The 57,354-nt window shown below is 72.4% G+C and carries 48 protein-coding genes, 1 pseudogene and 1 riboswitch (1 of these 50 only partly in view); of the genes and pseudogenes, 14 read left to right on the plus strand and 35 right to left on the minus strand.

Going from position 1 to position 57,354, the window contains the following annotated elements:
• The 4 genes and pseudogenes from ACFY60_RS16795 to ACFY60_RS16810 all read right to left on the minus strand — a co-directional run.
• Positions 1–546: pseudogene (locus ACFY60_RS16795) on the minus strand (sugar ABC transporter permease YjfF); the annotation flags it as partial.
• Positions 543–1,550, minus strand: a complete 1,008-nt coding sequence (locus ACFY60_RS16800) for an ABC transporter permease (RefSeq protein ID WP_388613010.1) — start codon at positions 1,548–1,550, stop codon at positions 543–545. The gene ACFY60_RS16800 and the pseudogene ACFY60_RS16795, both read right to left, overlap by 4 nt.
• The gene (locus ACFY60_RS16805) at positions 1,547–3,094 is read right to left on the minus strand and encodes a sugar ABC transporter ATP-binding protein (protein WP_388613009.1); all 1,548 of its coding nucleotides are present in this window, start codon (positions 3,092–3,094) and stop codon (positions 1,547–1,549) included. Before ACFY60_RS16805 ends, ACFY60_RS16800 begins: the two co-directional genes overlap by 4 nt.
• A 78-nt stretch (positions 3,095–3,172) precedes the next feature.
• Positions 3,173–4,126 (minus strand): ABC transporter substrate-binding protein, encoded by a 954-nt coding sequence (locus tag ACFY60_RS16810; RefSeq protein ID WP_388613026.1) that lies wholly within the window; start codon positions 4,124–4,126, stop codon positions 3,173–3,175.
• A 391-nt stretch (positions 4,127–4,517) separates the two neighbouring features.
• Here ACFY60_RS16810 and ACFY60_RS16815 point away from each other — a divergent pair, with 391 nt between their 5' ends.
• Positions 4,518–5,570 (plus strand): LacI family DNA-binding transcriptional regulator, encoded by a 1,053-nt coding sequence (locus ACFY60_RS16815; RefSeq protein ID WP_388613007.1) that lies wholly within the window; start codon positions 4,518–4,520, stop codon positions 5,568–5,570.
• A 199-nt stretch (positions 5,571–5,769) separates the two neighbouring features.
• Here ACFY60_RS16815 and araD read toward each other — a convergent pair whose 3' ends face one another.
• The 3 genes from araD to araB all read right to left on the minus strand — a co-directional run bounded on the left by araD (position 5,770) and on the right by araB (position 9,805).
• Positions 5,770–6,483, minus strand: coding sequence for an L-ribulose-5-phosphate 4-epimerase AraD (gene araD, locus ACFY60_RS16820; RefSeq protein WP_388613006.1), 714 nt, complete (start codon positions 6,481–6,483; stop codon positions 5,770–5,772).
• Positions 6,484–6,521: 38 nt separating this feature from the next.
• Entirely contained in the window at positions 6,522–8,030 is a 1,509-nt protein-coding gene (gene araA / locus ACFY60_RS16825) for an L-arabinose isomerase (protein WP_388613004.1), read from the minus strand.
• Between the two features lie 68 nt (positions 8,031–8,098).
• A complete protein-coding gene (gene araB / locus ACFY60_RS16830; protein ID WP_388613002.1) occupies positions 8,099–9,805 on the minus strand; it encodes a ribulokinase in 1,707 nt (568 codons plus the stop codon).
• An 846-nt stretch (positions 9,806–10,651) separates the two neighbouring features.
• Here araB and chvE point away from each other — a divergent pair.
• From chvE to mmsB, 3 genes are read left to right on the plus strand one after another with little or no spacing between them, the layout of a single operon-like run.
• Complete coding sequence (gene chvE, locus ACFY60_RS16835) at positions 10,652–11,761, plus strand: multiple monosaccharide ABC transporter substrate-binding protein (protein WP_388613000.1); 1,110 nt, start codon at positions 10,652–10,654, stop codon at positions 11,759–11,761.
• Complete coding sequence (gene mmsA, locus ACFY60_RS16840) at positions 11,758–13,395, plus strand: multiple monosaccharide ABC transporter ATP-binding protein (protein WP_388612999.1); 1,638 nt, start codon at positions 11,758–11,760, stop codon at positions 13,393–13,395. The genes chvE and mmsA overlap by 4 nt, the downstream gene beginning before the upstream one ends.
• Positions 13,392–14,636 carry a multiple monosaccharide ABC transporter permease gene (mmsB, locus tag ACFY60_RS16845; RefSeq protein WP_309050886.1) on the plus strand — a complete coding sequence of 415 codons (1,245 nt, stop codon included), beginning with the start codon at positions 13,392–13,394 and terminating at the stop codon, positions 14,634–14,636. The genes mmsA and mmsB overlap by 4 nt, the downstream gene beginning before the upstream one ends.
• 75 nt (positions 14,637–14,711) lie before the next feature.
• On the opposite strand, the gene ACFY60_RS16850 is transcribed toward mmsB, so the two are convergent.
• Both ACFY60_RS16850 and ACFY60_RS16855 read right to left on the minus strand, forming a co-directional pair.
• Positions 14,712–15,803, minus strand: a complete 1,092-nt coding sequence (locus ACFY60_RS16850; RefSeq protein ID WP_388612997.1) for an aldose epimerase family protein — start codon at positions 15,801–15,803, stop codon at positions 14,712–14,714.
• 188 nt (positions 15,804–15,991) lie between these two features.
• A complete protein-coding gene (locus tag ACFY60_RS16855) occupies positions 15,992–17,362 on the minus strand; it encodes a peptidase C39 family protein (protein ID WP_388612995.1) in 1,371 nt (456 codons plus the stop codon).
• A gap of 202 nt (positions 17,363–17,564) precedes the next feature.
• On the opposite strand from ACFY60_RS16855, the gene ACFY60_RS16860 reads away from it, so the two are divergent.
• The 4 genes from ACFY60_RS16860 (at position 17,565) to ACFY60_RS16875 (ending at position 21,792) form a co-directional block, all read left to right on the plus strand.
• Positions 17,565–18,194, plus strand: coding sequence for a uridine kinase (locus tag ACFY60_RS16860; protein ID WP_388612994.1), 630 nt, complete (start codon positions 17,565–17,567; stop codon positions 18,192–18,194).
• A 309-nt stretch (positions 18,195–18,503) separates the two neighbouring features.
• A complete protein-coding gene (locus ACFY60_RS16865) occupies positions 18,504–20,411 on the plus strand; it encodes an AAA family ATPase (protein WP_388612992.1) in 1,908 nt (635 codons plus the stop codon).
• Positions 20,412–20,456: 45 nt separating this feature from the next.
• A complete protein-coding gene (locus ACFY60_RS16870; RefSeq protein ID WP_388612991.1) occupies positions 20,457–21,014 on the plus strand; it encodes a S1 RNA-binding domain-containing protein in 558 nt (185 codons plus the stop codon).
• A gap of 172 nt (positions 21,015–21,186) precedes the next feature.
• Positions 21,187–21,792, plus strand: a complete 606-nt coding sequence (locus ACFY60_RS16875) for a GPP34 family phosphoprotein (RefSeq protein WP_388612990.1) — start codon at positions 21,187–21,189, stop codon at positions 21,790–21,792.
• Between the two features lie 136 nt (positions 21,793–21,928).
• Here the strand turns inward: ACFY60_RS16875 and ACFY60_RS16880 are convergent, their stop codons facing one another.
• The 10 genes from ACFY60_RS16880 to ribD all read right to left on the minus strand — a co-directional run bounded on the left by ACFY60_RS16880 (position 21,929) and on the right by ribD (position 30,555).
• Complete coding sequence (locus ACFY60_RS16880; RefSeq protein WP_388612989.1) at positions 21,929–23,038, minus strand: hemolysin family protein; 1,110 nt, start codon at positions 23,036–23,038, stop codon at positions 21,929–21,931.
• Positions 23,035–24,447: a hemolysin family protein gene (locus ACFY60_RS16885; protein WP_388612988.1), complete on the minus strand. Its 1,413-nt coding sequence runs from the start codon at positions 24,445–24,447 to the stop codon at positions 23,035–23,037. Before ACFY60_RS16885 ends, ACFY60_RS16880 begins: the two co-directional genes overlap by 4 nt.
• A 253-nt stretch (positions 24,448–24,700) precedes the next feature.
• The gene (locus ACFY60_RS16890; RefSeq protein ID WP_388612986.1) at positions 24,701–25,153 is read right to left on the minus strand and encodes a PH domain-containing protein; all 453 of its coding nucleotides are present in this window, start codon (positions 25,151–25,153) and stop codon (positions 24,701–24,703) included.
• Positions 25,154–25,196: 43 nt separating this feature from the next.
• Positions 25,197–26,045 (minus strand): ATP phosphoribosyltransferase, encoded by an 849-nt coding sequence (gene hisG / locus ACFY60_RS16895; RefSeq protein ID WP_309049466.1) that lies wholly within the window; start codon positions 26,043–26,045, stop codon positions 25,197–25,199.
• A gap of 79 nt (positions 26,046–26,124) precedes the next feature.
• On the minus strand, positions 26,125–26,406 hold the full coding sequence (locus ACFY60_RS16900; RefSeq protein ID WP_309049467.1) for a phosphoribosyl-ATP diphosphatase: 282 nt from the start codon (positions 26,404–26,406) through the stop codon (positions 26,125–26,127).
• A 34-nt stretch (positions 26,407–26,440) separates the two neighbouring features.
• Positions 26,441–26,926 carry a 6,7-dimethyl-8-ribityllumazine synthase gene (gene ribH, locus ACFY60_RS16905; RefSeq protein ID WP_388612984.1) on the minus strand — a complete coding sequence of 162 codons (486 nt, stop codon included), beginning with the start codon at positions 26,924–26,926 and terminating at the stop codon, positions 26,441–26,443.
• 29 nt (positions 26,927–26,955) lie between these two features.
• Positions 26,956–28,233 carry a bifunctional 3,4-dihydroxy-2-butanone-4-phosphate synthase/GTP cyclohydrolase II gene (locus ACFY60_RS16910; RefSeq protein WP_388612982.1) on the minus strand — a complete coding sequence of 426 codons (1,278 nt, stop codon included), beginning with the start codon at positions 28,231–28,233 and terminating at the stop codon, positions 26,956–26,958.
• Positions 28,230–28,868, minus strand: coding sequence for a nicotinamide riboside transporter PnuC (gene pnuC, locus ACFY60_RS16915; RefSeq protein ID WP_388612981.1), 639 nt, complete (start codon positions 28,866–28,868; stop codon positions 28,230–28,232). The genes ACFY60_RS16910 and pnuC overlap by 4 nt, the downstream gene beginning before the upstream one ends.
• On the minus strand, positions 28,865–29,473 hold the full coding sequence (locus tag ACFY60_RS16920; RefSeq protein WP_309049471.1) for a riboflavin synthase: 609 nt from the start codon (positions 29,471–29,473) through the stop codon (positions 28,865–28,867). Before ACFY60_RS16920 ends, pnuC begins: the two co-directional genes overlap by 4 nt.
• A 2-nt stretch (positions 29,474–29,475) precedes the next feature.
• Positions 29,476–30,555, minus strand: coding sequence for a bifunctional diaminohydroxyphosphoribosylaminopyrimidine deaminase/5-amino-6-(5-phosphoribosylamino)uracil reductase RibD (gene ribD / locus ACFY60_RS16925; protein WP_388612979.1), 1,080 nt, complete (start codon positions 30,553–30,555; stop codon positions 29,476–29,478).
• A 164-nt stretch (positions 30,556–30,719) separates the two neighbouring features.
• Positions 30,720–30,849: riboswitch (FMN riboswitch) on the minus strand.
• A gap of 272 nt (positions 30,850–31,121) precedes the next feature.
• Between ribD and ACFY60_RS16930 the strand changes: the two genes are divergently transcribed.
• On the plus strand, positions 31,122–33,491 hold the full coding sequence (locus tag ACFY60_RS16930; RefSeq protein ID WP_388612978.1) for a chitinase C-terminal domain-containing protein: 2,370 nt from the start codon (positions 31,122–31,124) through the stop codon (positions 33,489–33,491).
• A 136-nt stretch (positions 33,492–33,627) separates the two neighbouring features.
• On the opposite strand, the gene ACFY60_RS16935 is transcribed toward ACFY60_RS16930, so the two are convergent.
• Positions 33,628–34,752 (minus strand): ROK family transcriptional regulator, encoded by a 1,125-nt coding sequence (locus ACFY60_RS16935; RefSeq protein ID WP_388612976.1) that lies wholly within the window; start codon positions 34,750–34,752, stop codon positions 33,628–33,630.
• A 134-nt stretch (positions 34,753–34,886) separates the two neighbouring features.
• On the opposite strand from ACFY60_RS16935, the gene ACFY60_RS16940 reads away from it, so the two are divergent.
• The 3 genes from ACFY60_RS16940 to ACFY60_RS16950 all read left to right on the plus strand — a co-directional run bounded on the left by ACFY60_RS16940 (position 34,887) and on the right by ACFY60_RS16950 (position 38,374).
• The gene (locus tag ACFY60_RS16940; protein WP_388612974.1) at positions 34,887–36,101 is read left to right on the plus strand and encodes an MFS transporter; all 1,215 of its coding nucleotides are present in this window, start codon (positions 34,887–34,889) and stop codon (positions 36,099–36,101) included.
• A gap of 97 nt (positions 36,102–36,198) precedes the next feature.
• On the plus strand, positions 36,199–37,593 hold the full coding sequence (locus tag ACFY60_RS16945) for a uracil-xanthine permease family protein (RefSeq protein WP_388612973.1): 1,395 nt from the start codon (positions 36,199–36,201) through the stop codon (positions 37,591–37,593).
• Between the two features lie 73 nt (positions 37,594–37,666).
• Positions 37,667–38,374, plus strand: coding sequence for a DUF5995 family protein (locus tag ACFY60_RS16950; RefSeq protein WP_388612971.1), 708 nt, complete (start codon positions 37,667–37,669; stop codon positions 38,372–38,374).
• A gap of 12 nt (positions 38,375–38,386) precedes the next feature.
• Here ACFY60_RS16950 and ACFY60_RS16955 read toward each other — a convergent pair whose 3' ends face one another.
• The 4 genes from ACFY60_RS16955 to ACFY60_RS16970 all read right to left on the minus strand — a co-directional run bounded on the left by ACFY60_RS16955 (position 38,387) and on the right by ACFY60_RS16970 (position 43,235).
• On the minus strand, positions 38,387–40,081 hold the full coding sequence (locus ACFY60_RS16955) for a flavin monoamine oxidase family protein (protein WP_388612970.1): 1,695 nt from the start codon (positions 40,079–40,081) through the stop codon (positions 38,387–38,389).
• A gap of 53 nt (positions 40,082–40,134) precedes the next feature.
• The gene (locus ACFY60_RS16960; protein ID WP_388612968.1) at positions 40,135–40,941 is read right to left on the minus strand and encodes a carbon-nitrogen hydrolase family protein; all 807 of its coding nucleotides are present in this window, start codon (positions 40,939–40,941) and stop codon (positions 40,135–40,137) included.
• A gap of 340 nt (positions 40,942–41,281) precedes the next feature.
• Positions 41,282–41,737 carry an Lrp/AsnC family transcriptional regulator gene (locus ACFY60_RS16965; RefSeq protein ID WP_062758367.1) on the minus strand — a complete coding sequence of 152 codons (456 nt, stop codon included), beginning with the start codon at positions 41,735–41,737 and terminating at the stop codon, positions 41,282–41,284.
• Positions 41,738–41,747: 10 nt separating this feature from the next.
• The gene (locus tag ACFY60_RS16970) at positions 41,748–43,235 is read right to left on the minus strand and encodes an amino acid permease (RefSeq protein ID WP_388612967.1); all 1,488 of its coding nucleotides are present in this window, start codon (positions 43,233–43,235) and stop codon (positions 41,748–41,750) included.
• Between the two features lie 340 nt (positions 43,236–43,575).
• Between ACFY60_RS16970 and ACFY60_RS16975 the strand changes: the two genes are divergently transcribed.
• Positions 43,576–44,568: a GDSL-type esterase/lipase family protein gene (locus ACFY60_RS16975; RefSeq protein WP_388612965.1), complete on the plus strand. Its 993-nt coding sequence runs from the start codon at positions 43,576–43,578 to the stop codon at positions 44,566–44,568.
• A 122-nt stretch (positions 44,569–44,690) separates the two neighbouring features.
• On the opposite strand, the gene ACFY60_RS16980 is transcribed toward ACFY60_RS16975, so the two are convergent.
• The 8 genes from ACFY60_RS16980 to fmt form a co-directional block, all read right to left on the minus strand.
• Positions 44,691–46,133 (minus strand): GuaB1 family IMP dehydrogenase-related protein, encoded by a 1,443-nt coding sequence (locus ACFY60_RS16980; protein ID WP_388612963.1) that lies wholly within the window; start codon positions 46,131–46,133, stop codon positions 44,691–44,693.
• 65 nt (positions 46,134–46,198) lie between these two features.
• Positions 46,199–46,600 (minus strand): barstar family protein, encoded by a 402-nt coding sequence (locus tag ACFY60_RS16985; RefSeq protein WP_388612961.1) that lies wholly within the window; start codon positions 46,598–46,600, stop codon positions 46,199–46,201.
• Complete coding sequence (locus ACFY60_RS16990; protein WP_388612959.1) at positions 46,597–47,025, minus strand: ribonuclease domain-containing protein; 429 nt, start codon at positions 47,023–47,025, stop codon at positions 46,597–46,599. Before ACFY60_RS16990 ends, ACFY60_RS16985 begins: the two co-directional genes overlap by 4 nt.
• 69 nt (positions 47,026–47,094) lie before the next feature.
• Complete coding sequence (locus ACFY60_RS16995; RefSeq protein WP_309049485.1) at positions 47,095–48,141, minus strand: sugar-binding domain-containing protein; 1,047 nt, start codon at positions 48,139–48,141, stop codon at positions 47,095–47,097.
• A 120-nt stretch (positions 48,142–48,261) separates the two neighbouring features.
• Positions 48,262–48,945, minus strand: a complete 684-nt coding sequence (gene rpe / locus ACFY60_RS17000) for a ribulose-phosphate 3-epimerase (RefSeq protein WP_388612956.1) — start codon at positions 48,943–48,945, stop codon at positions 48,262–48,264.
• Positions 48,946–49,095: 150 nt separating this feature from the next.
• Positions 49,096–50,517: an RsmB/NOP family class I SAM-dependent RNA methyltransferase gene (locus ACFY60_RS17005; RefSeq protein WP_388612954.1), complete on the minus strand. Its 1,422-nt coding sequence runs from the start codon at positions 50,515–50,517 to the stop codon at positions 49,096–49,098.
• Positions 50,518–50,552: 35 nt separating this feature from the next.
• Positions 50,553–50,771 carry a hypothetical protein gene (locus ACFY60_RS17010; protein ID WP_388612953.1) on the minus strand — a complete coding sequence of 73 codons (219 nt, stop codon included), beginning with the start codon at positions 50,769–50,771 and terminating at the stop codon, positions 50,553–50,555.
• A 10-nt stretch (positions 50,772–50,781) separates the two neighbouring features.
• Positions 50,782–51,714, minus strand: coding sequence for a methionyl-tRNA formyltransferase (fmt, locus tag ACFY60_RS17015; protein ID WP_388612951.1), 933 nt, complete (start codon positions 51,712–51,714; stop codon positions 50,782–50,784).
• Positions 51,715–51,940: 226 nt separating this feature from the next.
• Here fmt and ACFY60_RS17020 point away from each other — a divergent pair, with 226 nt between their 5' ends.
• Positions 51,941–52,459 carry a hypothetical protein gene (locus tag ACFY60_RS17020; RefSeq protein ID WP_388612950.1) on the plus strand — a complete coding sequence of 173 codons (519 nt, stop codon included), beginning with the start codon at positions 51,941–51,943 and terminating at the stop codon, positions 52,457–52,459.
• Positions 52,460–52,545: 86 nt separating this feature from the next.
• On the opposite strand, the gene ACFY60_RS17025 is transcribed toward ACFY60_RS17020, so the two are convergent.
• From ACFY60_RS17025 to coaBC, 3 genes are all read right to left on the minus strand, one after another.
• Positions 52,546–54,675 carry a primosomal protein N' gene (locus ACFY60_RS17025; protein WP_388612948.1) on the minus strand — a complete coding sequence of 710 codons (2,130 nt, stop codon included), beginning with the start codon at positions 54,673–54,675 and terminating at the stop codon, positions 52,546–52,548.
• Positions 54,676–54,768: 93 nt separating this feature from the next.
• A complete protein-coding gene (gene metK / locus ACFY60_RS17030; protein ID WP_309055058.1) occupies positions 54,769–55,977 on the minus strand; it encodes a methionine adenosyltransferase in 1,209 nt (402 codons plus the stop codon).
• 265 nt (positions 55,978–56,242) lie between these two features.
• Positions 56,243–57,354, minus strand: the 3' portion of a protein-coding gene (gene coaBC, locus ACFY60_RS17035) for a bifunctional phosphopantothenoylcysteine decarboxylase/phosphopantothenate--cysteine ligase CoaBC (protein WP_388612945.1). It continues 148 nt past the right edge of the window; the window shows 1,112 of its 1,260 coding nt (coding positions 149–1,260); the start codon falls outside the window, past its right edge — the gene reads right to left on this strand; its stop codon occupies positions 56,243–56,245.

Raw genomic sequence — 57,354 nt, forward strand, 5'->3', positions numbered from 1 at the left:
CGCCAGGGCGACGAGCACGCTGTACGTCAGCGTGACGCCGCCGGGCAGTTCGAGGGTGCCCGTGGCGAAGGTACGGAAGGACGTGTCGGTGATGGACACCGATTCCACGCTGATGAGGAAGCACAGGCCCCGGGCCAGGAACATCCCGGCCAGGGTGACGATGAACGGCTGCACGTCGAAGTGATGGATGACCAGGCCCATCAGCAGGCCGAGCCCGGTTCCGACCACGAGGACGGCGAGGATGGACAGCAGCGGTGGCCAGCCCGCTTCGAGTGTGGCCGCGGCGATCATGGTCGACAGTGCCGCGACCGCGCCCACGGACAGGTCGATCCCTCCGGTGAGGATGACGAAGGTCATTCCCACGGCGAGCACGATGAGGAAGGCGTTGTCGATGAAGAGGTTGGCCACGACCTGGCCGGAGGCGAAGTCCTGGTAACGGACGGAGCCGATGCCGAAGGTCACGACGAAGACCACGAGGGTCGCGACGACGGGCAGGAAGCGCTGGGGAAGACGCAGGCGTGCGGAGGCCAGGGTCGGCGTACTCATCCGGCGGCCACCTTCCGGGATCGAGGGGCGGGGGTGGGGGACTTGCGCCGGCCGCTGACGGCCCGCGCCACGCGCGGCGACTGCAGCAGGCATACGGTGATCACCACGACCGCCTTGAACAGCAGGGTGATGTTGGTCGGCACGCCGATGGTGTAGACGGTGGTGGTCAGGGTCTGGATCACGAGCGCGCCGACGAGCGTGCCGGCGAGGGAGTAGCGGCCGCCGGCGAGGGAGGTGCCGCCGATCACCACCGCCAGGATGGCGTCCATCTCGATCCACAGACCCGCGTTGTTCGCGTCGGCGGCGCTGACGTTGGAGCTGATCATCAGTCCGGCCACGCCCGCGCAGAGCGCGGCGAAGACGTAGACGGTCCAGGTGATCGTGCGTGAGCGGACCCCTGCGAGTTTGCTGGCCTCGGGGTTGACTCCCACTGCCTCGATCAGCATGCCGAGGGCGGTACGGCGGGTCAGCAGGGCGACCGCGAGGAGGACCGCGAGGCTGATCAGGATGGCGATCGGCAGGATGAGGAATCCGGCGCCGATCTGCCGGTAGGTCGGGTTGCTGATGGTGACGATCTGGCCTTCGGTGAGCAGCATCGCGCCGCCGCGTCCGGCCGTCATCAGGACGAGGGTCGCGATGATCGGCTGGATCCCCAGCACGGAGACGAGGAAGCCGTTCCACAGTCCGAGCAGGACGCACACGCCGAGGGCCAGCAGGACCGCTGTCGGGGCGTCCCCGCCGTCGGCGATCCACGTACAGCCGATCGCGCCGGCGATCGCGGCGACCGCGCCCACGGACAGGTCGATGCCCCGGGTGGCGATCACCAGGGTCATGCCCACGGCGATGAGCAGCGTCGGTGCGCCGTTGCGGAGGATGTCGACGAGGCTGCCGTACAGGTGTCCGTCCTGGACGCGCAGTTCCAGGAACGACGGGGTGAAGACGACGTTGAGCACGATGAGGCCGGCCAGCGCGATCAGGGGCCAGAGCAGACGTCCGCGTATCACGAGGCCACCGCCGCGCTGCTGTGGGCGTCCGCGGCGATGGCCGTCATCACGGAGTCCACGGAGATCTCGGCACCGGACAGTTCGGCCACCTTGTGCCGGTCACGCAGGACGACGACCCGGTCGGACACGCGTACCACCTCCTCCAGTTCGGCGGAGATGAACAGCACCGCCATGCCCTCGGCCGCCAGTTCGGCGACCACCTTCTGGATCTGCGCCTTGGCGCCGACGTCGATGCCGCGCGTGGGCTCGTCGAGAACGAGGAGCCTGGGCCGGGTCACGAGCCAACGGGCCAGCAGGACCTTCTGCTGGTTACCGCCCGACAGGTTGCCCATCACGGCGTCCGGATCGGCCGGCCGGATGTCCAGCCGTTCGATGTACTCGGCCACCATCGCCTCGGCGGTGCGGCGGGCCACCGGTCGTGCCCAGCCCCGTGCCGCCTGCGTGGCGAGGATCAGGTTGTCGCGGACACTGAGGTCCTCGACGACGCCCTCGGCCTTGCGGTCCTCCGAGCAGAAGGCGACGCCCTTGGCGATGAGCGACCGCGGTCCGCGGGACCGGATCGTTTCGCCGTCGACCATGAGGAGGCCCGTGTCCGGGCGGTCGGCGCCGGCCAGCAGCCTGGCGAGTTCCGTGCGCCCGGAGCCCAGCAGGCCGGCGAGGCCGACGACTTCTCCCTCGTGTATCTCGAGGTCGAAGGGTTCGATCGCGCCCGCCCGTCCGAGTCCCTGGGCGACCAGGACGGGGGCGCTTCGAGGCGTCCGTTCCCCGGAGCGGCGCTCGACCTCGTCGAGGAGGCCGGCCTCGCGGCCCAGCATGGCCGACACCAGGGCCATGCGGTCGAGGTGCTGGGGGAGGTACTCCCCCACGAGGCTGCCGTTGCGCAGCACCGTCATGCGGTCGGCGATCTCGTAGACCTGGTCGAGGAAGTGGGAGACGAACAGGATCGCCACGCCTTCGTCCCGTAGGACTCGCACGATGCGGAACAGTTCCTCGACCTCGTCGCTGTCGAGGCTGGAGGTCGGCTCGTCCAGCACCAGCACACTCGCGTCCACCACCAGTGCGCGGGTGATCGCCACCAGCTGCTGTACGGCGATGGAGTGGCTGCTCAGCACGGACCCCGGGTCGATGGAGAGGCCGATGCGAGCCATGAGTTCGGCGGCGCGGGCCCGCATGGCCCTTCCGTCGATGGCACCCAGTCTGCGCGGCTCGTGCCCGAGCAGGATGTTCTCGGCCACCGACAGGTTGGGGCAGAGGTTGACCTCCTGGTAGACGGTGCTGATCCCGGCGTTCCGTGCCTGGCCGGGAGCGGTGAACTCGACCGGCTCGCCCTTGAGGAGGATGGTCCCGGCCGTCGGCCGGTGGACCCCGGTGAGGGCCTTGATCAGGGTGGACTTGCCAGCTCCGTTCTCGCCCATGAGCGCGTGCACTTCACCGGGAAACAGGCGGAAGTCGACGTCCGCGAGCGCCTTGACACCGGAGAACTCCACGGTGACACCGCGCATGTCGACGACCGGGTTGCCGCCGGTCGCTGAGGAATCGGTCATGACCAGTGCTTTCGTCAGGAGAAGAAGAGCCCGCCACCGCGGCGTGATCGGCCCGTGATGGCGGGACAGCGGCTCGTGTCAGTACTTCCGGTCCTTGAGGACCTTCTTCGCCTGCTCCGTCGTGAAGGTGGTCTCCTCGGTGACCACGCGCTCGGGGACGCTCTCGCCCTTCACGACCTTCTTGGCGAGGTCCATCAGCTGGTCGCCGAGGAGGGGGTTGCACTCGACGATGTAGTTGATCTCGCCGTCCGCCAGCGCCTGCATGCCGGCCTTGACCGCGTCCACGGTGATGATCTTGATGTCGGTGCCGGGCTTCTTACCGGCCGCCTTGATCGCCTCGATGGCGCCCAGGCCCATGTCGTCGTTGTGGGCGTACACCACGTCGATGTCCGGGTGGGAGCGCAGGAGCGCCTCCATGACCTGCTTGCCGCCCGCCCGCGTGAAGTCGCCGCTCTGCGAGGCCACGATCTTGATGTCGGGCTTCTGCGCGATGGCCTCCTTGAAGCCCTTCTGCCGGTCGATGGCCGGCGCGGCCCCGGTGGTGCCCTGCAGCTCCGCCACGTTGACCGGGCCGCTCGCCGTCCCGGCCAGCCACTTGCCCGCCTTGCGTCCCTCCTCGACGAAGTCGGAGCCGAGGAACGTCTTGTACAGCGAGGTGTCCGTGGAGTCGATCGCGCGGTCGGTGAGGATCACCGGGATCTTGGCACGCTTGGCTTCCAGCAGGACCGCGTCCCAGCCCGTCTCCACGACGGGACTGAAGGCGATCACGTCGACCTTCTGCTGGATGTACGACCGGATGGCCTTGATCTGGTTCTCCTGCTTCTGCTGCGCGTCGGAGAACTTCAGCTCGATGCCTGCGGTCTCAGCGGACTCGCGCACCGACTTGGTGTTGGCGGTGCGCCAGCCGCTCTCGGCGCCCACCTGGGCGAAGCCCATGACGATCTTGTCGCCGGCGGCCCCCTTGGAGCCGCCCGCGCTGCCGTCACCGGCCCCGCAGGCCGTCAGTGTGGCCAGCGCGAGGGCGCAACCCATCGTGGCAATCTTCTTGAACACAGCGTCGTCCTCCATGGTGAACCGTGCGGTGCTACCCAGCCGACCGGACGTGATCGGGGTCACGAGCGACAACAGTGAGCGTTAACATTTCTGCCGTCAAGCCCTTGTGAAACCACAATTAGGCATCGGTGGACACTGAAGGTCTTCTCAGTGTTAGCGCTCACTTCCGCTGGCGCTCGGGGTAGTATCTCCACGCTGGGGGCGGCCGTGCGGAGTGTGGCGGCGCCTCAGGACGCCTCGCCCGGGCGCGACAGCGGCGGGCACCCGAGTGAGGCTCCGGCGGGCTGCGGGCTTTACCGTTACAAGGGCACGGTTGACCGTTGCATGCGTATCTCTCGCGGTCCCGACGGGTGGTCGGGGCGGGGCGATCATGTCAGGAGGAAATGGCGTGGAGGACCCCACGGTGACGAGCACAGTGGCGCGAGAGCCGGCGATGACCGACGTCGCCCGGCTTGCCGGTGTGTCTCATCAGACGGTGTCCCGTGTGCTCAACAGCCACCCCAACGTGCGCGAGCAGACCCGGCTGCGGGTGCTGGCGGCGGTCAAGGAACTGGGCTACAGGCCCAACCGCGCGGCGCGCGCGCTGGTGACCGGACGGTCGCAGCTGATCGGCGTGATCGCCCAGAACTCCACTCTTTACGGCCCGTCCTCCTTGCTGGCCGCTTTCGAGATCTCGGCCGCCCTCCAGGGGTTCGCGGTCAGCGTGCACCGGGTGCACGAACTGGGACAGTCCTCGATCACCGCCGCCGTCGAGCGGCACCGCGACGAGCGTGTCGCCGGCATCGTCGCCATCGCTCCGACGGCCTCGGCGAACGAGGCGCTGGCCGAGGTTCCCGCCGAGGTACCCCTGGTGACCATCGACGGTGATCCCGAACGGCACGCGCCGATGGTGTCCGTGGACCAGGAGGAGGGCGCGTACCAGGCGACCCGGCATCTGCTGGAGGCCGGCCACGAGACGGTGTGGCACATCTCCGGCCCGCCGGACTGGTTCGACGCCGCGGGCCGGATCCGCGGTTGGCGCAGGGCACTGCACGAGGCGGGCGCGGAGGTCCCCCCGATCAGCACGGGGGACTGGACCGCGGCTTCCGGATACCGTGCCGGCCAGATGCTGGCGCGCATGCCCGAGGTCACCGCGGTCTTCGCCGCCAACGACCATCAGGCCCTCGGCGCACTTCGCGCCATGACCGAGAGGGGGCGCTCCGTTCCGGAGGAGGTCAGCATCGTCGGGTTCGACGACGTGCCCGAGGCCCCCTACTACTCCCCTCCGCTGACGACGGTGCGCCAGGACTTCGCCGCGGTCGCCAATGCGACGCTCCACCTCCTGCTCCGCCTGATGAACGAAGGCTCCACCGGCGACACCCAGCTGGTCATCACGCCCGAACTCGTCCGCCGGGCGAGCGTGCAGTCACCCCCGGGCGGCTGACCGGCCCCACCTCGGGCCCGGCCGCCGGCCGCGGTCGGCCCCTGCCCGGTACGTCGGACTCGGGCGCCCGTTCACCGCGTACCGGCTGCCCGACGGCGACGCGTGAAGGCGGGAGCTCGGTTCCCCAGGAACTCGGGCTCCCGCCTTCACGGGGGTCAGCCCGCGCTTCGGGAGCTGACGGTACGACGGGTCGGTGCGGTCACGCGGCTCCGGGGTTGCCGTAGTACGCGTCCGGCCCGTGCTTGCGTGTGTAGTGGCGGTCCAGGACGTGCCGCGGGGGCTCGACCGTCCCCAGGGCGATGGTGTGGAGGGCCATCTCGGCCACCGCCTCGCAGATGATCGCGTGCTCCAGGGACGCGGTGGCGTCGGCGCCCCAGGTGAAGGGGCCGTGGTGGGCGACGAGGGCGCCGGGGACCTCCCTGGCCCGCGTGTCGTCCCGTTCCAGGAGGTCCACGATGACCTGGCCGGTGTTGTACTCGTAGTCCTGGGCGCACTGTTCGGGGGTGAGGGCCTCGGTGACGGGGACGGGACCGTTGAAGGTGTCCGCGTGGGTCGTGCCGAGCACCGGTATGGGACGCCGGGCCTGGGCGAAGGCGACGGCGTGGGTGGAGTGCGTGTGGGTCACGCCTCCGATGGAGGGAAAGGCCAGGTAGAGGCTGCGGTGCGTCTCCGTGTCGGTCGAGGGCCGCAGGTGGCCTTCCACCACGCTCCCGTCGGACAGGGAGACGACGACCAGGTCCTCCTCGGTCAGGACGTCGTAGGCCACGCCCGAGGGCTTGATGACGAAGACTCCGGCCTGCCGGTCCACGCCGCTCACGTTGCCCCAGGTGAGGGTGGCGAGGCCGGCACGGGGGATGCGGAGGTTCGCCTCCAGTACCTCTCGGCGCAGTTCCTTGGAAACGGCGGTGCTCACGGCGGGCTCCGTCCTGGTGCGGGGGGTGGCGGGGGTGCTCACAGGCTCTGGGCCAGACGGTGGTAGGCCTGGTTCCAGCGCAGCTCGCGCGTGAAGCGCCGGATGGTGGTGTCCTCGTCGATCACGACGAGTTCGGTCCGCAGCATCTCGGCGAGGTCGTCGAGCTCCTCACCGCCGAGGGCGGTGGTGAGGACGGTGTGGTGCGGCGCTCCGGCCGTGAGCCACGCCTCGGTCGAGGTCCGCAGGTCGGGGCGGGGGCGCCAGACGGCACGGGCGACGGGGAGCCGGGGCAGCGGCTCGGGCGGGGCGACGACGTCGATGCGGTTGGCCACGAGGCGGAACCGCTCTCCCATGTCGGCGAGGCCGACGACGACGGCCGGCCCCGGGTCCGCGTCGAAGACCAGACGGACCGGGTCCTCGCGTCCGCCGATGCCGAGCGGATGGATCTCGCAGCTGGGCGTCCCCGTCGTGAGGGAGGGGCAGACCTCGAGCATGTGGGCGCCGAGGATGAGCTCCTGGCCGGGCGTGAGGTCGTAGGTGTAGTCCTCCATGAAGGAGGTGCCGCCGGGCAGGCCGTGGGCCATCGCCTTCAGGGTGCGCAGCAGCGTGGCGGTCTTCCAGTCCCCTTCACCGCCGAAGCCGTAGCCGTCCGCCATCAGGCGCTGCACGGCGAGGCCGGGCAGCTGGCGCAGTCCCCCGAGGTCCTCGAAGTTGGTGGTGAAGGCGCGGAAACCGCCTTCCGTGAGGAAGGTCCGCAGGCCGGCTTCGATGCGGGCGGCGTAGCGCAGGGACGCGTGGCGCTCGCCGCCGGGCCGCAGCTCGGGGGCGAGGGCGTAGAGGTCCTGGTACTCCTTGACGAGCGCGGTGACGGTGTCCTCGGGAGCGGCGTCGACGGCCGCGACGAGGTCGTTGACGCCGTACGTGTTGACCGACACCCCGAACCGCAGCTGCGCCTCGACCTTGTCGCCTTCGGTGACGGCGACATCGCGCATGTTGTCGCCGAAACGGGCGAGCTTGAGGGTGGTCAGTTCGGAGCGGCCGACGGCGGCGCGGGCCCATCCCGCGATCCGGTCGACGACGTCGGGGGTGGAGACGTGGCCGGCCACGGTCTTGCGCGGGACGCCGAGACGGGTCTGGACGAAGCCGAACTCGCGGTCGCCGTGGGCGGCCTGGTTCAGGTTCATGAAGTCCATGTCGATGGTGGACCAGGGCAGTTGGCGGTTGGCCTGGGTGTGCAGGTGCAGCAGCGGCTTGCTCAGGGCGTCGAGGCCGGCGATCCACATCTTGGCCGGGGAGAAGGTGTGCATCCAGGCGATCAGGCCGATGCAGCGGTCGTCGGCGTTGGCCTCGAGGCAGACCGCCCGAATGGCGGCCGCGTCGGTGAGGACCGGCTTCCACACGAGGCGGACGGTCAGCTGCGGCCGGTCCGCCAGGGTGTCGCAGATGACACGTGACTGTTCGGCGACCTGAGCCAGGGTCTCGTCGCCGTAGAGGGCCTGGCTGCCGGTGAGAAACCAGATCTCGCGGTCGGGCTGGGCGAGCGTCATGTCGGATGTGCTCCTCGGAGGTGCGGGGGTGGAGAGCTCGGACCGGTGGTGCTGGGGTGGTCGCCCGGTCAGCTGCCGGCCGCGGTGCGTGCGGTGTTGCGGATGTGCCGGAGTCGGTGCAGGAGGAGGTCGGTGCCGGTGCCGAAGTGGTCGTGCAGGGCCCGGTACTCGTGGAACAGGGCGTCGTAGGCGTCCGCGCGTGCCGGGTCGGGCAGGTAGGCGTGGCGTCGGACGCTGCCCATGACGGCGGCGGCGGAGCGGATGTCGGGATGGGCGCCCGCGGCGACGGCCGCGTGGATGGCCGAGCCGAGCGCGGGTCCCTGCTCGGAGGTGCCCACCGAGACGGGGCGGCGCAGCACGTCGGCGTAGATCTGCATGAGCAGGGCGTTCTTCTTCAGCCCGCCGGTGACGATGAACTCCTCCACGGGGATCCCGCCGGCCTCGAAGGCCTCGACGATCATCCTGGTGCCGTAGGCCGTGGATTCCAGCAGGGCGCGGTAGACGTCCTCCGGGCGGGTGTCCAGGGTCAGCCCGGCGATGACTCCGGACAGGTGGTGGTCGACCAGGGTGGAACGGTTGCCGTTCATCCAGTCCAACGCCACCAGCCCGTGCGCGCCGACCGGCCGGCCGGCGGCCTTGCGGGTCAGGAGCTGGTGCAGGTCCTCGCCCGCCGCCTGCGCCTCGGCACGGTAGTGGTCCGGGACGCCCTGGCGCAGCCACCAGGCGAAGATGTCGCCGACCGCGCTCTGCCCGGCCTCGTAACCGTAGGCGCCCTGCACGATCCCGCCGTCGACGACCCCGCAGATCCCGGGGATCTCGGCGAGGGTGGCGCCGTTGAGGACGTGGCAGGTGGAGGTGCCCATGATGGCGAGCATCCGCCCGTTCTCCACAGCGCCCGCCGCCGGCGCCGCGACATGGGCGTCGACATTGCCGGCGGCGACCGCGATGCCCTCGGGCAGACCGGTCCACCGCGCGGCCCGCTCGCTCAACGACCCCACACGCGAACCCAGCGCGGAGAGGGGATGTTCCAGCCGCGTGGCCGCGAAGTCGGCGAAATCCGGGTGCAGCCCGCGCAGGAAATCCGGTGAGGGATAGGCGCCGTCCTGGTGAATGCCCTTGTAGCCGGCGGTGCAGGCGTTACGCGACTCGGCGCCCGTCAGCTGCCAGACGATCCAGTCGGCCGCCTCGATCCAGCGCGCGCACGCCGCGTAGACCGCCGGATCCTCCTCCAGGACCTGCAAAGCCTTCGCGTACTGCCACTCGGAGGAGATCTTCCCCCCGTACCGCCCGATCCACTTCTCCCCCCGGGCATGCGCCAGGGCGTTGATACGGTCCGCCTGATCCTGCGCCGCGTGGTGCTTCCACAACTTCGGCCACGCGTGCGGACGCCCCGCCCACTCCGGCAGCAGCGCGAGCGGCACCCCCTCCGCAGTGGTGGGCAGCACCGTGCACGCGGTGAAATCCGTCGCGATCCCGATCACTTGGGCGGGGTCCACCCCGGCCTCCGCCAGCGCCGCCGGAACAGCCCTGCGCAACACCTCGCGCCAGTCCTCAGGATGCTGCAGCGCCCAGTCCGGAGGCAGCACGGCCCCCGTGGACGGCAGACGCTCCTCGATGACCGCATGACGGTACGCGTGCACCGCCGAACCGAGCTCCGCACCGTCCCGGACCCTCACCACCACAGCACGCCCCGACAGCGTGCCGAAATCAACACCCACCGTGCACGCCTCAGCAGCACGACGATCGACAGGGCCCGAAGGAACACGTGTGGTCACGATGCGATCTCTCTCATCACCAGGGAAGGGGGCGACCGTTCACCCCCGCAGATTGTTAACGTTCACAATCGGATTCGGCAAGGCCTGCGTGCACTTTGGTCGGTCGCGCTCAGGGACCGGCGGCCGTTCACCCACCGGACACGGTCCGGGACATCACGCCCGGCGCGGCCGCGAGGGAAGGGCAGGGCGGCTCGGGATCCAGGCCGGAGAGGACCCGGCACCGCCTTGCACTCCGACGACGGACTCCGCGGCAGGGCCGGCCCCCCGGAGAGGACGGGCCGGCACTCCGGGCGTGCGGGCCCGCCCGGCGGCCGGAGCCGCGGGATGCCGGCCACCGCCCCGGCCGCCGCCCGGCCCGCGACGCCATGTCCCGCAGTCGGCCGCTCGTGAGTACGCAGCTCGGACAGTCGGAGCGTTGGACGCTGCACGTCCCGGGCGCGGGACGGCCGACCGCGGCCGCGGGGCATCGCACCCGCCGGAACGCGGGCACGCCCGGGTGCCCACCCGGTACTCGCCCAGGACGCGCGCCCGGCACGAACGCCATGCGGCGCCGGCACGTGCCGCGCTTCCCCGTGCGCGCGCCGGACGTCGCGCGGCGAAGACGCCCCGTGGCTCGCACCGCCTTCGCCTCACTTCCCCTGCTTACGGTTGGGTATCGATGCGAGAAAAAGAGAAGTGACTCTTGAACCAAGCTGATGCGAGCGCTAACAATCAGCTCGACCGAGGCTGCTGAATACCGGCCACCCAGCCGGGACAGGGTCGTCCGGCGGCGCGAGGACGAGCGCCGCCCTCCGGGCCCGTTCCGGGCAGAGCCGCACGCGACGACGGGATTGTCAGGTAACGCCCATGAAGAAGTTCCGATCCGTATCCGCCCTCCTGGCCGTGACCACAGGCTGCGCCTTGCTTCTGACCGCCTGCGGACAGAACAGCGAGGGCGGCAGCGAGGAGTCGAAGGGGAAGAAGGACCTGACCATCGGCATCGCCATGCCCACCAAGTCCTCCGAGAGGTGGATCGCCGACGGCCGGAACATGACCGCGAGCCTGGAGAAGGCCGGTTTCTCCACGACCCTGCAGTACGGCGAGGACGACCCCGACCAGCAGGTCGCCCAGATCGAGAACATGATCACCCAGGGCGTCGACGCCCTGGTCGTGGCCGCCATCAACGGTGAGGCGCTGTCCAACGTCCTGCAGCAGGCGGCGGACGCCGACATCCCGGTGATCTCCTACGACCGGCTCATCGTGGGCTCCCCCCACGTCGACTACTACGCCTCCTTCGACAACGAGAAGGTGGGCGAGCTCCAGGCCACGTACATCGTCGAGAAACTGGGACTGAAGTCCGGCTCCAAGAAGGGCCCCTTCAACATCGAGCTGTTCGCCGGGTCCAACGACGACAACAACACCAAGTACTTCTTCAACGGCGCCATGAAGGTGCTGAAGCCCTACCTCGACAAGAAGCAACTGGTCGTGCGCTCGCAGCAGACCCAGCTCAATCAGGTCACCACCCTGCGCTGGGACGGCGGGACGGCGCAGAAGCGGATGGACGACCTGCTGACGTCCTCGTACGCGACGGCCCGCGTCGACGCCGTCCTCTCCCCCTACGACGGGATCTCCATCGGCATCCTGTCCGCGCTGAAGTCCGACGACTACGGGAGCCCCGCCAAGCCGCTGCCGGTCGTCACCGGCCAGGACGCGGAGGTCGCGTCCGTGAAGTCGATCATCGCGGGCCAGCAGACGCAGACGGTGTACAAGGACACGCGGGCCCTCGCGCAGGTCGCCGCCGACATGGTGAGCGCCGTCCTCTCCGGCAAGAAGCCCGAGATCAACGACGACAGCACCTATCACAACGGCAAGAAGGTGGTCCCGGCCTTCCTGCTCGACCCGGTCAGCGTCGACAAGTCGAACTACCGGAAGGTCCTGGTCGACTCCGGCTACATCGACGCCGGCGAGCTGCGATGACCCCCGTGGCACCCCCCACCCCGGCGGCACCCGCCCCGGCCGAGGACGGTCCCGTCCTCGAGATGCGGTCCATCGTCAAGACCTTCCCCGGGGTCAGGGCGCTCTCCGACGTGACCCTCTCCGTGCGGCGCGGCGAGGTGCACGCCCTGTGCGGCGAGAACGGTGCCGGGAAGTCGACCCTGATGAAGGTCCTCTCCGGCGTCCACCCGCACGGGACGTACGAGGGCGAGATCCTCTTCGACGGCGAGCCGTGCCACTTCAAGGACATCAGGGCCAGCGAGCAGCGCGGCATCGTCATCATCCACCAGGAGCTCGCCCTCGTCCCCCACCTGTCGATCGCCGAGAACATCTTCCTCGGGAACGAACCCTCCCGGCGGGGCATCATCGACTGGCGCGAGGCGCTGCGCCGGGCCTCCGCCCTGCTCCGGCGCGTCGGGCTCGACGAGCACCCCGAGACCCGGGTCGCCGACATCGGCGTCGGCAAGCAGCAGCTGGTGGAGATCGCGAAGGCGCTGGCGAAGGACGTCCGGCTGCTGATCCTCGACGAGCCCACCGCGGCGCTCAACGACGAGGACAGTGCGAAGCTGCTGCGCCTGATGCGCGAGCTGCGGAGCCAGGGCATCACGTCGATCATCATCTCGCACAAGCTGAACGAGATCGCCGGGATCGCCGACTCCGTCACCATTCTGCGTGACGGGCGTTCCATCGAGACCCTCGACGTCAGGGATCCGGCCACCACCGAGGAACGCATCATCCGCGGCATGGTGGGGCGGGACCTCGACAGCCGCTTCCCCGACCGGACGCCGTACGGGGGCCCGGCCGACAACGCCCCTGTCCTGGAGATCCGGGACTGGACCGTGCGTCACCCGCTCGACCGCGGCCGCAAGGTCGTCGACGGGGTGTCGCTCCAGGTCCGCCGCGGCGAGATCGTCGGCGTCGCGGGGCTCATGGGCGCCGGCCGGACCGAACTCGCCATGAGCGTCTTCGGCCGTTCCTACGGCCGCTACGAGCGGGGCACCGTGCTCAAGGACGGCCGCGAGGTACGGACCCGTACGGTCCCCGAGGCGGTCGCCCACGGCATCGCGTACGTCACCGAGGACCGCAAGCACTACGGGCTCGACCTCGGGGACTCCGTCAGCCGGAACATCTCGCTCGCGTCCCTCGGCGCCCTCGCCCGCCGCGGCATCGTCGACGGGCACGAGGAACGCAAGGTGGCCGAAGAGTTCCGGCGGACCATGAACATCAAGGCTCCGCACGTCCTCGAACCGGTCGGCCGCCTCTCCGGCGGCAACCAGCAGAAGGTCGTCCTCAGCAAGTGGATCCTCGCCGGACCGGACGTCCTCGTCCTGGACGAACCCACGCGCGGCGTCGACGTCGGAGCCAAGTTCGAGATCTACACCGTGATCGACCGGCTCGCCGCCGAGGGCAAGGCGATCCTCCTCATCTCCTCCGAGCTGCCCGAGCTGCTCGGCATGTGCGACCGCATCTACACCATGGCCGCCGGACGGCTGACCGGTGAGGTCCCCCGTGCGGAAGCCACTCAGGAAGTGCTGATGCGGCACATGACACAGGACTCCCCCGCGTCACAGGCGGTCCCCGCAGACCCCGTTCCCAGTGAAGGACACCAGGCATGAGCACCGAAGCCGGCACGAAGACGACCGCCCCGGCGCCCCCGGGCAGCGGGTCCCCGTCCACCGGGACACCGGTGGCCCGGGTGCTCCTGGACGGCGTCCGACGGAACATGCGCCAGTACGGGATGCTCTTCGCGCTCGGCCTGATCGTGCTCCTGTTCCAGATCTGGACGGGCGGCGACCTCCTGCTGCCGCGCAACGTCTCCAACCTGGTGCTGCAGAACAGCTACATCCTCATCCTGGCCATCGGCATGATGATCGTCATCATCTCCGGTCACATCGATCTGTCGGTGGGTTCCCTGATGGCCCTGGTGGGCGGCATCGGGGCGGTGCTCATGGTCGAGCACCAGGTCTCCTGGCCCGTCGCGGTGCTCCTCACCCTGCTCCTGGGAGCGGTGGCCGGCGCGCTCCAGGGATATTTCATCGCGTACGTCGGCATACCGTCGTTCATCGTGACCCTCGCCGGCATGCTGCTGTTCCGGGGGCTCACGGAGATCTTCCTCAAGGGACAGACGCTCGGCCCCTTCCCCGACGGTCTGCAGAAGGTCGCCAACGGCTTCCTGCCGGAGGTGGGGCCGGAGACCAACTACCACAACCTGACCCTGCTTCTCGGCCTGGGACTGATCGCCTACGTGGTCTTCCAGGAGGTCCGGGACCGCCGCCGCCAGCGGGAGTTCGCCCTGGAGACGCTCCCCACGGGCCTGTTCGCGCTCAAGGTGACGGCGCTGGTCGCGGCCGTCCTGGTCACCACCCTGCTGCTCGCCAGCTACAAGGGCGCCCCCGTGGTCCTCCTGATCCTGGCCGTGCTGCTGGTCGGCTTCGGCTACGTGATGCGCAACGCGGTGATCGGCCGCCACGTGTACGCGATCGGCGGGAACCTGCCCGCCGCGAAGCTGTCCGGGGTCAAGGACAAGAAGGTCACCTTCGCGGTGTTCCTCAACATGGGCATGCTCGCGGCGCTCGCCGGACTCGTCTTCGCGGCCCGTTTCAACGCGGCCTCGCCGAAGGCCGGCGTGAACTTCGAACTCGAGGCCATCGCCGCCGCCTTCATCGGCGGGGCGTCCATGAGCGGCGGCGTCGGGACGGTCCTGGGGGCCATCATCGGCGGCCTGGTCCTCGGCGTGCTCAACAACGGCATGAACCTCGTCGGCGTGGGCACCGACTGGCAGCAGGTCATCAAGGGCCTCGTGCTGCTCGCGGCGGTCGGCTTCGACGTGTGGAACAAGCGGCGGGCGGGCGTCTGACGCCGCCCGGACATGGCTGTGCCCGCCGGTTCCTCGACCGGCGGGCACAGCCGTGTCGGCGCCTTGGCCACGCGGTCAGTCGCCGGTACGGAACCTCAGGACCGTCCTCGACCGGTACTCCTCCCCGGGGCGCAGCACCGGTGAGGGGTCACCGGGGCGGTTCGGGGAGTCGGGGAAGTGCTGGGTCTCCAGCGCGATGCCGGCGCCCGCCCGGTAGGGGGTACCGCTCTTGCCGACGACGGTTCCGTCGAACTGTCCGGCGGTGTAGACCTGGAGTCCGGGCTCCGTGGTCAGCACCTCCATGCGGCGGCCGGTGGCCGGTGCGTGGAGGACCGCGGCGCGGCGCGGCATCCCGCCGCCGTGCGGGCTCAGGACGAAGTTGTGGTCGTACCCGCCGGTCACGCCGGGGCGGTTCAGGGCCTCGGCGAGCCGGACCGGCCGGCGGAGGTCGAACGCGGTGCCGGGGACGGGCCGGTGGTCGCCCTGGGGAATGAGGTCCCCGTCGACGGGCGTGTAGTGGGTGGCGTCCACGGCCAGTTCGTGGCCGAGGATGTCGCCGGCGCCCTCGCCCTCGAGGTTGAAGTAGGCGTGGTTGGTCAGATTGACCAGGGTGGGTGCGTCGGTGACCGCCGCGTAGGTGAAGGCGAATTCGTCCTCGCGGCCGATGAGCATGCCGACGGTGACGTCCAGGTTTCCCGGGAACCCCTGGTCGCCGTCCGGGCTGCGGAGGTGCAGGAGCACGCCGGTCCACTCGGGGGTGTGCACGCTCTCGGCTTCCCAGAGCCGGATGTCGAAGCCGTCGGTGCCGCCGTGCAGGCAGTGGCCGTCCTCCTGCGTGGTCAGCCGGTACGGCCTCCCGTCCAGCGAGAACCGGCCTTCAGCGATGCGGTTGGCGTAGCGGCCGACGGTGGCGCCGAAGTACCGGGCGTCGGTGGCGGTCCGGGCCGGATCGCGGGGAGCGAGGACGACGTCCGCCGGGGTCCCGTGCCGGTCCGGCACCCACAGCCCGTGGAGGCGGGCGCCACGCGTGTGGACCTCCGCCGTGAGGCCGCCGGGAAAGCCGAAGACCCATCGGTGCCCCGAGTCCGGGTCGGGACGGCAGACGGGCGGGCCTCCGGCGAAGAGGGGCGGGGAAGAGGTCGTCGAGGTCGCTTCAGGATTACGCACGTCTCATTGTGAGCGCTCACTCAAGCTCTGCTCAAGAGGATGCCGCTTCCGAGTGAGATAAAAAGTGAGCGTTCACACACGCCTCAGGAGCGGTCACGCCGCCCGGGACGTCATGACGTCGGTTCACCGCGTGGACGAAGGACGGGCCTGCGGGCGGAAGAGGCCCGCAGGCCGTCGGGCCGGCCCGTTCACAGCACGCCGAGGGACCTCAGGGCGCGGTGCTGGGTGGGAGTCGGTTCGGTGGGCCAGTAGAGGTAGCAGACGCCTCCGGTGCCGGAGACCACTTTGCCGGTGGCGTTGTAGCGCTTGGTGCGCAGCCAGATGTTCTCCCATTCGCGGCGGCGGTAGACGCGGCGGACGGCCTCGTTGGTCGGGGAGGCGGGGTCGTTGGCGATCACGTCGCCGTCGGCGGTGAAGCCGATGACCGTCATCAGGTGGCCCGCGGTGCCGTAGCCGGCGCCGGTCAGTTCGTCCTTGCGGAACGACTGGGAGGTGATCGCCGGAATGCCGGCCCGGAGCAGCGTCTCCAGGTCGGCGAGCGAGGTCAGCCGGGTGACGACGGCGTTCATGTCGGGGTACGCGGCGGCGTAGGCGGCGTTGAAGGGCCAGTTGCCGCAACCCTGGTACTGGTGGTCGTAGGTGAAGCGGGCCGCGTGGCAGACCTGGGGGTCGGCGAAGGCGGGGTCGACCCAGGCGAGGTCCTCGGCGGTGGGGCGGCGGCCCCAGTACTCGATGATCATCTGGGAGGAGGTGGGGCTGCACCAGGCCTCACCGCCGTTGTCGTACTCGGGGTACTGGCCGATGTGGGTGTTCTGCGAGTAGCGGGGCACGATCAGCTCGCGCGCGAGGCCGGGGGCCGAGGCGGGGACGGTGAAGCGGTCCGGGATGTCGGAGGCCATGGCGCCGAGCCGCCACACCGTGGGGGTGAGGGAGGTACCGGGGGTGCGGTGGAGGGTGAGGCGCAGCCGGTAGGCGGTCAGGCGCAGGCCGCTCGCCGCGTCGTCGACGGCGAGGGTGTCGGTCCAGACGGAGCTGCGGCCGTCGGTCTGGTCGTCGACCGAGGTGCGCAGGATGTCCCCGTCGCCCGAGGCCCAGCGGCCGAGGACGTACCACGGGGTGGTGGTGGCGTCCGCGTAGGTGCCCTGGAGCTCGACCTGGAGCCAGGTGCCGTCGGGGGTGTGGGCGTTCCAGGAGGCGATGATCTCGGTGGCGGGCACGGAGGACGCGTGGAGCGGCGAGGTCCAGGTCGCGTACTCCCAGACGGTGGTGCGGCCGGTGTGCGGGTCGGTGTACTCGGTGCGCCCGGCGGGGAGGTCGAGGACGAGGGCGGGACGGCGGCCCGCGACGGCCTTCGTACCGGCGGCGGTGCCGCACCGCCAGTCCGTGTACGAGGACCAGAAACGGTTGTCCACGAGCCCGGGGGCGGAAGGGGCGGGCGCGGCGGGGAGCGGGAGGGGTGCGGGGGCGGCCGAGGCGGGGGCGGCGGCCGCGGCCGTTCCCGCGGCGGCGGCGGCGAGCGCCGCGGTGAGGACGGTTCTGCGCGGGGTGGAACTGGTCATGGGCGGTGACCCCCAGTCGAGAACGGTGTGAACGCACGGAGGTGAGGGCGTACGGGCGGGGCTGCGCGGCCCCACTATCCCGGCTCCCCGAGGGGCTCCGCCAGCACCCCGGCGCCCGCGTCGCCCACCAATATTGGTCTGCGCCACTGACGGGCCCACCTCGCCGACCTGCGCCGGGCGCCCCTCCCCTACCCTGGGCCCCATGAACGACCTCGACCGCGCGGCCCGCGCGCTGCTCCGGCTGCCGCCCTCCTGCGGACCGGTCCGGCTGGTCGCCGTCGACGGTCACGCGGGGTCGGGGAAGTCCACGCTCGCGAACCGGCTCGCCGGCGCGCTGGGGGGCGCGCCCGTCCTCCGCCTCGACGACCTCGCCACGCACGAGGAACTCTTCGCGTGGACCGGCCGGCTGCGCGAGCAGGTGCTGGACCCGCTCTCGCGCGGCGAGACCGCGCGCTATCACCCGTACGACTGGACTCTGCGGGTCTTCGGCCCGGCCCGCGCGCTGCCGCCCGCCCCCGTCGTGCTCATGGAGGGCGTCGGGTCCGGCCGGCGGCTCGTCCGGCCGTTCCTCGCGTGGCTGCTGTGGATGGAGCGCGGTCCCGAGGAGTCCTGGTCGCGGGGGCGACGCAGGGACGGAGCCGCGCAGGCCGCGTTCTGGGACGGCTGGACGGTGGCGGAGACTCGCCACTTCGCCGGGGATCCCTCGCGGCCCTTCGCCGACACCCTGGTCCGCGAGCGGCCGGAGGGATACGAGTGGCTTCCCGGGCCCGGTGTGACAGCGGGCCCGGACCAGATCATCACGTACCGTGACGGGGTCATGGCAGTGAACTGAGCGGCCGGAAGTCACCTTTCACAAGTGCCTCAACTCCGCTTGACCCCGGGGGTGTACAGGTCTTACGTTCTGAATGTGCGGCTTTTCGGAGCCGCCGCAGACACGAAGCCCCCGGTTGTTCCCCCGTGATCGGGGGCTTCGTTCTGCCCTCCGCCACGGGCCGTACGGCGCTCCGCGACCCCCGGCCCTCACCCAGGGTCACCGCTTCCGGATCATGCGCTTCTCCTTAATCGGGCACCCCCTGCGCAGGTACGATGCCCGCAGGTGCGGTCAAATCCCGTCCATGCGAAGACGGTTGTGGGGGACCCGATGGACATCGGCACACAGGGTTCACAGGCCCCGGCCGAACTCGCCTGGCTGCGTGGAGTCGACGCCTACACCATGGGCGCCTATCCGCAGGCCGAGGACGAGTTCCGGACGGCGGTCAGGATCGATCCCGGGATGGCGGACGCCTGGCTCGGGCTGCACGCGCTGCGCGTCGACACCACGACCGCGCTGCTGCGCATGTACCGCAGCCGCGACCGCTTCGGCGAACAGCGCGCCCGCCACCGCCGGACCCTCAACTCCTGGTACTGGCTGGGCTGGTGGGTCCAGCCGATCCTGGAGAGCCCGCGCGACCTGCTCCTCGCCCACGCCTCGCACTGGCTCGACGGCCGGCACGTGCCGGAACTCGACCGGGCGCTCGCCGGCCTTCCGCCGGTCGACACCGACCCGCAGGTCCGCTTCCTGCACGCCTGCCGTGCCTATCTCGTCAAGGACTGGGAGCAGCTGGTCCGTTACACCGAGACCCTCGTGGACGATCCGCTCCTCGGCATCGAGGCGGGGCTGTTCGGCGGGATGGCCCGGGTGCGTCTGGAGATGTACGGGCAGGCCGAACCCCTGCTGTCCGCCGCCCTGATGCGCTGCCGCAGCGAGCAGCCGCAGCGCAAGGAGCTCCGCTACTGGCTGGCCCGCGCGCACGAGGGCACCGGGCGCAGTGCCGCCGCCCTGCCCCTCTACCGGGCGGTGCACCGGGTCGACCCGGCGTTCATGGACACCGCGGCCCGGCTCGCCGCCATCGCCGAGTACGACGGCTTCGACGGCCTGGACGGCACGGAGGACCCGGTGGGGCTCGCGACGGTCGCCCTGGGCAGTACCGGGGGACTCGGCGGGCTCGGCCAGGAGGGGGTGGAGACCGCTCCGGGGCCGGAGGCCGAGGCGGGGAACGTGGGCGACGGACTGCGGCTCGCCCCCGATCCCGTACCACCGCCGCCGGCCGTCCCGGTGACGCCTCCCGACGTCGTACGGCACAAGGCGCCGCCGCGCTTTCCCGCCGGGCCCACGGACCCGGCCCTGCTGGCGGAGGCACTCGCCGAGCTGGAGGGCATGGTCGGTCTGGAACCGGTGAAACGGCAGGTCAAGGCGTTGTCTGCGCAGCTGGAGATGGCGCGGCTGCGGGCCGGGCAAGGGCTTCCGGTCCAGCCGCCGAAGCGCCACTTCGTCTTCTCCGGACCGTCGGGCACCGGCAAGACCACCGTGGCGCGGATCCTGGGGCGGGTCTTCTACGCGCTCGGGCTGCTCGGCGGTGACCACCTCGTGGAGGCGCAACGGGCCGATCTGGTGGGCGAGTTCCTCGGCCAGACCGCGGTCAAGGCCAACGAGCTGATCGACTCGGCGGTCGGCGGGGTGCTGTTCGTCGACGAGGCGTACGCGCTCTCCAACACCGGCTACAGCAAGGGCGACGCCTACGGGGACGAGGCCCTCCAGGTCCTGCTGAAGCGCGCCGAGGACAACCGCGACCACCTGGTCGTCATCCTCGCCGGCTACCCGGAGGGCATGGACCGGCTGCTGGCCACCAATCCCGGGCTGTCGTCCCGGTTCACGACCCGCGTCGACTTCCCGTCCTACCGTCCCCTGGAGCTCACCGCCATCGGCCAGGTCCTGGCCGCGGCCAACGGGGACGCCTGGGACGAGGAGGCGCTGGACGAACTGCGCTCCATCAGCGGGCACGTCGTCGAACAAGGCTGGATCGACGAACTGGGCAACGGCCGTTTCCTGCGCACCCTGTACGAGAAGTCCTGCGCCTACCGGGACCTGCGGCTCTCCGGATACGCGGGCACCCCGACCCGCCACGACCTGGCCACGCTGCGCCTCGCGGACCTGATGCAGGCCTACGGCGAGGTCCTCTCGGGCCGCGGCCCGGCCGACCGGGGGCCGCAGCAGGAGCCACCTTTCTAGGCGTCCTGCCGATGGCGCCGGATCGGACATGACAGAGTGGGCGGCGTGATCGAACCGGCGGAGAACCCGGAGCTGTGGGCGTTCCTCGGCTCCCTGCGGGAGGGACAGCTCCTCTCCGGGACGGTCGCCGCCATCGAGCCGTTCGGGGTCTTCGTCGCCCTGGACGAAGGGCCCCCGCATCCGCGCTTCCCCGGGGTCGGGTTCCTCACGCTGCCCGAGCTCTCCTGGCGGCGCCTGGACGAGGCGTCCCAGGCCGTTCGGGTGGGGCAGCGCGTCACCTGCGTGTTCCTGCGGTTCGACACGTGGAACGGGGAGGCCCGGCTGTCGCTCAGAGGCGCGCGGCCCGACCCCTTCCAGGCCTTCGCCGGACGCGTCGGGGTGGGGCAGGAGCTGACGGCGCGGGTCGTCGAGAGGCTGCCGTTCGGAATCCTCGTGGAGGTCGCCGACGGGATCGAGGGAGTGGTCCACGTGAGCGAACTGGCCCCCGACCGGCCCGATCCTGAGCGCGACTTCTCGGTGGGTGACGAGATCACGGTGGCCGTCACCGGGGTCGACCGGCAGCGCCGTACGGTGGCCCTGTCCCGGCGGCGGGCCGCGTCCTGACGGCCGTGCGGGTCCGCCACGCGGGGCCGGCGCATGCCGGATTCGGCCGAACTCCCCTGGCCGAGCACCCCTTTGGGCGGGCCGGGCGGCGATACTGACCGGGACAGGCGTCCCGCCCGCCGAGCCCGGCCGGGGGACGCCGGTGTGCCGTCGCCTCGGAGAGGAGCCGTTCATGACCACGGCGAAGGACCTGTTCATCATCGCCATGGAGGAAGGGTCGGAGCCGGCCGTGGGGCAGGGCGACCTGTCGCTCGCGCTCGCGGGGGCCGAGCTGATCGACCTGCTGGAGGCGGGGGCCGTCACGGTGGACGGTGACGTCGTCGTGCCGGGTGAGCCGGCGGTGCCCGGGGACCGGCTGCTCGCTCGGGCCGCGGAGGAGGTCACCCGCCAGCCGCCCCACGAGACGATCGAGGACTGGCTGTGGCGGCGGGGCCGTGACCTCGCGGCCGGCTACCAGGCCGCGCTGGAGGAGGACGGGGAGCTGACGCGGAAGCGCGGCGGCCGGCTGCCCTTCGGCCCGGAGCGCGTGGAACCGGTCGACGGCCCGGCCCGCCGCCGGGCCATGGACCGCTGGGCCGGGCGCGAGCCCGTCCTGACCGCGCTCGCCTCGGTCATCGGCATCGGCGACGAACCGTCCGGTGACCGGCCCGGCTTCGACGAGGAGGGCGTGACGGCCGTGGTGGCCGCCGTGCACGACGCGGTCATGGAACTGGAGGCCGTACGCCAGCGGCGGACCATCGAGAACGCGGCCTTCGCCAACCTCTGGCGCGGGGTCTGAGACCGGACCGGCAAGACCCCGCCATCGGGCCCCTGCCCGGGGGCCCGCGCCGCGGAGGCGGCCGGCCGCCGTCTCCCGGCAGCCCCGGCGCCCTGAGCGCCGGGCCATCGGTGGACGTGCGACCGGCCGCGGCCCGCTATCCCCCGGCCCGGGCCGAGACCGGCGCGGTGTGCGGGACCGCTCCCTGGGCGGAGTCCGGCGTGGCCGGTGCCTCGTGCGGGGGCAGGCGGTGGGAGGGGTCGCGGACCTCGCCCACCAGTTTCTCGAGGACGTCCTCCAGGGCGACCAGCCCCAGGACACGGCCCGAGGCGTCGGCGACCTGGGCCAGGTGGGTGGCCGCGCGGCGCATGACCGTGAGGGCGTCGTCGAGGGGCAGTTCGGCGCGGAGCGTCGCCATCGGGCGCCACAGCTGCTGCGGCACGGCCCGCTCCTGGTCCTCCACGTCCAGGACGTCCTTCACGTGCACGAAGCCCATGAAGGCCGGGCGGCCCTCGGCCCGGACCGGGAAGCGGGAGTAGCCGGTGCGTACCGTCAGCTCCTCGATCTCCCGGGGGGTGACGGAGGGCGGGACGGTCACCAGGGCGGCGGGGGCGAGGAGCACGTCCGTCACGGGGCGGCTGCCCAGTTCCAGGGCGTCCTCCAGGCGCTCCTGCTCCGCCGGGTCGAGGAGTCCGGCCAGACCGGCGTCCTCCACGAGCCGGCCGAGCTGGGCGCTGGTGAAGACGGCCTCCACCTCGTCCTTCGGTTCCACCCCGAAGGCCCGCAGGACCACTCGGGAGCAGGCGCCGAGCGCGGTGGTGACCGGCCGGCACAGGCGGGCGAAGCCGACGAGGGCGGGGGCGAGATGGAGGGCGGTCCGCTCGGGCGCGGCCATGGCCAGGTTCTTCGGGACCATCTCGCCGATGACGAGGTGGAGGAAGACGACCACGGCGAGGGCGATCACGTAGCCGAGCGGGTGGACGAGTCCGGCCGGCACGCCCAGGACGTGGAAGACCGGTTCGAGGAGGTGGGCGACGGTCGGTTCGGCGACGGCGCCGAGCGTCAGCGAACAGACCGTGATGCCGAACTGGGCGGCCGCCATCATCTGCGGCAGGTTCTCCAGGCCGTGCAGCACCTTCGCTGCGCGGGCGCCGCCGAGGGGCTCGATCTGGCTGCGGCGGACGGAGACCAGTGCGAACTCGGCGCCGACGAAGAAGCCGTTGGCCAGGACGAGGAGCCCGGCCAGCAGGAGCTGGAAGGTGCTCATCGGACCGCCTCCGCCGTCGCGGGGACCGGGGCCTTCGCGGCGCCGGGGGCCGGGGCCCTGTCCGTGGTGGCGGCCCGGACCTCGTCCCTCGCGGGGGCCGGGGCCAGGCGGACGAGCCGGACCCGCTCGGCGCGGTACCGGTCGACCTGGCGTACCGAGAGCCGCCAGCCGGGCAGTTCGGCCCGGTCGCCGGGGGCGGGGATGCGCCCGAGGAGGTCGGCGACGAGCCCGGCGACCGTCTCGTACGGCCCGTCGGGCACGTCGAGGCCTATCCGGCGCAGGGTGTGGACACGGCAGGAGCCGTCGGCGTCCCAGGCGGGGCGGCCGTCCTCGGCGGGGGCGGCGGCCAGCTCCGGGCGGCCGTCGGCGGCGGTGTCGTGCTCGTCGCGGACCTCGCCGACGAGTTCCTCCACGATGTCCTCCAGGGTGACGACGCCCGCGGTGCCCCCGTACTCGTCGACGACGACCGCGATGGGCTGCTCGCGGCGCAGCCGCTCCAGGAGCGCCTGCGCGGGCAGGGTCTCGGGGACGAGGAGCGGGGGGACCGCGATCCGGCCGACGGGGGTGCGCAGCCGGGCGGGCGGGGCGACCGCGAGGGCGTCCTTGAGATGGACCATGCCGACGACCTCGTCGATGCGGTCGCGGTAGACCGGGAAGCGCGAGAGGCCGGTGGCCCGGGTGAGGTTGAGGACATCGGCCGCGGTGGCGTCCCACTGGAGGGCGCTCACCTTCACCCGCGGGGTCATGACCTGCCCGGCGGTGAGGCCGCCGAGGGACAGCGTCCGTACGAAGAGGTCGGCGGTGTCCTGTTCCAGGGCGCCGGCGCGTGCGGAGTGCCGGGCGAGCGAGACGAGCTCGCCGGGGGTGCGCACGGAGTCCAGCTCCTCGGTGGGCTCGACGCCCAGGAGCCGGACCAGCCGGTTGGCGACCCGGTTGAGCAGGGCGATCACCGGGCGGAAGAGGCTGGAGAAGCGGCGCTGCGGGGCGGCCACGAAGCGGGCCACCTGGAGCGGCCGTGAGACGGCCCAGTTCTTGGGGACGAGCTCGCCGACCACCATCTGGACGGCGGAGGCCAGGAGCATGCCGATCACCACGGAGACGCCGGAGACCGCCCCGGCGGGCAGGCCGGTCGCGGTCAGCGGGCCGTGCAGCAGTCCGGCGAGCGCGGGCTCGGCCAGCATGCCGACGACCAGCGAGGTCAGGGTGATGCCGAGCTGGGTGCCGGAGAGCTGGAACGAGAGCTCGCGCAGGGCCGAGACGACCGTGCGGGCGCGCCGGTCACCGGCGGCCGCGGCCCGTTCGGCCTCGGCCCGCTCGACGGTCACGAGACCGAATTCGGCGGCGACGAAGAAGCCGTTGGCGAGGATCAGCAGGAAGGCAGCGGCGAGCAGCAGAAGGGAGACGATCATGCCGCCGCCTCCGGGGAAGGGGCGGCGGGGGTACTACCGGACGATCCGTCCATTGCCGGAGGGAGTCACTCCTCGGGTCGCAGGGAGGCCCCGCGGGCCGCGGCGGCGGCCCTGCACGTGCGAGGCGGTGGTGCCACTCGGCACCACCGCCTCAAGAGTAATCACGGACGGGCCCCGGAGGGCAGGGGGTCGGCCCCGTACGGGGGACGGACCGGGGTCCTCCCCGGGGGGAGGACCCTGAGGCGCACGGGGGTCAGCGGGTCTCGGTGCCGGTGCCCCGGCTGTCCGCCAGGGCGCGCAGCGCGCGGGCGTCGCGGATGGCGGACTCCTTGGCGATGCCGGGCTGGATGCCGAGCGCGGGCAGGCTGGTGCCGTCGCTCAGGTCGAGGAAGACCCAGGGGTCGCCGGGCCGCAGGTTGACGCGGAGGATCTCCGCCCAGGCGAGCCGGCGGGTGCGGGTGATGTTGACGACCGTGACGCCCTCGTCGTCGGCGACGACCTTGGGGCGGCTGAGCAGGACGAGGACGCCGAGGAAGAGGGCGGCGGTGAACACGAAGCTGGCGCGCTCCCCCGGTCCGAGCCGCTCCAGCATCAGCGCCACGGCGGTGATGGCGGCGAACATCGCGACTCCCACGGTCAGCAGGACGGCGCGGGTGCGTCCCGGCCGGAAGGTGACCGGGAGGGCGGGCGGGGTCGACTCGGACATCGGGGTTCCTCGTGCCTGGGGGTGCGTGCGGGCCGGGCCGCCGTCAGAGGCGGCAGGCGTGGATGGCGGTGGTGAGGATGGCGCGGGCGCCGAGCTCGTACAGGTCGTCCATGACCCGCTGGGCGTCCTTGGCCGGGACCATGGCGCGGACGGCGACCCAGCCCTCGTTGTGCAGCGGGGAGATCGTCGGCGACTCCAGGCCCGGGGTGAGGGCGACGGCCTGCTCCAGGTGCTCGGCGCGGCAGTCGTAGTCCATCATCACGTAGCTGCGGGCGACGAGGACGCCCTGGAGGCGGCGGAGGAACTGCTGGACCTGCGGGTGGTCGCCGTCGGCGCCCTGGCGGCGGACGACGACGGCCTCGGAGGTCAGGATCGGCTCGCCGATGACCTCCAGGCCGGCGTTGCGCAGGCTGGTGCCGGTCTCGACGACGTCGGCGATGACCTGGGCGACGCCCAGCTGGATCGCGGTCTCCACGGCGCCGTCGAGGTGGACGACGGAGGCGTCGATCCCCTGGTCGGCGAGGTGCTTGGCGACGATGCCCTCGTAGGAGGTCGCGATCGTCATGCCGCCGAAATCCTCGGGGCCCTTGGCGGTGCCGGGGCGGGTGGCGTAGCGGAAGGTGGAGCGGCCGAAGTTCAGCGCGAGGATCTCCTCGGCGCTGGCGCCGGAGTCCAGGAGCAGGTCACGGCCGGTGATGCCGATGTCCAGCTTGCCGGAGGCGACGTAGATCGCGATGTCCTTGGGCCGCAGGTAGAAGAACTCGACCTCGTTGTCCGGGTCGATGACCACCAGCTCCTTGGACTCCTTGCGCTGGCGGTAGCCGGCCTCATGGAGCATGGCCGACGCAGGTCCGGAGAGGGAACCCTTGTTGGGGACGGCGATGCGCAGCATGGGGTGGCTTCCTTTGCCTGGAGTTGGGGAGGGGTGGTCGTCGTGCCGGAAGGAACGGCCGTGCGCGGAGCGGGCGGCCTCAGAGGTGGGCGTAGACGTCGTCGAGCGAGATCCCGCGGGCGACCATCATCACCTGGACGTGGTACAGCAGCTGCGAGATCTCCTCGGCGGCGGCTTCCTTGCCCTCGTACTCGGCGGCCATCCAGACCTCGGCGGCCTCCTCGACGACCTTCTTGCCGATGGCATGGACGCCCTTGTCCACCAGTTCCGCGGTGCGGGAGGTGGCGGGGTCGCCGGTCTCGGCCTTGAGCTTCAGCTCGGCGAAGAGCTCTTCGAAGCTTTTACGGGTTTCGTTCGCCATGATGTCCTAAGAGTACGGGGTGAGGGGCGGGCACTCAGCGCCAGGGTTCGCTGACCGTGCGCAGGGTGGCCGCGGTGACGACGGCCGCGGTGACGGCCTCGTGTCCCTTGTCCTCGGAGGAGCCTTCGAGGCCCGCGCGGTCGAGCGCCTGCTCCTCGTTGTCGACGGTGAGGACGCCGAAGCCGACGGGGACGCCGGTGTCGATCGAGACCTGGGTGAGGCCGTGGGTGACGCCCTGGCACACGTACTCGAAGTGGGGCGTCCCGCCGCGGATGACGACGCCGAGCGCCACGATGGCATCGTAGCCGCGGCCGGCGAGGACCTTCGCCACGACCGGGAGTTCGAAGCTGCCGGGGACGCGCAGGAGGGTCGGCTCCTCGATGCCCAGCTCGCTCAGGGCGCGCAGGGCGCCGTCGACGAGGCCGTCCATGATCTTCTCGTGCCACTGGGCCGCGATCACCGCGACCCGCAGGTCGCCGCAGTTCTTCACGCTGAGGACGGGTGCGCCCTTGCCGCTCATGATTCTCCTTGACGGTGGTACGTAGGGGATTACTGGTTGCCGCAGGTGGAGGCGGGAGAGCCGTCCAGCCAGGGCAGGTCGTGGCCCATCCGGTCCCGCTTGGTGCGCAGGTAGCGGAGGTTGTGCTCGCCGGCGGTGACCGGCATGGGCTCGCGCCCCTCGACGACGAGGCCGTGGCGCGTGAGGGCGTCGATCTTGTCGGGGTTGTTGGTCATCAGGCGCACGCTGCGGACGCCGAGGTCGCCGAGGATCTGCGCGCCGGCCGCGTAGTCGCGGGCGTCGGCGGGCAGGCCGAGCTCCAGGTTGGCGTCGAGGGTGTCGCGGCCGCGCTCCTGGAGTTCGTACGCGCGCAGCTTGGACAGCAGGCCGATGCCGCGCCCCTCGTGGCCGCGGAGGTAGACGACGACGCCGCGGCCCGCCGCGGTGATGCGGTCCATGGAGGCCTGGAGCTGGGGGCCGCAGTCGCAGCGCAGGGAGTGGAAGACGTCGCCGGTGAGGCATTCGGAGTGGACGCGGACGAGGACGTCCTCGCCGTCGCCGATCTCGCCGTGGACGAGGGCGACGTGCTCGACGCCGTCGACGGTGGAGCGGTAGCCGTACGCGGTGAACTCGCCGTGCGCGGTGGGCAGGTGGACCTCGGCCTCGCGGCGGACGGTGGGTTCGGCGGAACGCCGGTAGGCGATCAGGTCCTCGATGGAGATGATCGTCAGGCCGTGCTTGCGGGCGAAGGGGACCAGCTCGGGCAGGCGCAGCATGACGCCGTCCTCGCCGGCGATCTCGACGATCGCGCCGGCCGGGCGCAGACCGGCGAGGCGGGCGAGGTCGACGGCGGCCTCGGTGTGGCCGTTGCGGGCGAGGACGCCGCCGGCCCGGGCGCGCAGCGGGAAGATGTGGCCGGGGCGGACGAAGTCGGAGGGCTCGTGGGTGCCGCTCGCGAGCATCCGGAGGGTGGTGGCGCGGTCGGCGGCGGAGATGCCGGTGGTGACGCCGTGCTCGGGGCCCGCGTCGACGGAGACGGTGAAGGCGGTCCGCATCGACTCGGTGTTGTGGTCGACCATCTGCGGCAGGTGGAGGCGCTCCAGCTCGTCGCTCTCCATGGGGGCGCAGATGAGGCCGCGGCACTCGCTCATCATGAAGGCGACGACCTCGGGGGTGGCCTTCTCGGCGGCGATGACGAGGTCGCCCTCGTTCTCGCGGTCCTCGTCGTCCACGACGACGACGGGGCGGCCGGCCGCGATGTCGCGGATGGCCTGCTCGACGGGGTCGAGGGCGAGGTCGGTGGTGTCCCAGAGGGAATGGGCGTTCACGCGTGGGCTCCTTCCAGGACAGTGGTGGTGGTGCGGGAGCGCAGCCACCAGTCGCGCAGGCCCCACAGGACGAGCGCGCCGTAGATGACGTAGACGAATCCGGAGAAGGCGTAGCCGTTGGCGAAGTTCAGCGGGACGCCGACCAGGTCGACCAGCAGCCAGGCGAACCAGAACTCGACCATGCCCCGGGCCTGGGCGTACATGGCCACGATGGTGCCGACGAAGATGTACGCGTCGGGCCAGGGGTCCCAGGACAGGGTCGGGAAGGCCTTGAAGAACAGGGCCACGGCGACGGTGCCGGCGGCGGCCGCGGCGATCATGGCGGCGCGCTCGCGCCAGGTGGCGAAGCGCACGGTGATGTGGCCGTCCCCGCCCTGGTCCTTCCCGCGCTGCCACTGCCACCAGCCGTAGAGCGCCACGAGCACGACGACGACCTGCTTGCCGGCGCTGCCGGCGAGGTGGCCGAAGAAGGCGCCGAAGAGGACGAGGCCGGCGAGGAACTGCACGGGCCAGGTCCAGACGGAGCGGCGCCAGCCGAGCGCGAGGGCGGCGAGCCCGAAGACGTTGCCGATCATGTCGGACCAGATGATCCTCTGGTCGAGGACGGTGAACGCCTCGGAGTTGAGCCAGTTCACTTGACGTTCTCCCGGGCGTTGGGGCCGAGCAGCCGCTCGACGTACTTGGCGATGACGTCGACTTCCAGGTTGACCGGGTCGCCGGGCTGCTTGAGGCCGAGCGTGGTCAGGTCGAGCGTGGTGGGGATGAGGCTGATGGTGAACCAGTCGTCGGTGACCTCGACGACGGTGAGGCTGACGCCGTCGACGGTGACGGAGCCCTTCTCGACGACGTAGCGGGCGAGGTGCGGGGGCAGGCCGACCTTGACGAGTTCCCAGTGCTCGGAGGGGGTGCGCTCCAGGATCGTGCCGGTGCCGTCGACGTGGCCCTGGACGATGTGTCCGCCGAGGCGTCCGCCGACGGCCATGGGGCGTTCGAGGTTGACGCGGGAGCCGGTCTCCAGGGCGCCGAGGGAGGAGCGCTTGAGGGTCTCGGCCATGACGTCGGCGGTGAACTCGCCGTCGCCGGTCTCGACCACGGTGAGGCAGACGCCGTTGACGGCGATGGAGTCGCCGTGCCGGGCACCCTCGGTGACCAGGGGGCCGCGGAGCCGGAAGCGGGAGGCGTCCGCGAGCTGCTCGACGGCGACGACCTCGCCCAGTTCTTCGACGATTCCGGTGAACACGGTCAGGCTCCCTTGGTGGTGGGGACGGCGGTGACGCGGAGGTCGGGTCCGAGGCGCACGGTCTCGGTGACCTCGAGCCGCAACGCGTCCGCGATGGTGGTGATTCCGGCGTCGGCGAGGACGTGCGGTCCGGCGCCGAGGAGGACCGGGGCGAGGTAGCCGACGATCTGGTCGACGGCGCCCGCGGCGAGGAAGGAGCCCGCCAGGGTGGGGCCGCCTTCGAGGAGGACGGAGCGGACGCCGCGGGTGTGCAGGGCGTCCAGGAGGGCGGGTACGGACAGGCCGCGCCCGGCGCGGGGCAGCCGTACGACGGGGCCGAGGGCGGTGTCGGCGTCCTCGGCGACGGCGATCAGGGTGGGCGCGGCGTCGTCGAGCACCCGGGCGCCCGGCTTGACGGCGGTGGCCTCGGTGTCGACGACGACCCGCAGCGGCTGGACGGCGCCTTCGACGCCGCGGACGGCGAGGTGGGGGTCGTCGGCGCGGGCGGTACCGGAGCCGACGACGACGGCGTCGGACTCGGCGCGCAGCCGGTGGACGTCGGCGCGGGACTCGGCGGAGGTGATCCAGCGGGAGGTGCCGTCGGCGGCGGCGGAGCGGCCGTCGAGGGTGGCGGCGTACTTCCAGCGGACGAAGGGGCGGCCGCGGCGCACGGAGGTGAGCCAGGCGGTGTTCCCCGCCTCGGCCTCCTCGGCGAGGAGGCCCTGGGAGACCTCGATCCCGGCGGCACGCAGGGTGTCGGCCCCGCCGGTGGCCTGCGGGTTCGGGTCGCCGACGGCGTAGACGACGCGGCTGATCCCGGCGTCGATCAGGGCCTGGGCGCAGGGGCCGGTGCGGCCGGTGTGGTTGCAGGGTTCGAGGGTGACGTACGCGGTGCCACCGCGGGCCAGGACGCCGGCCGCGCGCAGGGCGTGGACCTCGGCGTGGGGGCCGCCGGCGCGCTGGTGCCAGCCCTCGCCGACCGGGTGGCCGGAGGCGTCGGTGACGACACAGCCGACGACGGGGTTGGGGCTGGTGGCGCCGAGTCCGCGGGCGGCGAGCTCGACGGCGCGTCGCATGGCGGTGATGTCGGCCTGCGGGTCCACCGGGTCCTCCTGCCTCTTCGGGCACGGACTCCGGGGCCTGTCGGTGGCGACAGGGAGCGGGTACGACACCTGGCGCAGGGTGCGCCGAGGCCGGCGTCGCGCGGTACGCCGAGGACGGCGACCAGCGGACGTACGGCCGGCTCACCCCTGACAGGGGTCGCCCGCCGCGCACTGCCTCCCATCCGGACTTTCACCGTCGGTCCAGGAATTTCACCTGGTCAACCGGCCGCTGGCTGCGGACGGGTCGCGGACTATACCGCCGGTTCGGAATTACACCGACCCCGGAGTGCGCTGCTGCTGATACACGGCCAGTCTGCCACGGGCGTCCGGGGGCCATGCGGCCGGGCGCTGTGCGATGACTCACACGCCTTCCCGGAATCCCCAGTTGGTCCAGACCTATTGACGCACTGGTCTAGTCCTCTTAATGTCCGTGTCACCTCCGAGGCACGGCCCGCCGGTGTGCGCACTCCACGGGCCGCACACGTACCACCCCCTTGTTCGTTGCGTGTCTCCCCTCCCCCGCGCCCGAGGGCGTGGCGGGATCCCCACCCCAGGAGGACCCGACCGTGCTGTCCCCCACGACCAAGAGAGCCTCGCTGCTCGCGTCCGGCGCGGCCGTCGCCGGGCTGCTGCTCAGCTCGCTCTCGGCCGGCGTCTCGCACGCCGCCGACCACGAGTCCTGTCGCCCCGACGGCCTCCACCGGACCCCCGGCGTCGACGTCCCGTACTGCTCGGTCTACGACACCGAGGGCCGCGAGAAGATGGGCGCGGACCACCAGCGCCGCGTCATCGGCTACTTCACCGGCTGGCGCACCGGCAAGAACGGCGAGCCCGCCTACCTCGCCAAGGACATTCCGTGGGACAAGATCACCCACATCAACTACGCCTTCGGCCACATCGGCGGCGACAACAAGCTCTCGGTCGGCACGGACGGCCCGGCGAACGCGGCCACCGGGATGACCTGGCCCGGCGTCGCGGGCGCCGAGATGGACCCGGCCCTCCCCTACAAGGGCCACTTCAACCTGCTGAACAAGTTCAAGAAGCAGCACCCGGACGTCAAGACGCTGATCTCGGTCGGCGGCTGGGCGGAGACCGGAGGCTACTTCGCCGACAACGGCGACCGGGTGAACTCCGGCGGCTTCTACTCGATGGCGACCAACGCCGACGGCTCGGTCAACCAGGCCGGCATCGACACCTTCGCCACCTCGGCGGTCGACTTCATCCGCAAGTACGGGTTCAACGGCGTCGACATCGACTACGAGTACCCGACCACCATGAAGGACGCGGGCAACCCGCTCGACTGGCAGCTCGCCAACGCCCGCCGCGCCGGTCTGGTGCAGGGCTACGCCGCCCTGATGAAGACCCTCCGCGAGAAGCTGGACACGGCCGGCGCCGCCGACGGCAAGCACTACCTGCTGACCGTCGCCGCGCCCTCCTCCGGCTACCTGCTGCGCGGCATGGAGACCTTCCAGGTCCAGAAGTACCTGGACTACGTCAACATCATGTCGTACGACCTGCACGGCGCCTGGAACGAGTACGTCGGCCCCAACGCCTCCCTCTTCGACGACGGCAAGGACGGCGAGCTCGCCGCCGCGAACGTCTACGGCTCGGCGCAGTACGGCGGCATCGGCTATCTCAACACCGACTGGGCCTACCACTACTTCCGCGGCTCCATGCCGGCCGGCCGCATCAACATCGGCCTGCCCTACTACACCCGCGGCCACAAGAACGTGCAGGGCGGCACCGACGGCCTGTGGGGCAAGGCCACCGCGGCCACCTGCCCGGCCGGTTCCGGCCTGACCAAGTGCGGTGACGGCGCCGTCGGCATCGACAACCTGTGGCACGACAAGGACACCGCGGGCAAGGAGTCCCCGGCCGGCTCCAACCCGATGTGGCACGCCAAGAACCTGGAGAAGGGGATCGTCGGCGACTACGTCACCCGGTACGGCTTCCCGGCGAACACCACGCTGACCGGCACCTACGTCCGCAAGTACGACCCGACCCTGGTCGCGCCGTGGCTGTGGAACGCCCAGAAGAAGGTGTTCCTCTCCACCGAGGACGAGCAGTCCGTGGCCGCCAAGGCCGACTACGTGGTCGACCGCGGCATCGGCGGCACCATGGTCTGGGAGATGGCCGGCGACTACGCCTGGAACGCGGCCAAGGGCCAGTACGAGATGGGCTCCACGCTCACCTCGCTGATGTACGACAAGTTCAAGGCGGCCACCCCGTACGGCGCGAAGAAGTCCAACAAGCCGCTGCCCCCGAAGGCGGTGAACATCGACGCGCAGTTCACCGAGTTCAAGCTCGGTGACTCGAACTACCCGATCACCCCGAAGATCAAGATCACCAACCGGACGAACACGACCCTGCCGGGCGGCACGGAGTTCCAGTTCGACTACGCCACCTCGGCGCCGGGCAACGCCTCCGACCAGTCCGGATTCGGCACCAAGGTCATCAGCAGCGACCACACGGGCGGCAACGTCGGCGGCCTGAAGGGCGACTTCCACCGCGTCTCCCTGAAGCTCCCGGCCTGGCAGTCGCTCGCCCCGGGCGCCACGGTCGACCTGGCGTTCAACTACTACCTGCCGGTGTCCACCCCCTCCAACTGGACGGTGAACATCAGCGGCACGACCTACGCCCTCGCCGGCGACCTGGCGCGCGGCACGACGGTCGTGGAGCCCGGCGCCACCACCCCGCCGACCACTCCGCCGACGACCCCGCCCACCACTCCCCCGACGACGCCTCCGACCACTCCGCCGACGACGCCGCCCACCACGGGCTGCACCGCCCCGGCGTACGTGGCGGGCACGGTCTACACGGCCGGCAGCGAGGTCTCGCACAAGGGCCGCACCTGGAAGGCTCAGTGGTGGACCCAGAACGAGGAGCCGGGCACGACCGGCCAGTGGGGCGTCTGGAAGGACCTCGGCGCCTGCTGACGTCCCCGGCCTGACGGTTCTCCCAGCCCCCGGCGGGGACGCTCACGGCCCTTGCCCCCGCCGGGCCCTCTCCGCGCCGCGCCCCCTCCCCGGGGCGCGGCGCGCAGGCGTGTCCGGAAGCTTTCACCGGTCCTGTCTACGGGAACAGCTCCTCCTGCGCCGCGTCCCGGGACACCAGCAGCGCGCCGCGCCGGACCGCCGCGTCGCCGAGGGCGGTGGCGCGGACCTCGGTGCGCAGCGGGGAGAGGAGGGCGAGTTCGGCCTCGACGCGGGCGGCGAGCGCGGCGCCGCCCCGGTGGCCCGTCTCGCCGGCGAGGACCACGCAGCCGGGGTCCAGGACGGAGGCGACGGCCGCCGCCCCGAGGGCGAGCCGGCGGGCGAGGGCGTCGAGGAAGGGGCCGTGCCCGGAGCCGAGCGCGCCCCCGGGATCCAGTCCGTGGTCGAGGGCGAGGGCCTCCACGGCGGCGAGACAGGCCAGCTCGTGGAAACCGCCGTCGCAGCCGGTCGCGGAGGGCAGCCCGGAGGTGCCGGGCACGGGCAGGAAGCCGATCTCGCCGGCGCCGCCGGAGGCCCCGCGGCGCAGCCGGCCGCCGAGGACGACGGCCGCGCCGACGCCCTGGCCGAGCCAGAGCAGGGCGAAGTCCTCGCGATCGCGGGCCGCGCCCGCGCGGAGCTCCGCGACGGCGGCGAGGTTGGTCTCGTTCTCGACGAGGACGCGGGCGGGAAGCCGCTCCTGCAGGACGCCGATGAGACGGCGGTGCCAGGCCGGGAGCTTCGCGGAGTCGCGCAGCTCCCCGCTGTCCGGGGCGACGAGGCCGGGGGCGCCGACCGTGAGGGTGTGCAGCCGGTCGGCGCCCGCCTCCCGCACGGCCCGCTCCAGGAGGGTGACGGCCTTCTCGACGGCGGGCCCGGTGCCGCCGTCCTCACCGACGGGCGCGGAGGCCTCGGCGAGGGTGGCGCCGAGGAGGTCGGCGACGGTGACGGAGACGGAGTGGGTGCGCACGTCGAGCGCGGCGAGGTGGGCGCGGCCGGCGACGATGCCGTACAGCTTGGCGTTGGGTCCGCGGCGCTCGGCGCCGGCCTCGCCGACGACGTGGACGAGGCCCGAGCCCTGGAGCCGCTCGACCAGATCGGCGACGGTCGGCCGGGAGAGTCCGGTGAGCGTCTTGAGCTGAGCGGCCGTCAACGGGCCCTCGTCCTGGAGCAGTCGCAGGGCGTGGCGGTCGTTGATGGCCCGCGCGGTGCTCGGGGATGCGGCCATGCGGGGATCCTCTCAGACTCGTCACGGGGGCCCGTGGGCCACCGGCCCGTCCTGCGGGCTATTTATTAGGCAGGGTTCCTGATAGTTTACGCGGCCAGGGCTCCAGCGGCCCCACCACGTCCAGGGAGGGACACATGACGACGGACGGGACCGTCCTCAGCACCGAACGCCTGCGACGGGCCCGCTTCGCCGTCGCCGCCGTCTTCTGCGTCCACGGCGCGGTCACCGGCAGCTTCGCGACGCGCATCCCCTGGATCCAGGAGCACGCGGGCGTGAGTGCCGGGCAGCTGGGCCTCGCACTCGCCTTCCCCGCCCTCGGCGCCTCGCTCGCGATGCCGCTGGCCGGGGCCGTCGCCCACCGCCTGGGCGCCCGGACGGCCCTGCGCGCGCTGCTCGCCCTGTGGACGATGTCCCTGACCCTGCCGTCCCTCGCCCCGAACATCTGGGGCCTGTGCGCGGCCCTCTTCGTGTACGGAGCCACCTCCGGCATGTCCGACGTGGCCATGAACGCCCTCGGCGTGGAGACCGAGAACCGCCTCGGCCGGTCGATCATGTCCAGCCTGCACGGCATGTGGAGCACGGGCGCCCTCGTCGGCTCCGCCGCCGGCACGGTCGCCGCGCACCTCGGCGGCGACGCCCGCGTCCACCACCTCCTCGCCGCGCTCGCCCTCACCGCGCTCGGCCTCCTCTTCTGCCAGGGCGTGCTCGACCTGCGCAGCACCCCCGACGAGGAGCCGCCGCCGCGGTTCGCGCTGCCGCCGAAGTCCGCCCTGGTCATCGGGGCCATCGGTTTCTGCGGGGTCTTCGCGGAGGGCGCCAGCCTCGACTGGTCGGCCGTGTACCTCCGCGACGAGCTGGGCAGCTCGGCCGGGCTCGCGGCCGCCTCCACGACCGCCTTCGCCCTGACCATGGCGGTGGCCCGGCTGGTCGGCGACCGCGTCGTGGACCGCTTCGGGGCGGTCCGTACCGTACGGGTCGGGGGCGTCGCCGCCACCCTGGGCGGGGTCCTCGTCGTCCTCGCCCCGCACGCCGCCGTCGCGATGGCCGGCTTCGGACTGATGGGTCTCGGCGTCGCCGTCGTGGTGCCGCTGGCCTTCGCCGCCGCCGCCCGCAGCGGCCCGAACCCGAGCCAGGCCATCGCCGGCGTGGCCACCATCACGTACACCTCCGGGCTCATCGCGCCCTCGGCGATCGGCGGCATCGCCGACGCCACCTCGCTCGTCGCCTCCTTCGGCCTGGTCACCGTGCTCTGCCTGGGCCTGGTCGTCGGCGCGGGCGTGCTGGGCGGCCGGGGCCGCAAGGCGGCCCCGGCGACGGAGGGCACCCCGGCCCGGAGCACCGCCCCCTAGCTGCGGGCACCTACCGGACCGGCGGTGGCGCATACCATATGGCTGATCTTTTACGGCCCTGACGTGGCCGCCGGAACCGGAGAACTGGAGCGACCCCATGGACCTCGGCGTGCGCTGGACCCTGCACGGCGACGGGAGGACACCCGCTCCCGGAGCCGTCGTCCGGCCGGACGAGCGGCTCTCCTGGCCCCGTACGGCCGGACTCGGCGCCCAGCACGTGGTGGCGATGTTCGGGGCGTCGTTCGTCGCGCCGGTCCTCATGGGCCTGGACCCGAACCTCGCGATCATGATGTCGGGCGTCGCGACCGTCATCTTCCTGCTCGCCACCCGGGGCACGGTGCCCTCGTACCTGGGCTGCTCGCTCTCCTTCGTGGGCGTCGCGGCCGCGATCCGGGCCTCGGGCGGCAGCAGCGCCACCGTGACCGGCGCCGTCCTCGTGGTCGGGGCCGTGCTGTTCCTGGCCGGCCTGGCCGTGCGGAAGTTCGGCGCGCGGATCATCCACGCGGCGATGCCCCCGATCGTCACCGGCGCCGTCGTCATGCTGATCGGCTTCAACCTCGCCCCGGTCACCGCCGCCACCTACTGGCCGCAGGACCAGTGGACGGCCCTGCTGGTGATGCTGTTCACCGGTCTGGCCGTGGTCTGCCTGCGCGGCTTCTGGTCCCGTATCGCGATCTTCCTCGGCCTGGTCTTCGGCTACGCGATCTCCTGGGTGTTCGACCTCGTCTTCGGCAAGATCCACTCGATGTCCCCGGGCGGCCAGGTCACCGACCACTGGCGCCTCGACCTCTCCGGCGTCGCCAAGGCCGACTGGATCGGCCTGCCGTCCTTCCACGGCCCGAGCTTCGAGTGGTCCGCGATCCTGGTCGCGCTGCCCGTCGTCATCGCGCTCGTCGCGGAGAACGCCGGCCACGTCAAGGCCGTCGGCGAGATGACCGGCGACCCGCTCGACGACAAGCTCGGCACCGCCATCGCCGCCGACGGCGCCGCCTCGATGCTGTCCACGGCCGTCGGCGGCCCGCCCAACACCACGTACTCCGAGAACATCGGCGTCATGGCCGCCACCCGCGTCTACTCGACCGCCGCCTACTGGGCCGCGGCCGGCTTCGCGCTCCTCTTCGGCCTCTGCCCGAAGTTCGGCGCGGTCGTCGCCGCCATCCCCGGCGGGGTCCTCGGCGGCATCACCGTCATCCTCTACGGCATGATCGGCCTGCTCGGCGCCCAGATCTGGATCAACGCCAAGGTCGACCTGCGCAACCCGCTCAACCTGGTCCCCGCCGCGGCCGGCATCATCATCGGCGTCGGCGGCGTCGAGCTGACCTTCACCGACACCTTCGAGCTCGGCGGCATCGCGCTCGGCACCCTGGTCGTCATCACCGGCTACCACGTGCTGCGGGCCTTCGCCCCGGCCCACATGAAGGAGCAGGAGCCGCTCCTGGACTCCGGGACCAGTTCTTACGAGAAAGGCGCGGACGACGCGTCGAAGAACTGAGTGATTCGCCCGTTCCGGCGAAGCCGGGCCCGGAGAGGTTCCCTCCCGGGCCCGTCGCTGGGAGCCTGCCCCCATGGCGCAGACCCAGTGGACGGCAGAGCGGATCGGGCAGTTCGTGGCGGTCGACCCCCTGGTGGACCGGATGCGGGAGCTCCGCTCCACCTGGCACCCCGCCGACGGGGTCGCCGTCTTCAACCGGGTCTACCTCACCGTCACCGAGGAGATCGGCCACGCCATCGAGGCGGGCACCTTCGAGGACCGGCGGGCCGCCGCCACCCTCGACGTGCGGTTCGCCGAGCGCTACCTCGCGGCGGTGGACGCCGTCGCCGCCGGGACGCCCGCGCCCGCCTGCTGGCGGCCCCTCTTCCACTACCGGCGGCATCCCGGCGTCCGGCCGCTCCAGTTCGCCCTCGCCGGGATCAACGCGCACGTCGGGCACGACCTGGCCCTCGCGGTCGTGGACAGCTGCCGGGACCTCCGGTGCGCGCCCGCCGACCTGGAGGACGAGTTCGACCGGGTCGGTGACGTCCTGGTCCTCCTGGAGGAGCGCATCCGGGAGGAACTGATGCCGGGCCCGGACCTCCTGGAGATCGCGGACCCGCTGACGCATCTGCTCGGCTGCTGGAGCCTGGACCGGGCCCGGGACGGGGCCTGGCTGGCCGCGCGCTCGCTGTGGCAGCTGCGCGGCCTGCCCGAGCTGGCCGGGGAGTTCACGGAGCGCCTCGACCGCTCGGTGGGCCTGGTGGGGCGGATGCTGCTCACCCCTCTGGCCGGGCCCTGAACCCTGCCGGGATCAGTCCTCCGGGAGTTCGACCGGGGCGATCTCGTCGTACACGTCGCCCGGGCCCGGGTTGGTGGCGTCGGTCGCGCCGCCGAAGTGGTGCATCACGCCCCACACCGCGTTGAGCGCCGTCTGCACCGCGCCCTCGGCCCAGCCGGCCGTCCAGGAGATGTCGTCGCCGGCGAGGAAGATGCCCCGCTTGTCCTCGGGCAGCCGGTCCTGCATGAAGTGGGTGAACAGGCGGCGCTGGTAGCGGTAGTGCCCCGGCAGGTTGGCCTTGAACGCGCCCATGAAGTAGGGCTCGTTCTCCCACGACACCGTCACCGGGTTGCCGATGATGTGCTTGCGGATGTCGACCTTCGGGTAGATCTCGCCGAGCGACTTCAGCATGACCTCCATCCGCTCCTGCGCGGACAGCGGCAGCCACTTCAGGCTGTCGTCGCACCAGGTGTACGAGAGGCAGATGACGGCCGGCTTGTCCGGGCCGTCGTCCAGGAGGTACGTGCCGCGGGTCATCCGGTCGGTGAGCGTCATCGACATGACGTCCCGCCCGGTCTCCTCGTCCTTGTCCAGCCAGAACGGCCGGTCCACCGGCACGAACAGCTTCGAGCTCTCCATGTAGTGGGTGCGCTCGATCGCCGTCCAGTGGTCGATCGGGAAGAGCGAGTCGTCGCAGGCGATCTTGGACAGCAGCATCCAGGACTGGGCGGTGAAGATCGCCGCCTGGTAGGTGCGGATGTCGCCGGAGGCGTCGGTGACGGTGATCCGGTTGCCGGCGGCGCGGGTCAGCCGGGTCACGGCGGGGCGCGGGTCGCCCTCGTGGAGGGACTTCAGGGAGGTGCCCTGCGCCCAGTGGACGATCTTCTCCGGCTCGCGCTCCCACAGGCGCAGCGGGAGCTGCTGGGAGCCGCCGACGATGCCGCGGTGGTGGTCGTCGGCCTCGGTGTAGACGACGCGGAGGATCTCCAGGATGGAGTTCGGGAAGTCGGTGTCCCAGCCGCCGGTGCCGAAGCCGACCTGACCGAAGATCTCGCGGTGCCGGAAGGACTTGAAGGCCTCGGACTCGCAGAGGAAGCCGTAGAAGGTCTGGTTGTCGAGCTTCTCGACCAGCTCGGCCCAGATCTCGCGGATGCGCGGGACGTCGCGCTCGCGCATCGCGCGGTTCATGTCGGAGAAGTCGGCGCCCTCGTCCAGGCACTTGGCCCAGGCCGCGGCGACGTCCCGGTAGACCTGCGGCAGGTCGTCGATGGTCTCGGCGTAGTGGGTCTCGCCCTTGAGGTCCACGACGGTCGAGGGAGTGGCCTCGGCCAGCGGGTTCGGGAAGGGCCGGGTCTCCAGGCCCACCAGGTCGATGTAGTGCTGGAGGGCGGTGGAGGAGGGCGGGAAGCGCATGGCGCCCATCTCCGCCGTCAGCCCCTCGGTCTCCGGGCCGTCGAAGCCGACGGTGCGCAGCCGGCCGCCGATCTGGTCGGCCTCGTAGACGACGGGCTTGAGGCCCATCTTCATCAGCTCGTACGCGGCGATGATGCCGGACAGGCCGCCGCCGATGACGGCGACCTCGGTGCCGTGCTCGGTGGCGGGTATCTGGCCGAGACCGGCCGGGTGGGCCAGGAAGTCGTCGTAGGCGTACGGGAAGTCCGGACCGAACATGGTGATCGGCGGCTGCGCGTCGGTGTGCTGGACGGCGGTGGGCACCGTGGACGTCATGGGGTACGGACTCCTTGCACGGAAAACGGGTGGGGCGGGGAGGGTGGGGCGGCTCAGACGAGGGAGCCGTAGAGGCCGGGGCGCCGGTCGCGGAGGTAGGGGTTGTCCTTCCGCGAGGCCGCCAGGAAGTCAGGATCGACGTCGCCGAAGACGAGGTCCTCGCCGCGTCCGGCGCGGGCCCGGGCGGTGCCGTCGGGGCCGGCGAGCGTGGACAGACCGACGAATTCGAAGTCGCCTTCGGGGCCGGTGCGGTTGGCGTACGCGATGTACAGCTGGTTCTCGAAGGCGCGGACGGGGATCACGGACTCCGGGACGATCTCGGCGGGGTGCATGAGCGCGGTCGGCACGAGGAGGAGGTCCGTGCCGGCCAGCGCCTGCGCCCGTACGTTCTCGGGGAACTCGACGTCGTAGCAGATCATCAGGCCGACCGTGAGGCCGCCGAGCCGCATCTGGACGAGGCCGTCCTCGCCGGGCGTGAACCACTTCGCCTCGAAGTCGCCGAAGAGGTGGGTCTTGCGGTAGTGCGCGAGGACCGCGCCGTCGGCGCCGAAGATCTGGGCGGAGTTGTACAGCACGCCGTGCCGCTCGGTGTCGCGCTCCGGGTAGCCGTAGCCGACGGCGAGGCCGTGGCGGGCGGCGAGGTCCGCGACCGCGCGGGCGGAGGGGCCGTCGGACGGCTCGGCGAGCCGCGCGAGGTCGGGGCCGATGGCGTAGCCGGTCAGGAAGAGCTCGGGCGCGAGCAGCAGGCCCGCTCCGGCCGCCGCGGCCCGGGCCGCGGCCTCGTCGAGGATCTTCAGGTTGGCGGCCACGTCACCGAGCTCACCGGAACTCTGGAGCAGGGCGATGCGCAGCGCGGCCATGGGCGATCCTCGGGGGTCGGAGTTGAGGGGGAAGACGTCAAAAACGGTACGGTTTCGCGCTCCGCCGGGACAAGGCGGGACCGTTGCGGACCGACCGTCGAACCGTTGCGCGATCCGCCGGTCCGGCGGTGATTCGTTGCGTGCGGCGTGGGGGTGTGACGTACGGCTCCGACCGGGGCGTACGCCGGGGCCCGCGCGCGGCCCGTACGGGCAGGACACCAGGACGCGGCAGGGGGCGGCGACCGCCCCGCCCGCCCTCGCGCCCCGTCCGCCCGGCCGCACGAGAGGAGGGACCGCCCCACGGGGTGGGGGGTCCCTCCTGTGCCTCCGTGACGGAGCTTTACGCCGGCGAGCCCGAGGAGAAGCGCCGCAGCAGCGGCGACAGCACCAGGACGGACTTGGTGCGCTCCACGAACGGCTCGCCCGCGATCCGCTCCAGCACGCGCTCGAAGTGGCGCATGTCGGCGGCGAAGACCTGGACGACGGCGTCCGCGTCACCGGTGACGGTCGACGCGGACACCACCTCGGGGTACCGCTCCAGACCCCGCCGGATGTCGTCCGGCGAGGTGTTGTGGCGACAGTAGATCTCGACGAAGCCCTCGGTCTCCCAGCCGAGCGCCGCCGGGTCCACCCGGACGGTGAAGCCGGTGATGGCGCCCTCGGCCCGGAGCCGGTCCACGCGCCGCTTCACGGCGGGGGCGGAGAGTCCGACGAGCGAGCCGATGTCGGCGTAGCTGCGGCGGGCGTCTTCCGCGAGGGCGTGGACGATGCGTTCGTCGAGGTCGTTCAGTCGCACTACGGGTGGATCACTTCTCTGCGGGGGCCTCTGCCGGGTACGGGGCCGTGGCCAGTCGGGAGCGGCGCATGCCGTACAGGAAGTAGAACACGAGACCGGCGGCCATCCAGCAACCGAAGACCACCCAGGTCACCCTGTCGAGGCTGAACATGTTGTACACGCAGAAGACGAAGCCGAGCACCGGGAAGACCGGGCCGAGCGCCACCTTGAACGTGCGGGGCATGTCGGGGCGCGTGTAGCGGAGCATGACGACCGCGATGTTGACCAGAGCGAAGGCGAAGAGGGTGCCGATGCTGGTGGCGTCGACGAGCTTGCCGAGCGGGATGACCGAGGCGAGCGCGCCGCAGAAGAGGGACACGATGACCGTGTTCACGCGCGGGGTGCCGGTCTTGCCGCTGACCTTGGCGAAGACCTTGGGGACGAGGCCGTCGCGCGACATGGCGAACAGGACGCGGGTCTGGCCGTAGAGGACGGTCAGGACGACGCTGGCGATGGAGATCACGGCGCCGAGGGCGAGCAGGGTGCCCCAGAACGTCTGGCCGCTGACGTCGTTCATGATCGCGGCGAGGCTGGCCTCGGAGCCCTCGAACTGCTTCCAGTTCCAGGCGCCGACGGCGACGGCGGCGACGAGCACGTAGAGCACGGTGACGATCAGCAGGGAGAGCATGATCGCGCGGGGCAGGTCGCGCTTGGGGTCCTTGGCCTCCTCGCCGGCGGTGGAGGCCGCGTCGAAGCCGATGTACGAGAAGAACAGGCTGGCGCCGGCGGCGCTGACGCCCGCCATGCCGAGCGGCATGAAGTCCTTGTAGTTGCCGGACTTGAAGCCCATGAAGCCGATGGCGCAGAAGAGGACCAGGGCCGCGATCTTCACGAAGACCATGATCGTGTTGACGAGCGCGGACTCGCGGGCGCCGCCGAGCAGGAAGACCATCGCGAGCAGGACGACGATCAGGCCGGGCAGGTTGATGATGCCGCCCTCGCCCGGGGCGGAGGAGAGCAGCGCCGGGATGGTCACCCCGATGGTGCCGTCCAGCAGCTCGTTGAGGTACTCGCCCCAGCCGACGGCCACGGCCGCCACCGAGACGCCGTACTCCAGGACCAGACACCAGCCGCAGACCCAGGCGACGAGTTCACCCATCGTTGCGTACGCGTACGAGTACGAGGAGCCGGCGACCGGTATGGAGCCGGCCAGCTCCGCGTACGAGAGGGCGGAGAAGAGTGCCGTGAGTCCGGCGATGACGAAGGCGATCGTCACGGCCGGGCCGGCCTTGGGGACGGCGTCACCGAGGACCACGAAGATGCCGGTGCCGAGCGTGGCACCGATGCTGATCATCGTCAGCTGCCACATCGAGAGTGAACGGCGGAGGCTTCCGCCTTCACCCTGTCCACCCTCCGCGACCAGGCGTTCCACCGGCTTGCGGCGGACGAGGGCGCTGAGAGCGGAGGTCTTGGGGGCGGTCGATTCCTCGACCGGCGGGGCTGCGCCGTGGTCCAGCACTGCGGAGGCTCCTTATCGCTGCCTGTGAATGCGAGGACGACCGCGGCGGTACGGGGGCGTGTGATCACAGCCCACGGGGGAAGGGGAACCGCCGAGCAGGCGGTCGCCGCCACTCCTGGTACGGGGCACGAGCCTAAAGGGCGGAGGTTCGCACTCGTAATGCAGGGTTGTTGCGCACTGTCGACAGATCATTGCGCTGTTGGGGCGCGAACGGGGAAACATTGCGCGCCCCCGCATGAATCGACACATCGGGGTCGGGAAAGGCTCTGCGGATGTCCTTGTTCACACGGGCCGGACGACGCGCCCCGCTGCCGGCGCGACCGCTGATCGGAGGCCTTCGGTGAAGTGGCTCGACCCTCGGCCGTTCCTGCGCGGCACGGCGTGGCTGGACGGGGTGCGGCCGGTGCGAGCCGACCCCGGTGACCTGGCCCGCTGGCCCTGGGACATGGCGGCCCGGGCGGCGCTGCCCGTGGGCGTGCGGATCGAGTTCACGGCCGCGCCCGGCACCCGCGCGGTGGAACTGCGCTACCGGGCGGAGGTGCCGGAGCCGGACGACCCGCTGGCGGCGTTGCGGCACTGCTTCGCCCTGTGGCGGGACGGGCGCCCGGTCGGCGAGGTGTGCGCGGCGCCGGCGCCCGAGGCCTCGGTGACCCTTCCGCTGCCCGCGGGCGGCGGGACCTTCTGCGTGTACCTGCCGGAGGCGCAGGCGCCGGTGCCGCTCGGGCTGCGCGCGGTCGGCGGCGCCCTGTCCCCCGCCCCGGCCCGGCCGCGCTGGCTGGTCCACGGCGACTCGATCACCGAGGGCTGGTGGTCGACGCGCCCGGCGCACGCCTGGCCCGCCGACGCGGGGCGGCGGCTCGCGCTCGACACGGTCAACCTGGGGTACGCGGGCGGGGCGCGCGGGGAACTCCCCGTGGCCGAGCATCTGGCGCGGCTCCCCGGGGACCTCCTGACGCTCGCCTTCGGCACGAACTGCTGGTCACCCGTCCCGGTGACGCCGGAGTGGCTGTACGCCACCGTGCGGGCCTTCGTGGGCCTCCTGCGGCGCGGTCACCCCGGCGCGCCCCTGCTGCTCGTCTCGCCCGTGCTGCGCCCCGAGGCGGAGCACGGGCGCAACGCCCTGGGGGCGACGCTGACGGAGCTGCGCCGGGCGATGGAGCGCGCGGGCCGCGACCTGGCCGCCGAGGGCGACGACCGGCTCCTGGTCCTGCCGGGGCGCCCGCTGCTGCGGGAGGAGCACCTGGCGGACGGTCTCCACCCGAACGACGCCGGCCACGCGCGGATCGCGGCGGCGGTGGCGGAGGCCCTGGCGCCGTACGTACCGGGGCGGTGAGGACCCAGGACGCCCGCGCGGGCACCCGGGGCCCCGCCGGGCCGCCCCGGGGCACGGGAAGGCCCCCGGGAGGGACTCCCGGGGGCCTTCTCCCCTCCCCGGCGGGGGAGGACATGGCGCGATCAGCTCCAGCTGGCGTGCAGCGGCTTGCCCTCGGCGTAACCGGCGGCCGACTGGATGCCGACGACGGCCTTCTCCTCGAACTCGGCGAGCGAGGCGGCACCGGCGTAGGTGCAGGAGGAGCGGACGCCCGCGATGATCGAGTCGATCAGGTCCTCGACACCCGGACGCTGCGGGTCGAGGAACATGCGCGACGTGGAGATGCCCTCCTCGAACAGCGCCTTGCGGGCACGGTCGTAGGCGGACTCGTCGGAGGTCCGGTTCTTGACGGCGCGGGCCGAGGCCATGCCGAAGGACTCCTTGTAGGCACGCCCGTTGGCGTCGTGCTGGAGGTCGCCCGGGGACTCGTACGTCCCGGCGAACCACGAGCCGATCATGACGTTGGACGCGCCGGCGGCGAGCGCCATGGCGACGTCGCGCGGGTGGCGGACCCCACCGTCGGCCCAGACGTGCTTGCCGTACTTCTTCGCCTCGGCGGCGCACTCCATGACGGCGGAGAACTGCGGGCGGCCGACACCGGTCATCATGCGGGTGGTGCACATGGCGCCCGGGCCCACACCGACCTTGATGATGTCGGCGCCGGCCTCGATGAGGTCCTTGACGCCCTCGGCGGCGACGATGTTGCCGGCGACGATCGGGACCTGCGGGTCGAGCGCCCGGACGGTCCTGATCGCGGAGATCATCGACTCCTGGTGGCCGTGCGCGGTGTCGATGACGAGCGTGTCCACGCCCGCGTCGAGGAGCTGCTTGGCCTTGCCGGCCACGTCGCCGTTGATGCCGACGGCGGCGGCGATGCGCAGCTTGCCGTTCCTGTCGACGGCCGGGCTGTAGAGCGTGGCGCGCAGGGCGCCCTTGCGGGTGAGGATGCCGACGAGCTTGCCGTCGGCGTCCACGGCCGGGGCGTAGCGGCGGTTGGCCGCGTCGAGGGTGTTGAAGGCCTCGCGCGGGTCGATGCCGGCGTCCAGGAGGAGCAGGTCCCTGGACATGACCTCGGACAGCTGGGTGAAGCGGTCCACGCCGGAGAGGTCGGCGTCGGTGACGACGCCGACCGGGCGGCGGTGCTCGTCCACGACGACACCGGCGTCGTGGGCCCGCTTGGGCAGCAGGGAGAGAGCGTCGGCGACGGTCTGGTGGGGCTCCAGGACGATCGGGGTGTCGAGCACGTGGTGACGGCTCTTGACCCAGGCGATGACGTCGGTGACGACCTCGATCGGGATGTCCTGGGGGATGACGACCAGGCCGCCGCGGCGGGCGACGGTCTCGGCCATGCGGCGGCCGGCGATGGCGGTCATGTTGGCGACGACCAGCGGGATCGTCGTACCGGTCCCGTCGGGCGAGGAGAGGTCCACGGCCTGGCGGGAACCGACGGCCGAGCGGCTCGGCACCATGAACACATCGTCGTACGTGAGGTCGTACGGCGGCTTGACGTCATTGAGGAAACGCACGTGCTGACATCCCAGTCGTTCGGATCGGCCCCTAGGCATTTCAGCCAGGGGAAAAAGCACGTAGTTCATTCTCCCACGGGAGGCGTGCGAGACGGTGCGGTCGGATCGTCCGAGGCTGGCGCCGGGGTGCCTGTCGGATCCTCCAAAGGGCCGAGCGAGAGGAGGACCGCGAGGCCCTTGGCGCTCGCGCGGGCGGCGGCGGAGAAGACCTCCTGCGCGATCGTCCAGTCGTCCGGGTGGGCCTCGGCGTAAGCCTGCCAGCCGGTCACCACGATCGCCATGGGTTCGCGCATGTCCGCGAGGCAGTCGGCGAGGGCGTCCCAGTTGCGCCCGAACCAGACGGGGAGCGGCAGGGTGCGGACGCAGCGGTTCATGAAGGCGGTCTTGTCGGTGACGCCGTGCAGGTCGAGCAGGACGGGTCGGGACAGATCGGGGGCCCGGTGGCCCGTGCCGCGGTGCGCGGTCATGGTCCGGCCACCTCCCGGAAACTCTCGTAGTGGTCGTCGGTGTAGTACGTCTCCCCGCCCCGGCCGGTCACGATGCGCCGGGCGCCCCGGTCGCGTTCGCCGGGCGTCGGGACGGTGTACTCCCGGTAGTACCCGCCGGGTCTGCGGGGCAGCCGCCGCTCGAAGTTGGAGAACACCGCCCCGTCCCTGGCGTACGGGAAGGGGCCGCCCCGCTCGATGAGTTCCAGCGTCCGCCGCGCCTCGGGCGGCAGGTCCGCCACCCGCACGGCCGGCAGCGCGGCCCCGTCGCTCCGGCTCGCCGCCGGCGACGGACGCGGCGACGGCGGTGTGTCCCGTCCCGTCTCTCCCCCGGCGCAACCGCCGAGCAGGAGCACGACCCCCGCGAGGAGCGCGATCCCGCCCCGTACGACCTGTCGGACGACCATGGCCCGATGCTGCCATCGCGCGGGAGCCCGCGCCTCGCGGGCGGAGCGCCCGCGTCGGCGGCCGTCCGGTCAGCGGCCGTCCGGGTCCGCGCGGTCGAGGGCGGGACGGGCGCCGGGGCTGAACTCGGTGAGGAGGTAGTCGGCGGCCGAGCGGTCGGTCACCAGGCTGGTGACGAGCCCGGAGCGGAGCACCGCGCCGATCGCTGCGGCCTTGCGCTGGCCGCCGGCGATGGCGACGACCTCGGGGATCCGGCGCAGCCGGTCCGCCTCCACGGTGATGCACCGCTCACCGAGGTCGCGGCCGACCCGGCGCCCCTCGGCGTCGAAGAGGTGCGCGGACATCTCGGCGGCGACGCCCAGCGACGCGTAGTGGGCGCGCTCCTCGTCGGAGAGCATGTCGTGCACGGTCGAGATGCCCGGCTCCCAGGAGCCGATGGACACACAGGCGACCGTCACCTTGTCGAAGTAGTCGAAGGCCCGCGCGATACCGGTCTGGCTGCGCAGTGCCGCCGCCGTCGCCGGGTCGGGCAGCAGCATGGGCGCGTAGATGGGATGGGCCTCGCCGCCGGAGACCTGCGCGGCGCGCCGCACCGCCTCGACCGAGCCGCGCTCGGCGGTCCCCGCGTCGTACACCCCGGTGAGCTGCACGACCGTGCACGGCGGCAGCCGGTCGAGCGCCGCGGCCATGTGGATGGTGGAGCGGCCCCAGGCCAGGCCGAGGACGTCGCCCTCGGCCACCAGCTCGCCGAGGAGGTCGGCCGCGACCTCGCCGAGGTTCTCCGGGTCGGGCGACTCGTCGTCCTCGGCCGGGGACTCGACGACGACCGCGTGGCGGAGCCCGTAGCGGGCGCGGAGCGCGTCGGAGCGCTCCGCGTCCAGCTCGGCCGGGACGCGGATCTCGATGCGGACGAGGTCGCGTTCCAGGGCGGTCTCCAGGACCCGGGCCACCTTGAAGCGGCTCACGCCGAACTCCTCGGCGATCTGGATCTTGGACTTGCCCTCGAGGTAGAAACGGCGGGCCATGGCCGCCGCCTGCACCAGCTCCGCGGGGCCCATCCGCAGGGCAGACCGTCCCGCCGACATTCCCGCCACCGCGTTCTCCTCACTGCTGTTCACGTACCGCTGTCCATGTACCGCTGTCGTTCACATCTGGACTCGCCGTTCATCCTGTCAGATCCGGCGGGCCTTGATCAGTCCTGTCGGAGGCTCGACGGACCGCGTTCATCCGCCGGAGGCTCAGTGTCCACACGCCCAGGCGGCCGAGGCCGTCGCGGCCTCGGCCCGGGCCCGCAGGGAGGCCACGGCGGCGGCCGGGTCGGCCGCGCCGTAGACGGCGGATCCCGCGACGAAGACGTCGGCGCCCGCCTCCGCGCACCGCTCGATCGTGGACTCCGCGACGCCGCCGTCGACCTGGAGCCAGAGCTCCAGTCCGTGCTTGGAGATCAGCTCACGGGTGCGGCGGATCTTGGGGAGCATGATGTCGAGGAAGGCCTGGCCGCCGAAGCCCGGCTCGACCGTCATGATCAGCAGCATGTCGAGCTCGGGGAGCAGGTCCTCGTAGGGCTCGATGGGCGTGGCGGGCTTGAGCGCCATGGAGGCGCGGGCGCCCTTGGCCCGGATCTCGCGGGCGAGCCGTACGGGCGCGGCGGCGGCCTCCACGTGGAAGGTGACCGAGCCCGCCCCGGCCTCGACGTACTGGGGCGCCCAGCGGTCGGGGTCCTCGATCATCAGGTGGCAGTCGAGGGGGGTGTCCGTCGCGCGGCTGAGGGACTCCACGATCGGCACGCCCAGCGTGAGGTTGGGCACGAAGTGGTTGTCCATCACGTCGACGTGCAGCCAGTCGGCGCCCTCGACGGCCTTCGCCTCCTCGGCGAGCCGGGCGAAGTCTGCGGACAGGATGCTGGGGTTGATCTGCGCCATGTGCCAAGCCTGCCATGTTCTTGGGCACTTCTTTGCCGCGGAACGGTTTCGGTTGCGGTCCAGACCACTTTCGGTACGAAGTGACGAGCACGGGACCGGTACAGACCGGGAGATAGCGGCCCGCGGCGCGGGCGCGGGCCGCCTCGCGGTTCAGGAGGTCCGGCGGATCAGTGCCAGGTACATGGCGTCCGTGCCGTGCAGATGCGGCCAGAGCTGGACGTCGGGCCCGTCGCCGAGGTCCGGGACGCCGGGGAACAGGGGGCGGGCGTCGATCAGCTCGCCGCCCCCGGTCCGCTTCAGGACGTCGTCCACGACCACCCGGGTCTCGGCGAGGTGCGGCGAGCAGGTCGCGTAGCCGACGACCCCGCCGACGCGCACCGCGCGCAGGGCCTCGGTGAGCAGCCCGCGCTGGAGCGGCGCGAAGCCGTCCAGGTCCTCGGGGCGGCGGCGCCAGCGGGCCTCGGGGCGGCGGCGCAGGGCACCGAGACCCGAGCAGGGCACGTCCACCAGGGCCCGGTCGAAGGAGCCGGGGCGCCAGGGCGGGCGGGTGCCGTCGGCGGCGATGACCTGGTAGGGGCCGGGGTTGCCGGCGAGGGCGCGTTCCACGAGGCGGGCGCGGTGCGGCTGCTTCTCGGAGGCGAGGAGGGCGGCGCCGCGTCCGGCGGCGAGGGCGCCGAGGAGGGCGGCCTTGCCCCCGGGGCCGGCGCAGCCGTCGAGCCAGCGGCTGTCGGGGCCTTCCAGCGGGGCGTTGGCGAGGGCGAGGGCGACGAGCTGGCTGCCCTCGTCCTGGACGCCGGCCCGGCCGTCCCGTACGGCCTCCAGGGCGCCGGGTTCGCCGCCCTCGGCGAGCCGCAGGGCGTACGGGGACCAGCGGCCCGGCTCCGTCTCGGCGGCGGACGCCAGCTCCTCGGTGGTGGACCGGCCGGGCCGGGCGACGAGGGTGACCTCGGGGCGCTCGTTGTCGGCGGCCAGGAGGGCCTCGATGCCGGCGCGGCCGCCGCCGAGGGCGTCCCAGAGCGCGGAGACGACCCAGCGCGGGTGGGAGTGGACGACGGCGAGGTGGTCCTCGGCGTCCTCCTCGTAGGGCGGGGCGACCTCGGCGATCCAGGCGTCGAGGTCCTGCCGGGCGATCTTCCGCAGGACGGCGTTGACGAACTTCGCCCGCCCGTCGCCGAGGACCACCCGGGCCAGCTCGACGCTGGCGGAGACGGCGGCGTGGGTCGGGATCCGGGTGCCGAGGAGCTGGTGCGCGCCGAGCGCGAGGACGTCGAGGACCGGCGGGTCGACCTCGCGCAGCGGCCGGTCGACGCAGGCGGAGATGATCGCGTCGTACGTGCCCTGCCGGCGCAGCGTGCCGTAGACCAGCTCGGTGGCGAGCGCCGCGTCGCGGGCCTCGAAGCCGTCCTTCTCACGGGCCTTGCGCAGCAGCGGAGGCAGCACCAGGTTGGCGTAGGCGTCGCGCTCGTCCACCGCCCTGAGCACCTCGAAGGCGAGCATCCGGACGGGGTCCTTCTTGGGCCGCCGGTGGGGCCTGGGGGTCTGGGGGGTGCGGCGACGTGCCTGCTCGCTCAAAGGTGCTCCGCGTGACGAAAGGGGGCCGAACCCTCTCAGCGTACGTCCGCCCTCCCCCGCCGGGAAAAACGCCCCTGCCGGATCGCCCGGTCCTCGGCGGCGATCAGGCAGGAGACGGGCACCGTGCCGCCGCCGTCCGCCTCGAAGGCGACGAGAACGGGCGGCTCCTCACCGAGGAACCGGGTGACCTCCGCGCGCTCCTCGGGGGTGGGCCCGCGGCGCCTGGCACCGCTCCCTGATCCGGCCTGATCCAAAAGACACGCCCTACACCCCCACGCGCTCCCCCGGCGCGATCCGCACGCCGCGCGCCCAGTCCGCCGCCTTCATCGGCTTCTTGCCCTGGGGCTGGACCCACAGCAGCTCGACGGCGTACGAGCCGGTGCCGGCGTACACGTTGTTCTTGCCGGCGGCGAGTTCGCCGGGGGCGAGGTCGGTGCGGTCCGGGAGGGGCGTGACCTGGATCAGCTTGAGGCGTTCGCCGCGGAAGACGGTCCAGGCGCCGGGGGCCGGGGTACAGCCGCGGACCACCCGGTCCACCCGCAGGGCGGGAGCGGTGAAGTCGACGTGGGCGTCCTCGACCTGGATCTTCGGGGCGAGGGTGACGCCCTCGGCGGGCTGCGGCACGGGCTTGAGGGTGCCGTCCTCGATGCCGTCCATCGTGGCCGCCAGCAGGCCCGCGCCGGCGAAGGCGAGGCGGGTGAGCAGGTCACCGCTGGTGTCGGTGGGCCGGATCTCCTCGGTGACGACACCGTAGACGGGGCCGGAGTCGAGCCCTTCCTCGATCTGGAAGGTGGACGCCCCGGTCACCTCGTCCCCGGCCATGAGCGAGTGCTGCACGGGCGCCGCGCCGCGCCAGGCGGGCAGCAGCGAGAAGTGCAGGTTGACCCAGCCGTGCGCGGGGATGTCGAGGGCGGTCCTGGGCAGCAGCGCGCCGTAGGCGACGACCGGGCAGCAGTCGGGGGCGATCTCCCGCAGCCGGGCGAGGAAGTCCTCGTCGCGCGGCTTCACCGGCTTGAGGACCTCGATGCCCTCCTCCTCCGCGCGCTGGGCGACCGGGCTGGCGACCAGCCGCCGGCCGCGTCCCGCCGGGGCGTCCGGGCGGGTGACGACCGCGGCCACCTCGTGCCGGCCGGAGGCGAGCAGGGCGTCCAGGGCGGGGACGGCGACCTCGGGGGTGCCTGCGAAGACGAGCTTCATGGATGGCGACTGCCTGTCTGTCCGGGGGTGTTGCGGGCGACGCACCAGTTTAGGGGCGGCGGCGCGAGGGGGCGTACGGAAGGCCGGGCGCCCCGCGCATATGCGTGTACGCCCCCGCACCGTGACCCAACTCCCCGTGGCGCGTTGGTCAAGAGAGATTGACCGCATCGGGTCGCCGTTCCCCGGGCGGCCCGCCCCTTTCATCGCCGGTTCGAGAGGCTTATCCATGGCCGACCACGCAACCCACGACGCCCAGGCCCGGGCGAGTCTGCACCTGCTGGTGCGGGACATCGAGCGGGTCCGGCGGCAGGTGGACGCACTGCGCACGCTCACGGCTCAGCTGGGCAACGTCTACCGCCCTCGCCGCTCCGGCCCGTCCACGGGCTTCGTCGTCTACGGCCGGGCGCCCGCCCCGACCGTACGCCTCGCCCAGGAGCTGCGCGACAGCGTGGAGACCCTGGTGACCGCGGCGGTCGACTTCGACCGCTCGCTCGGGTTCTCCTGGGACGCGGTGGGGTCCGCGCTGGGCGTCACCAAGCAGGCCGTCCACCGCCGCTACGGCGCCCGCCGCACCCCGCAGCAGGGCGGCGGCGCGGACCCGGAGCGCACGGCGGAGCCGAACGCGACCCGCACGCTGCCCACCGTGCCGGCGGCGCGGTCCATGCCGCCGCAGCCGACCTCGGGGAGCGCCGCGCTCCGTGAGGAGCCCCGGCCGCCGGTGCTGCCCGGCCCGCGGGGAGCCTGATCCCGCGCGGCACCGAGCCGGCCGCCCTCCCCCGCCGGGGACGGGCGGCCGTCGCGCGTCGGGGCCCGGCCGCGTGGGGCCGGGGGTCAGCCGATGTCCACGGGGTCGACGCGGATCCGCACCGGGTCACCCGCGCCGCGTGCCGAGCGGGCGGCGCGGGCCTGCTTGAGGGCGGCGGCGAGGGCCGCCCCGCTGCCCGGCGGCACCCGCACCAGGGCCCGGTCCCACTGCTCGCCGGGCGGCGGGTCGCCGGGCCGCCGGGCGCCGCCGGGGCGGACGACCGGCAGCGGGACCGGGCCGAGCACCTCGGCGTCCGGGGGAAGGTCGGCGGCGGTCAGGAAGCTCGTGACCGCCTCGGGCGGGCCGGCGACCGCCGCCATGCGGGAGACCGGCGGGAAGCCGAGCTCGGCGCGTTCTGCCAGCTCGCGCTGGGCGTGGCCGACCGGGTCCCAGCGGACGAGGGCCTGCACGGGCCGCAGGGTGGGTTCGGCGACCACGACGACCGTGCCGCCGTCGGGCTGGCCCCGCACCAGGGAGGCCGCGTCGATCCAGCGCCTCAGCGCCTCCTCCCCCGCCCGCAGGTCGGGCCGTCCGAGCATGGCCCAGCCGTCGAGGAGGAGGGCTGCCGCGTAGCCGCCGTCGGCGACGGGTTCGGCACCGGGGGTGGAGACGACCAGCGCGGGCCGATCGGGCACCCGGTCCAGGACGTGGTCGCGCCCGGAGGTCCGCACGGGCACGGCCGGGAAGGCGCGGCCCAGTTCCTCCGCCGTCCGCCGCGCCCCGACGACACTCGCCCGCAGCCGGGTGGAGCCGCAGGCCACGCAGGACCAGTCGGGGGCGCCGCGTCCGCACCAGCCGCAGCGCAGCTCCTGCTGCTCGGGCGCTTCGAGCGGTCCCGCGCAGTGCCGGCAGCGGGCCGGTGTGCGGCAGCGCTCGCAGGCGAGCCGGGGGACGTAGCCGCGGCGCGGGACCTGGACGAGCACCGGGCCGCTCCTGAGGCCGTCCCGTACGGCCTGCCAGGCGAGCGAGGGCAGGCGGGCGGCGCGGGCCGCCTCGTCACGGGCGAGTTCGCCGTCGCCGACGGTACGGATCAGCGGGGCGGCCCGCCGGATCTCCTCGCGGGGGGCGGAGAGCGGCTTCGCCCAGCCGGACTCGACCAGCTGGGCGGCCTCCACGGTGCAGCTGGTGGAGCCGAGGAGGAAGGCGCAGCGGTCGTGGGCGGCCCGCAGCAGCAGCACCTCGCGGGCGTGGGGCTGGGGGGCGTGCGGTTCGCTGTGGCTGCCGTCGCCGTCGTCCCAGATGACGGCGAGCCCGAGGTCCCGTACGGGGGCGAACATCGCGGCGCGGGTGCCGACGACGGCCCGGACGGAGCCGCGCCGCACGGCGAGCCAGCGCGCGTACCGCTTCTCGGGTCCGGCCTCGGCGGTGAGCAGGGCGTGGCGGCCCTCTCCGAGGACGGCCGTGAGGGCGGCGTCGACCCGTCCGGCGGCGCGGCCGTCGGGGACGACGACGAGGGCGCCGCGGCCGGAGGCGAGCGTGGCGGCGACGGCGCGGGCGATCTCCTCGGCCCAGTGGTGGCCCGGCAGGGCGTTCCACACGGCGCGGGGCGCTCCGCCGCGCGCGAGGGACTCCAGGAAGGCGGGCCCGCGTTCGTACCGTGTCCAGGTGCCCGGCTCGGGCGCGGGCGGCGGGGGCAGCGGTGCGGGTGAGGGGCTCGCCTCGGCCTTGGCGCTGCGCGGGGGGACGGCGAGCTGGAGGACGTCGGCGAGGCTGCCCGCGTACCGGTCGGCGACGGCCCGCGTGAGTCCGAGGAGCTCGGGGCCGAGGACCGGCTCGGGCGAGACGACGTCGGCGAGGGCGGCCAGCGGCCCCGCGTAGTCGGAGGAGGCCCTGCGTTCCACGAGGAAGCCGTCGATCAGCCGCCCGCCTTCGCGCCGGCCGTTCTTGACCTGGTGCGCCCCGGCGCCGAAGCGGACCCGGACCCGGACCCCTGGCCGGGCGACGGCGTCGAGTTCCTCGGGGACGGCGTAGTCGAAGAACTGGTCGAGGTGGAGCACGCCCTTGTTGACCACGACCCGGGCGACGGGCAGCTCCTTGGCCAGGGCGGCGCCGCGCCAGGTCCGCGGCTTGGCGCGCGGCACCTTCGCCTTCCGGACGGTCTCCCGAATGAGCGCGAGCTGCTCGGGCCCGTCGGACTTCTCGTTCTCGCTGCTCACAGCCCCATACCTACCAGACGGGTCCGACAGCCGGGCACGCCGAAGCCCGGCACCCCTCGGGGGCGCCGGGCTTCCGGGGCGTGCGGCGGCCGCTTACAGGCCGGCGGCCTGCTTGAGGGCGTCCACGCGGTCGGTGCGCTCCCAGGTGAAGTCGGGCAGCTCACGGCCGAAGTGGCCGTAGGCGGCGGTCTGGGAGTAGATCGGGCGGAGCAGGTCGAGGTCGCGGATGATCGCGGCCGGGCGGAGGTCGAAGACCTCGGCGATGGCGTTCTCGATCTTCTCGGTCTCGACGGTGTGGGTGCCGAAGGTCTCGACGAAGAGGCCGACGGGCTCGGCCTTGCCGATGGCGTAGGCGACCTGGACCTCGCAGCGCGAGGCGAGGCCCGCGGCGACGACGTTCTTGGCGACCCAGCGCATGGCGTAGGCGGCCGAGCGGTCGACCTTGGACGGGTCCTTGCCGGAGAAGGCGCCGCCGCCGTGGCGGGCCATGCCGCCGTACGTGTCGATGATGATCTTGCGGCCGGTGAGGCCGGCGTCGCCCATCGGGCCGCCGATCTCGAAGCGGCCGGTCGGGTTCACCAGGAGGCGGTAGCCGTCGGTGTCGAGCTTGATGCCGTCCTCGACGAGCTGTCCCAGGACGTGCTCGACGACGAACTCGCGGATGTCGGGCGCGAGCAGCGACTCGAGGTCGATGTCGGAGGCGTGCTGCGAGGAGACGACGACCGTGTCGAGGCGGACGGCCTTGTCGCCGTCGTACTCGATGGTGACCTGGGTCTTGCCGTCGGGGCGCAGGTACGGGATGGTGCCGTTCTTGCGGACCTCGGTGAGGCGGCGGGAGAGCCGGTGCGCCAGGTGGATGGGCAGCGGCATCAGCTCGGGGGTCTCGTCCGACGCGTAGCCGAACATCAGGCCCTGGTCGCCGGCGCCCTGCTTGTCCAGCTCGTCCTCGTCACCCTCGACACGCTTCTCGTACGCGGTGTCGACACCCTGGGCGATGTCCGGGGACTGCGATCCGATGGACACCGACACGCCGCAGGAAGCGCCGTCGAAGCCCTTCTTGGAGGAGTCGTAACCGATCTCCAGGATCTTGTTCCGGACGAGGGTCGGGATGTCCGCCCACGCCTTGGTGGTCACCTCACCGGCGACGTGCACGAGACCGGTGGTGATCAGCGTCTCGACGGCGACGCGGGAGGTGGGGTCCTCCCGGAGCAGCGCGTCGAGAATGGTGTCGCTGATCTGGTCAGCGATCTTGTCGGGGTGACCCTCGGTGACGGATTCCGAGGTGAACAGACGACGGGACACAACGCTCCCTGGGGTTGCAGCGGCTGCTGGCTATGGGTTGAGCGGACCGGCAGGGGGCTGCGCCCCGCGACGTTCCGCGAACAGTCTATCGGTCGTGACCAGCGAGTGAAGCAGGTGTCTCGCCAGGCGAATGGTCGGGATCGGGCCGGACGGCCCGGGTGGCGGGCGGCCGGCCCGCCTTCCGTGCGGCGCGAATCACCCTCAAGCGGGCGTTTCCGCCACCGGCCGGAGCCGTCCGGCCACCTCGGTGCGGGCGGCCGAAGTGTCAGGTCGCGGGGCGCAGCCGGGGCAGCACCAGGTCCCAGACGGTCTCGGCGAGCGCCTCCTTGGGCCCGTACGGTACGGGGGTCTCGGCACCGTCCGAGGCGAGGATCACGGCCTCGTTCTCCTCCGAGCCGAAGGTCTTGCGCTCACCGACCTCGTTGACGACGAGCAGGTCGCACCCCTTGCGGCGGAGCTTCTCGCGGCCGTGGGCGAGCACGTCGTCGGTCTCCGCCGCGAAGCCGACGACGACCTGGCCGGGCAGGGCGCGGTCGGCGGAGAGCTCGGCGAGGATGTCGGGGTTGCGGACCAGCTCGACGGTGGGCGCCCCGCCGTCGTCCTTCTTCTTGATCTTCCCCGAGGCGTAGACGGCGGGGCGGAAGTCGGCGACGGCGGCGGCCATGACCACGGCGTCGGCGTCGGCCGCCGCCTTGAGGACGGCCTCGCGGAGCTGGACGGCGGTGCCGACGTGCACGACGTCGACGCCGGCCGGGTCGGGGATGCCGGTGTTGGCCTCGACGAGGGTGACCCGCGCGCCCCGGGCGGCGGCGGCCCTGGCGAGGGCGTATCCCTGCTTGCCGGAGGAGCGGTTGCCGAGGTAGCGGACGGGGTCCAGGGGCTCGCGGGTGCCGCCGGCGCTGACGACGACATGGCGCCCGGCGAGGTCCGGCGCGGCGGTGCCGCGGGCGAGGATCCGGCGGCAGACCTCGAAGATCTCGGCGGGGTCCGGGAGGCGGCCCTTGCCGGTGTCGACGCCGGTGAGCCGGCCGACGGCGGGCTCGATGACGACGGCGCCGCGGCGGCGCAGGGTGGCCACGTTCTCCTGGGTCGCCGGGTGCTCCCACATCTCGGTGTGCATGGCGGGCGCGAAGACCACCGGACAGCGGGCGGTGAGCAGGGTGTTGGTGAGGAGGTCGTCCGCGAGGCCGTGGGCGGCCTTGGCGAGCATGTCGGCGGTGGCCGGGGCGACGACGACCAGGTCGGCGGCCTGCCCGATGCGGACGTGCGGCACCTCGTGGACGGTCTCCCACACCTCGGTGGAGACCGGGTTGCCGGAGAGGGCGGACCAGGTCGCCGCGCCGACGAAGTGGAGGGCGGCGTCGGTCGGGACGACGC

The sequence above is a fragment of the Streptomyces sp. NPDC012827 genome (genome assembly GCF_042900905.1).
Lineage (GTDB): Bacteria > Actinomycetota > Actinomycetes > Streptomycetales > Streptomycetaceae > Streptomyces > Streptomyces gulbargensis.

Bases quoted from the DNA above. Each gene is read 5' to 3' on its own strand.
- ACFY60_RS16950 (WP_388612971.1), top strand. From the start codon at position 37,667: ATGGCGCAGACCCAGTGGACGGCAGAGCGGATCGGGCAGTTCGTGGCG.
- ACFY60_RS16855 (WP_388612995.1), bottom strand. From the start codon at position 17,362: ATGACCAGTTCCACCCCGCGCAGAACCGTCCTCACCGCGGCGCTCGCC.
- ACFY60_RS16885 (WP_388612988.1), bottom strand. From the start codon at position 24,447: ATGATCGTCTCCCTTCTGCTGCTCGCCGCTGCCTTCCTGCTGATCCTC.
- ACFY60_RS16880 (WP_388612989.1), bottom strand. From the start codon at position 23,038: ATGAGCACCTTCCAGCTCCTGCTGGCCGGGCTCCTCGTCCTGGCCAAC.
- hisG (WP_309049466.1), bottom strand. From the start codon at position 26,045: ATGCTGCGCATCGCCGTCCCCAACAAGGGTTCCCTCTCCGGACCTGCG.
- ribH (WP_388612984.1), bottom strand. From the start codon at position 26,926: ATGAGCGGCAAGGGCGCACCCGTCCTCAGCGTGAAGAACTGCGGCGAC.
- ACFY60_RS16940 (WP_388612974.1), top strand. From the start codon at position 34,887: ATGACGACGGACGGGACCGTCCTCAGCACCGAACGCCTGCGACGGGCC.
- ACFY60_RS16810 (WP_388613026.1), bottom strand. From the start codon at position 4,126: ATGGGTTGCGCCCTCGCGCTGGCCACACTGACGGCCTGCGGGGCCGGT.
- ACFY60_RS16815 (WP_388613007.1), top strand. From the start codon at position 4,518: ATGTCAGGAGGAAATGGCGTGGAGGACCCCACGGTGACGAGCACAGTG.
- ACFY60_RS16860 (WP_388612994.1), top strand. From the start codon at position 17,565: ATGAACGACCTCGACCGCGCGGCCCGCGCGCTGCTCCGGCTGCCGCCC.
- ACFY60_RS16875 (WP_388612990.1), top strand. From the start codon at position 21,187: ATGACCACGGCGAAGGACCTGTTCATCATCGCCATGGAGGAAGGGTCG.
- ACFY60_RS16945 (WP_388612973.1), top strand. From the start codon at position 36,199: ATGGACCTCGGCGTGCGCTGGACCCTGCACGGCGACGGGAGGACACCC.
- ACFY60_RS16990 (WP_388612959.1), bottom strand. From the start codon at position 47,025: ATGGTCGTCCGACAGGTCGTACGGGGCGGGATCGCGCTCCTCGCGGGG.
- ACFY60_RS16985 (WP_388612961.1), bottom strand. From the start codon at position 46,600: ATGACCGCGCACCGCGGCACGGGCCACCGGGCCCCCGATCTGTCCCGA.
- ACFY60_RS16865 (WP_388612992.1), top strand. From the start codon at position 18,504: ATGGACATCGGCACACAGGGTTCACAGGCCCCGGCCGAACTCGCCTGG.
- ACFY60_RS16900 (WP_309049467.1), bottom strand. From the start codon at position 26,406: ATGGCGAACGAAACCCGTAAAAGCTTCGAAGAGCTCTTCGCCGAGCTG.
- fmt (WP_388612951.1), bottom strand. From the start codon at position 51,714: ATGAAGCTCGTCTTCGCAGGCACCCCCGAGGTCGCCGTCCCCGCCCTG.
- ACFY60_RS16805 (WP_388613009.1), bottom strand. From the start codon at position 3,094: ATGACCGATTCCTCAGCGACCGGCGGCAACCCGGTCGTCGACATGCGC.
- rpe (WP_388612956.1), bottom strand. From the start codon at position 48,945: ATGGCGCAGATCAACCCCAGCATCCTGTCCGCAGACTTCGCCCGGCTC.
- ACFY60_RS16955 (WP_388612970.1), bottom strand. From the start codon at position 40,081: ATGACGTCCACGGTGCCCACCGCCGTCCAGCACACCGACGCGCAGCCG.
- mmsA (WP_388612999.1), top strand. From the start codon at position 11,758: ATGACCCCCGTGGCACCCCCCACCCCGGCGGCACCCGCCCCGGCCGAG.
- araA (WP_388613004.1), bottom strand. From the start codon at position 8,030: ATGACGCTCGCCCAGCCCGACCGCGAGATCTGGTTTCTCACCGGCAGC.
- mmsB (WP_309050886.1), top strand. From the start codon at position 13,392: ATGAGCACCGAAGCCGGCACGAAGACGACCGCCCCGGCGCCCCCGGGC.
- ACFY60_RS16935 (WP_388612976.1), bottom strand. From the start codon at position 34,752: ATGGCCGCATCCCCGAGCACCGCGCGGGCCATCAACGACCGCCACGCC.
- ACFY60_RS16890 (WP_388612986.1), bottom strand. From the start codon at position 25,153: ATGTCCGAGTCGACCCCGCCCGCCCTCCCGGTCACCTTCCGGCCGGGA.
- ACFY60_RS16960 (WP_388612968.1), bottom strand. From the start codon at position 40,941: ATGGCCGCGCTGCGCATCGCCCTGCTCCAGAGTTCCGGTGAGCTCGGT.
- ACFY60_RS17020 (WP_388612950.1), top strand. From the start codon at position 51,941: ATGGCCGACCACGCAACCCACGACGCCCAGGCCCGGGCGAGTCTGCAC.
- chvE (WP_388613000.1), top strand. From the start codon at position 10,652: ATGAAGAAGTTCCGATCCGTATCCGCCCTCCTGGCCGTGACCACAGGC.